We start from the raw sequence: 57,671 nt of genomic DNA on the forward strand, positions 1-57,671 counted from the left end.
TCCCGCCACTGCGGTCATGAGCCAATCCCAGACCTCATGCGAGGCGGTGAGTCCATAGCGTAACGTCACATCGGCATATTCTACCGGGCCTGGAATGCAATGCACCACCTGGTTCGTTCCCCCTTCGCGGTACTTGATGACGTGAATCTTGATTCCCAGCCCGCTGCAAGCCGTAAAATGTCCTTCAGTGACGCCCTGAATCACCAGTTTAAAGTTATAGGCCCGATAGGGGTCGTTGAATACGCCCGGTTGCGCACCAGACGGCGCCGTTCCTGGTGCTATATCTCCAGCTTCAGGCATTAAAACCTCCCACAGTTTCTGTATCAAGCCCACTTGCATGCTGACTGATACGGAAAACAATGAACTCGGCGGGTTTGACAGGGGCAATACCAATAACCGTGACAACCATACCAGCATCAATGGTGTCGGGTGGATTTGTTTCTTCGTCGCACTTGACAAAGAACGCTTCCTGAGGTGTGCGACCCATCAACGCCCCGTCTCGCCACAAACGCGTCAGGAATGCCGAGAGGTCCCTCCGGATCGATTTCCATAGGGTCCTGTCATTTGGTTCAAAGACAATCCAGCGTGTACTCGTGGCTATCGATTCTTCAATCATATTGAACAGGCGCCGCACGTTGAGATAACGCCACTCACTACTTCCATCGGCAATGGTACGCGCACCCCAAACACGAATTCCCTCACGCGCGAACGACCGAAGACAGTTTACGCCACTCTGATTCAATATTCCCTGTTCATCGCGTGTGAGCAGATAGGTAAGATTGAGCGCACCCCGTACCGATTCATTCGCCGGTGCTTTATGTACACCTCGCGTCGCATCCGTGCGCGCCCAAATTCCGGCAAGATGACCAGAGGGCGGCACATCAACGAGGTCGTTGGGCGAGAGTGAGTCGCGCACTGTGATCCAGGGGAAATAAAACGCTCCATAGCCGCTATCTGACTGCCGTGGCCGAGCCCCCCTCGATCCTCCGAGTTCAGCGGTCGTACCGTAATCTCCCTCGGCGGCGTTACCCTTTTTGGTTTCACCAGTCGCCCCTGCATGACTTGTTCCCGATGTCGGCTGGGCCTTCGCTGTGGCAACCTGTGTCAGCAACGTAATGTCTTCAACATTTTCAGGTGCGTCCAGTATCGCGACCCGATCCTTGAGCCTTTCACAGTGCGAAAGGACGAGGTCATATGAAGTAGCATCGGTGTATCCCGGTGCTGCAACGATAGCGACCTCATCGATCTGCTCGAGGACATCGAGTCCTACGCGGGCACGTCCCCCGCCCGCGATCGACCCACCTTTACCAACGTTGACCACGAAGCATCGGCTACCGCCGTTCTGGAAAAAACCGTAGACGGCGTGTGAGAGCGGCGTGCTCTTACTCCCCTCGGAGACGAAAAAGCGCATGAACTGCGACCAGTTGTTAATAGCTACTGCTTCGTTCAAGCGCCTGGTTGGATCGGGGGCTTCGCCGACAAAACCAGCAGTGCTTGTGCCAACTGCCTGGATTGGTCTCGTCCCCCCGAAACTTCCTCAATGTAAATGTCCGGTGCCATAGGATTCATCATGGTAGTTCTCACTTTATCTCGAATGAATCGAACCGTATCGCCAGTGGCTCTCTGCCGGAAGTGGGTTGTTCCACCGTAACATTCTGCACCCGCCCTTTTGCCTTCACCAGCAAGCGGATACTACCCGCTTCCCCAGGCACTGTGGGGAAGTGGAATCGTCCCCCTGTATCGGTGTAATTGCGAAGTTGGAGAGCGGGCAGTTCCACACTTGCCCCGGCAATCGGGACATCACCTGGCCCCAGTACGATCCCGTACAGACTTGTGATAGGCGTGCCACGCATTACTAAAGGCCCTTGTACTAGCCTGGTGACCGGCTCTGGCCGCTCAATGGGGAGTGGAACACATAGCGTAAACGTGGGGCGTGGGGCTATGCCTAAGGCCGCCCACATGGCCGCAGGCACTTCTGCCAGGTCAAGCTCATACTCATGCTTCTTCATAGCCGCCAGGACGAGTTTTCCCAGGAGACGATGTGCCTCCTCCTCATCGTCTCCTGCCCAGGTTGCCACGAAATAGCGCAATGCAATTCGTATAGGAGGCTGTCGATTCATCCACGCTTGCGGGGGATTGGTTAACGCGAGCAAATAGAGGCTCACGCCATGTTTGCCATCTAACTGACGAGGTGGGCCCAGAACAACATCAGCCCCCATGACAACGCTCTTTACCCACTCTTGTAGCTCTCTATCCACTTGATCAATCACGGCGTCCTCGTTTCTGCGCCTGAAATCGATTGATATGCGACCGGTATCATCCCAAACCCTTCTGCCAATTCTCTGCCTGGAGGCCCCCATCTCCAGGCAGAGGAAGGAAAATATATGGTTCTTGTAACCGCATCTATAGATCAGACGTGCCCGGGCGCTTTTTTTAGAGGTTAAAGATACACAAGCATCTGTATGCAATTGAGATATATAAAAGTAGTATACTTTATTTCATGGTAAAATATCAAAAACCACTTCCAAAAGCTACTTATAGAACCTTGAAGATTTCTATTTAATCATTGCTCGCGACGCGATAGGATATATTTAAGCTAGAAATGAAATAAATTCTTAAATAGCATGAACAATACTTTGCGTGCTTGACCGCTCTATTGACTTCCAGCTATAATTGGCTCAGGAACGGTATAGGTAAGCAACGAAGTACGCTTACCTGGCTCTATCACTTATTCCCGTGCTCACTCAAACCTAAACACGTAAGGAAAAAGTGGATCATTCGGGCGTGCGAAGTCTCTATCCAGGGTCGGTAATCGGATCAAAGGAAGGGGATTACGTTTTGCCGTTTGTCCTAAGCGTTCGGTAGTTTTGAGGTATGCAATGAATCGCTTGCGTACTCCTTTCTTATTCTGTGCTATTGTCTTGATTTGTATCGTCGTACTCATTGAAATGGGTACAGCCCTCCCGGGCGTGCTTCGCAGCAACCCGATTCCAATCACAGCCTTCCAACTGCCTCCACAGCTCTCTGCAGCTACTGCCGGACTCAACCGTGACCAGCAAAATATGGTGGCACAGCTTAGCAGTCAGGGGCATCCACCGGGTCTTGGTCTCCCCGATCTGGCCCTCCTTGACAGTATCATGCTTTTCACCGTTATCCTTATGGGTGTTGCCTTATTCATTCCAGAGCGCTTGCATGGCAGAGTACAGGGAATTGCCACCCTCATCTTCTCACTCCTACTCATGGGTTTCGCTCTCCGCCAGATCTTCATTGCCCTTAGCCTGCTTATGCTGATGATCTCGCTGCTCATATCCATACCTTTCGGCACGCTTATCTACCTCATTGTGTACGGATCCTTTAATCGGGCAGGTGCATATGTGGTATTGAGCGTCATCATGTTACTCAAGTTTGGTTTCTCCGGTAGCCTGTTCTTCGCTCAGCAGCGCTTCCTTGAAAGCAAAGGACTTCTTCTGCTTCTTCTTACCTCTCTTCTTGGCACTGTTCTCGTTAGCCTTCTTCTTGGTATCGTTCCGGCATTCCTCGTCAGTATTACTGACGCGATCGCCGCTCTATGCATTGGTATCATTACCATCATCTGGGGCATCACTTTGCTCATCGGCTCCATCACGTCCATTATTAAAACTGTTCGGCTTAATCGTGTACTCACTGCTTGATTCAGGCATGTTTCAAGAGCAGAAATTGGATCGTACAAACTGCCAGGTGGAGTCGATGTTGAAGTCCCACGGCACACAGGCTTGTGCCTTTCTGCTCGCTCTCGTTGCACCTGCGCTTTTTGTGGACGCTCGACCTCGCGTTGCAGCGGGTATGCAGCCACCAGCGCCCACCCTTGCGCCCCCAAATGATCACAGATGGGGATAGCTCAAGCAGCTATCCCCATTTGTGAGTGCCCATTGATCTCGCTAGCTTAGTACAACATCATCGTAGTACGTGTACGTCGCGTCGCCAGCATAGTTATCGTCGTGACTGATCAACTTCAGAGTATAGGAGTGGCCAGCCGTCACCGTAGCTGACACCTGGACCCAGGTCCCGTTGGTGTTACAGGTCTTGGCCAGGACGGTCGAGGTCGTACCACTCGTGTTGTCCTTCAGTGTCGCCGTTGCCCAGTCATAGGTCAGCGTATCTGGACAATACACGCGATACCAGAAGGTCAGATGCGTATTCCCACTGGGTACCGTGAAGGTCTGGCTGATGCTGCTGTCGCCATTGGTCGGCGAGGTTGAGCCCACCCGAGCTGAATAACTGCCCGAATGCACTGTGGTGCTGACCGAGGTAGTCCCAGCGGAGGTCCAGCCGGAGAGGCTCCCCGTCTCGAAGCCTCCGTTGGTAATGCCACCACCGCTCGTTGATGTGACAGTCACCGTCACGGATGTGCTGTGGGTGGCACTGCCTTCGGTGCCAGTCACGCTAACGGTATAGGTTCCCGTCGCGACCGACGAGCCAACCGAGACGGTCAGGGTTGAGGAGCTACCCGCCGTGACCGAAGTGGGCGAGAGCGAGGCTGTTGGGCCGGAAGGCGAGACGCTCGCCGAGAGGCTAACGGTTCCCGCCGAGCCACTGGTTACCGCAGTGCTGATCGTAGAGGTGCCGCTGCCACCGGGAGCAATAGACAGGCTGGTGGGACTGGCGCTGATCGAGAAATCATTCGTTGTGGTTCCTCCACCAACGATGGGGTGGGATATATCGCACCTGTTGGTGTCATTCGACCAGGTCGATTGCATGGTGTAGGTGCCGTTGCCCATCGTGACATTAGCAGAGGCACCCTGGCCGGAGGAAATCCAGGCGCACTCATCCGCGTTCTCTTGCCCACTACTACTGCTCGTCCAACCGCCAGCGGGATTCTGGTCGGTAATGGTTTCGGAGTATTCGTGGCCTTCGACCATGGTGAAGCCATCGAGAGTGCCCGCTGAGCCAGAGTTAACGAAATTCTGGCCGCAACTGCTGCCAGCGTCTAGAACATATGGCATGTTGGTGAAGGCGATATCACCGTAGGGCGAGCTGGCCGCGCCGCCAGAAAGCGTCGTGTCACCATTATAGTCGTGCCACGCGCAGAATCCTCCGGTCCTCCAGCCGTCGGGGTTGGTTCCGGTCGCCGAGAGGATCACGTACTGTGCATATCGGTTGCTTGCCGCCGTCGTGTTGCTGAAGTGTCCGGCGGCCTTGATTGCCTCGTTGGCTAACTGATTTCCGCTCGCCGTACTTGGCTCGGCACCGGAGTTATCGTACCAGACACCAGAGAAAGCACCACCAGTCGGGTAGCCAACATGTGCGGTACTCGATGAACAACTGGTAGCACCTGCCGTGACGCCGGAACCGTCACAATACTGGGTCATCACGCCTGACCACAGTTCGTTGCCAGTGCCCAGGCCCTTGAACATATTCTGTAAGCGTGGCGCGGCACCAGCGGAGTCGTTGGAAAATGTCAGGTTGCCACTGCTGTCAGTGCTCTGAGTTCCCCACTGGGTGCCCCAGAAGACCAGATAGACTTTCTCTTTGCCGCTGGTCACACCAATGCCGTCGATGCCACCACCATAGGACAGTGTGTTAGCGGACGCTGCTGGAGTTGAGCTTGAATGCGCCTGCTGATAGGCTTTGATCTTAACCTGTTGACTGGTCGTAGGGACTGCGCCATGTCGGTAGCTGTGCTGGTACGCAGGCGAGTAGGGATTCGTGTCCGGGGAAGAAGCGGTGTTCTCTTGGGAAGCTGGCGCCGCAAATACGGTCAGGGGGGTTAAGGCTGCCAGAATGAGAACAAACATGGAGACTGCAAACGCTCGGATAGCTCGTTTCTGCACGGAAAACTCCTTTTTTGTGTGAAAAGAAACGATCCTCTAATGGCGAACAGGAGATTGTCATGGGAGGATGGCTGGCACTCATTGTCACCGTTCATGCGAACGTGACGGACTCCTCCCAGCAAAATGGCCCATTTTTGTACGAATCCTTGTACTCTCCCTACATTGTCGCCATTATTACTCTTAAGTATAGCTATCCCTTCTTCACCGGCACTTCTTTAGAAATTGCATACTGTTCGGGACGATTTTGTTAAATGTACAAAAAATGTATCTCATTGAGAGCAAAATCAGTACTTTTTTATCGGTTCTTTCGTGTTTCTCTGGATTTTTTTATGGTAGAATGCGAAAAAAACTCGCGGGATGCTAATTTTCACTTCTATTGAGCTTGAAAATTACATAAGAAATTACATAAGAAGAATCAACATTGCAAAGATTGTGCCAAACGAATGCAGACATCGGAGACAAAAGCATGATTTTCTTTGATGCGCAGAGACCCTCGGACTCGTCTTTTGTCGAACGGATCTGGTGCACCCATAGCGAGGGCTCTCACCCGTTTCTCTCTATTGCCGTGAGCCGCCTTGAGCTTGTCGTGAGTAAACTCCAGGGCAAGATCACCCTGACAGTGCGGGGACCCGAGACCAAAGCCACCCCGGTTGGAGACTGTCCTGCCGAGGGGGAGTGGTTTGGCATCTTGTTGAAGCCGGGCGTGTTTCTGCCTCATCTGCCTGCAAGATCGCTGGTGGATGCCTCGGTGAACCTGGAAGCCTCTTCCAACACCACCTTCTGGCTGGGTGGCTCGGCCTGGCAAATTCCTACCTATGAGAATGCCGATACCTTTGTTGACAGGCTGGTGCATGAGGGGCTGCTGGTTCGTGATCCCATCATCGAGGCTGCCCTACAGGGACACCTCAACGACCTGACCCTGCGCTCGGTCCAAAATCGGTTCTTGCAGTCTATCGGGATCACCCAGAGCGCTGTCCGACAAATCGAACGAGCCCGCTCTGCCACCTTCCTCTTACAGCAAGGCGTCTCAATTCTCGACACCATTGTGCAGGCTGGCTATTACGATCAGCCACATCTCACCAGGTCGCTGAGGCACTTCATTGGACAAACTCCCGCTCAATTGCTTCATCACAGCCGACCTGAGCAGCTTTCGTTTTTGTACAAGACAACTCCTTTTCCTTGAGGCATACTATCCCTGTCCAGGGAATCTCACAAGAATCACGACCAGGAGCATCCTTAGATCGCAGGATGTTCCTCCTCCCATCGCCCCCGAACAGGGAGGCAAGGGGGTCACCAGAGTTAGCCAGCAGGAGGTCTTTCCTCCTGCTGGCCAGGTAGAGGAGGAGGCTCGTGTGCGTCGAGAGTCCTCTGGGAAACATCCCTTTCGATAGAGTATCGGAAAGGAACAATATGGAGGGAATCATGCGAAAGATCGTTGTCTCAGAGTTTGTGTCGTTGGACAATGTCATACAAGCACCTGGTGGCGCAGAAGAAGATACCGAGGGCGGCTTCACTCACGGTGGGTGGACAGGGCCGTTCTGGCACGATGACATTGGCGCGCACTTCTTTGAGGAAATGAGCCAAACTGGCGCGCTGCTTCTGGGGCGCAAAACCTGGCAGATCCACGGAGGGGCATTTGAACCCATGCCAGCCGGGGACCCCTTTGGCGATCTCATGAACAGCATGCCGAAGTACGTTGTTTCCACAACCCTAACAACGGCCTCGGCCTGGCGCAACTCAACCTTGATTAGCAGCAATGTTGTCGAGGAAGTGCGCACCTTGAAAGCACAGCCCGGCAAGAACATCGCCATCGATGGCAGCAGCGTGCTGGTTCATACCTTGGCCGAGCACGATCTGATTGATGAATATAGCCTGCATGTTTACCCGGTTGTGCTCGGTAGTGGCAAGAAACTTTTTCCTGAGGCTCTGCGCGTTTATCTGCGCCTGATCGAAGCCAGATCACTGCCATCAGGCGTTGTATTCATGCGCTACTCGCGCGCCTGATGGGCCGCTGGCGACGCAATGGTACAAGGAGGAATCTCAGCAGTGAAAGCACTCCCATGACGATATGGGCTTTAGCCCGCCGCAAGCCACGCCGTTTCAACGGCAGTGGTGAGGCGTTTGTGGCTTTAGCCTTGCGCTTGACGAACAAAGGTTCTCCTGTTAGAATAAGCACATGCAGCAACGAAGGCACGACCCCGGTACGGCTTTAGGAAGTGTTGCGAGCACGAAGAACATGCAGAAGAAAAGCCTCCCACTGCTGGCAACAGCAGTTCTTGAAAGAAAAAGGTGTTCACTCTCTCCAAGCTGTCAAAAGCTTCGCAGGGCTACACAACGGCAAAGCAAGGCATGAGAGCTTGAACGGGCAGGGCACCGCCCTTCAAGATATCTGATGTGTAGATCAGAGCTTGAGCGTATTCCTCTCCCACTACGGGATTGAACGAGTTGTAGCCACGCTACATCGACTCACAGCACCGACTACGAAGGAGTGCACGAAGAAGCTGTACGGTTTCAACCGTTGGCGGAGTGTCACCAGCAAACTGAAGCGATAACAAATCGTATTGATTGAGTTTTGATCAGAATGGCCGATCTCTTTTGCAGGGGGATTGAAAATGGGCAAATGACGAAAATAACGACAAAGCACCTGGATCAGGTTGATTGCAGGTGCTTCGTCGTGCAAGACAAACGAAAAAAAGTCAAGGCCGCTTCTAGCGCTCTCTCAGCGTAGAAGCGGCAATTTGATTACGATAAGCAACTGCAACTTCTTATGATCGTGTTCTACATGCTCCCTTTGAGGCATTAGAAAATCGCTCATTGTAATTGATTTTCGCCTGTATCCTGAAGAGATGTTCCTGTTCCAGCCAAAGAAACCTTCGGTTGTCACTTTATCTTCCTTATGCACCCTTAATATGTTCCATTGTCTCTCTTGCTTAGCGGAGAAAACATAGGAAAAAATGTCGGGATCCCAACATGTAGCATCTCAAGTGTATGAGGAAAGGGCAGCTTTGACCAGGACAGGAGGAGGACACTTCTGGACATTTTGCCCCAATAACTTTACGTGCCGATTTCCTTTGTTTATACTGTAGTAGTAGCATTTAATGTTGTCAGCCCATGCTGCCTATATAGAAGGATGAACACGTATCCATGCACTTCGGGAAACGGTTACGTCAGGAGCGATTGCGCCTTCACTTATCGCAAGAAGCTCTGGCAGAGGCTCTGGCTATCTCCGCCAGAAGTATCCGCCGTTGGGAGCAAGGACAGGCGCTTCCTCAAGCGTCGGTCCGGCTCCAACTCAGCCGCTTTTTTGGGCTACGTCCTGAAGAGCTGTTTGAAGATCAGGAAACCCAGACGCCTCACACGCCTCTCTGGTGTGTTCCCTATCCACGCAATCCCTTTTTCACCGGTCGAGAAGAGATTCTCACAACTCTCCACACGGCCCTCTCCATCAATCAGGAGGCGGCATTTACCTATGTGTATGCACTCCACGGGCTGGGAGGTGTCGGCAAGACGCAGATTGCCCTGGAGTTTGCCTTTCGGTTCGCCCAGAAGTACCACGCGGTCTTCTGGATTGGGACAGAGACCGCCGAGAGCCTCGCCTTGAGCCTGCTACGTATCGCCGAGACGCTCCAATTGCCGGAACGGGGTGACAGGGATCAGCAACGCGTTATCACGGCGGTCCGCGACTGGCTCATGACGCATCATCAGTGGCTGCTCATCTGTGATAACGTGGAAGACCTGGGCGTATTGGATCGTTTCCTTCCATCGAGACGGCAGGGGGCAGTACTGCTCACGACACGCCTTCAGGCGTTGGGGACACATGCGCGAGGCATCCCCCTCTTGCCCATGAAGCACAGGGAAGGGATGTTATTCCTGTTGCGTCGTGCCAGAGTGTTAGAGGCGGAAGCGACTGGCGAACCCATGCATCAGCTTTCCGTGCAACAGCCGTCCCACTACGCGGCAGCGGCGGAACTGGTCACGGCGACAGGAGGATTGCCCCTGGCGCTCGATCAGGCTGGGGCTTACCTGGAAGAAACGCAGTGTGGCCTGCCTGCCTACCTGGATCTCTTCCGTACCCGGCGTGCTGCCCTGCTCCAGCAGCGAGGAGAGGGTGCACAGAATCACCCACTGCCAGTGTCCACAACGTTTGCTCTTGCTGTCGCCGCGACAGCCGAACGCCACCCGGCGGTGCGGGACTTTTTGCGGGTCTGTGCGCTGCTGCAGCCAGATGCGATCCCTGAAGAACTCTTTCGCCAGGGGGGCGAGCATCTTGGCGCAACGTTGGAGGCGGTGTTTCGCGACATGCTAGACTGGAACCGCGTAGTTGCCCTCGCGTGTTCCTATTCCTTGCTGTCTCGTCAGCCAGAAGCACAAACCTTCTCGATCCATCGACTGATGCAGGCAGTGCTCCTGGATGCCATGACGGAGACAGAACGAAAAGAGTGGGCCTCGCGAGTCGTTGAAGCGCTCGACGCAGTGTTTCCGGAAGTACAGCCCACGACGGAGTTTGCTCCCTGGAAGAAGCAGTGTGATCGACTGGTGCCACACGTGCTGCTCTGTTTACACCGAATTGGAGACGCTGAAGGCTCCCTCGCCCTGGCATCCTTAGCCTACAAAGTAGGTCAGTATCTGCGAGAGGGGGGACAGTATGCAGAAGCCGAGCCGTTCTATCAGCGTGCAGTACACATCCGGGAGCAGCTTCTGGGATCGGACCATCCCGAAGTCGCTCGGGCGCTCAATAATCTGGCCCTTATCTACTGGAAGAAGGGCCAGTATACGGAGGCTGAGCCGCTCTTTCAACGCGCATTGTATATCTGGAGACAAGCGCTGGGACCGAGCCATCCTTTTATCGCCGTCGCTCTCAATAATCTGGCAATCCTTAATGCGGAACAGGGCAAATATGCGGAGGCTGAGCCGCTCTTTCAGCGCGCATTGCACCTCAGCGAGCAGAGCCAGGGACCTGAGCATCCCGATGTAGCCCGGGCGCTCCATAATCTGGCTGAACTTTATACGGGACAGGGCAAATATGCAGAGGCTGAATTGCTCCTACAACGCGGATTAAGCATCAGTAGACAGGCACTGGGACCTGACGATCCCCTGGTGGCTCACGCACTCTATAACCTGGCTGAACTCTCTCAAGAGCAGGGCAGGTATGCAGAGGCTGAATCACTCTATCAGCAAGCATTAAGGATCAATGAGCAGAACCAGGGGGCTGAAAGTCCCGATGTGGCCCTGGCGCTTAATGGCCTGGCGAACCTTTCCCGTGAACAGGGCAGGTACGCAGAAGCGAAAGCTCTCTATCAGCAGGTGCTCTCCATCCGAGAGCAGCAGCTTGGGCAACAGCATCCAGAGACGGCGCAAACGTTGTATGATATGGCTATCTTCTCGCAGAAACAGGGCGATCTGGGCAAGGCGCTCTCCTTTGCTGAGCGTGCCCTGAAGATCCGCTCGTTGTCCCTGGGAGATGCTCACCCAAAAACGGTCGCTACCCGGGAACTCTACGCTCAACTTGTGCAGGAACAGGGAGGAGCAGAGCAAGACCCGCCCTCCCCAGAAACGAGCTAAATGGACATCTGACATATACACGATTATTTCAGACGCATGTCAAGCAGTGGCCGGCCCGTTCGCGCCGCGATCAGTGAGAGGAGATTGGCAAACTCTTGCTCATACTGGTCTCGCGGGAGCTCTGATACGTAGAGCGGGTACATGCGCTTTGCCATGTATGGCTGCTGCCAGCGAATACTCTTCTCGCCATCGCCGATCTCATAGGTCCAGTCGTTTGGGTCTGGCGATGATTTATGTTGCTTGACAAGCGCGAAGTAGCGAACGTCGCCCCATGGGATAATCACTTCCTCGCCAGGATACCAGGCTGCCAGGCCATCCTCCGTCGCCTCAAGCTCTGGACAAAGCCAGCGACGCATCCTCAAGTTGACAAAGACCCCCAGGGCGGTCCAGGCTACCCACAAGATGATTGCGAGCACGACATACCTGAGCCAGGCATCCAATGCTATCGCTGTGGCTGCGTTGCCATAGTTGTTCAGGAAGGTGGCCCAGGTGGAGTAAAGCGACCAGAGTAACAGCAGGATGCCCCCAAAACATAGGAGAATGAGAATGAAGTTCAGGATGATTGGTGCCAGATTGAGACGGATGCCCAGCCATATCGGCGTTGACGGCAGCGCATTCTGGTTCTGAGGCGCGGGCTGAAATTGCGTGCGTTCCTGCCACTCTCCACTGAGGATCTGTCGGCGGCGTGAGACGCTTTGATGATACGAGCGTTGAGCCTGAACAATACTAAGAATCAGGAGTATGGGGACGACAATGACAATGAAGGCGAATTCTATCTGCCCTCGCTCAGGGAGAATTTGCAGATTGAAACTCACCATCAGCAGCAAGAGGAGGATGCTCACGCCGAAAAAAAAGACTTGCACGACAGACCATAGGACACTCAAGCTCTTCCATCGCTGAGATGGATCAAATTGCATAGCCATAGCCGATGATATACTATTCATTTTCTATCATTCTTACCTTTCTAAAGTTGTCTAACTGCGCCAATCCGACCTCGATCCCGGCAACCAGTGGTGCCAGAAAGAGGCCGCCGCCAAGACAGTGCGCGCAGTCTATGGCAGACATAACCAGGGCCCCAAGTGGTCCATACATAAACATCCAGCCGCCCTCCCCTATACGCAATGAGGGAGAGAGAAAAGGTCCCCCTACAATCTCCAAGAGGAACATCATCCACGAGGAGGAGAGAAGAAAGGCCAGACTTAGAATGCCCCAGCTTGCCAGGAAGCTGTGTTGCCGACGATATTGACGATATTCCAATAAAACACCGCTTAAACAGGCACATAATAGCGTGGTACTTGTAAACACCAGGATGGGTCCCAACGCCTGGGGATACAAGATGTAGAGCAGCAAACCCGTGAGAAACATGGCACAGCATCCCCGCCACCAGCCAAGCATGGCACCAGCCAGTAGCATCCAGATGCCAATGAACACCCACAAGAGAAAAATAAACAACACGGTACTTAAACCCTCGGGAGAGAGAGCTCCACCCTGTGTAACCACACCTGAAGATGAGGGCGGTCTCAATATATAGGCCAGCAAGATGAGCAGCACAAGGCTCACGATATATCCTGGGATGACCAGTATGTCACGCCAGCGTGGTGCACCGCGAAAGAGCGGGAAATGCTTTATGTCGCCCTCAACGAGAGGCTGAGAAGGTATATACGCGGGCGATTGTTCACTTTCGTTCGTATCTTCTTCATCGGTCTCTCTCAGCACCATCGCGGTCTGCTCCGCCGAAGATGGCTCATCCCCTTTCCCTTCGCTGATCCTTCTCGCGGCCCGTTCCTGCTGATCGACCGCGTCCTGAAACGCTTTCGCAAATGCCTGGAGCGAGGGGAAACGCTGCTCTGGCTCCTTCTCCAGCGCTCTTAGCACAACATTCTCAATGGCTGATGAGAGCCCTGTCTGCTGACGAAGAGAAGGTACGGGCGCTGAATAATGCTGGGAGAGTATTTCCGCGAAGGTACCTTGAAAGGGGACGTGTCCACACAGCCACTCATAGACGATAATGCCAAGCGCATATTGGTCGCTGGCGGCTACGGCTTGCTGGTACATCTGCTCAGGGGCCGCGTAGGTTGGTGTACCGACAATTCCACCGGCCATACTCCGACTCTGCGAGGCAATACTAAAGTCAGTCAGAAGAATTTCACCATGCGCTCCTATCAGAAGGTTTTTGGGTTTGACATTCCGATGGATAATCTTTTGTTTATGCGCATATTGCAACGCTGACGCTATCTGCTGAACATAGTCATTCACCTGGGGAAGAGGTACGCGGCTGCCAGAGGGGTGACGCATTTGGAGCGAGCCTCCTGAAGCATAGGACATGACCAGGAAGGGCATTCCCTCATCAAGATCAAAATTGAGTATGCGCAAGATATGGGGATGCTCCAGGTGAGCCAGGATATAAGCCTCTTGCTTAAAAAGCTCTCCGTGCTCTTCTTGCAATTCCCGCGTATGCAATACTTTGATTACGGCCTGAGTGCCCAGGTGTATATGTTCAGCCAGGTACACCCGGGCAAGTTTGCTCTCACCCAGTGGTTTGAGCAGGCGATAGTTACCAAGATGTTCTTTATAGTTGACCATTCTTCCTTCTCTCCAGGCAAGCAGACTCTCAGCAACTATTGTGTCCGCTGATCATGGATGTCGTTTCGGTGCTTTACTTGTGGCAATGACAGGCGACGCGATGATGGCATACAAATAGACACTATCCACTCCAGGCTCGCGGCCAGCAGCGATGCTACAATTGGTAGAATTGTTAGTGATGTTGGATGAGATATTGAGATACTGATAAACGGACAATAAAGCGGCTGTTGAAAAATGAATGAATTGAGCGAGATTGAAGCGACCATACTTACAAGGGTAAGCAGCAATGATGACAGAAACTGATACGCTCTCTTGCGCTCCTGCCAGGCCCCTGCTCCGGCGGTTATGACGATCTGCGCCAGCGTCGTACCTAGAGCGGTGAAGAGGGGAATGCGCCCCTGTAACAGCAGTGGCGTCAAAACGAGGCTATAGACGAGCATGACTACCAGTGGCGCGCGCCTGCTTCCCAATACCGGGCCGATAAGCAGAAGCCAGGCGAGAAGACAGAGTGAGGGCAACTCATTCTCGTTCAGGTATGAGTAGAGAGCACCATTTCCAATCAACGTTGGGAGCAGAAGCAACAGTGGGAAGACGCAGGCCACCAGGGTTACGAGAACGCCACCACGCCCGTATGCCTCTCGCTGGAGAGGGAAAATAGTGGTGCGCTCTGGCTTCTCTTCACCAGGTGAGAGATAGCGTGCGCCGGTCAAGGCGGCGACGTTCACGTCGGAGACAGTAGTTTCCAGGTGAACGATTTGCTGATCCTGTTGGTACTGATCAGGCCCAGCAACAAAGGCGGAGTCAGGTAAGGCGCTCGCTTTTCGGAGGGCCTGCGCAAACTCCCTTACTGAAGCAAAACGTTCTATGGGCTCCTTCGCCAACGCTTGGTGTATGACACGCTCCACCTCTTGTGGTATGGCAAGAGAGAGAGGAAACGATGGTGGGGGAACTGAAAGATGTTGCAGCATCATCTGCATTGATGATCCCTGAAATGGTCGTTCCCCGCAGAGCCATTCATAGGCCATGACAGCCAGTGCATATTGGTCGCTTGCAGGCTCTGGTCGCCTCTGCACTTGTTCAGGGGCCATATAAGCTGCTGTGCCTGCTACATGATGTCCTTCGGATGAGAGATCCTGAACCATGATCGCAATGCCAAAATCACTCAAGAGCAATTGCCCGTGACTCCCAAAGAGAATGTTCTCTGGCTTCACATCGCGGTGCACAACGTGATGCCGATGCGCCCACTGGAGCGCATCGGCAACCTGGCTTACATACTCGACAACCCGTGGCAAGGGTAAGCAACTTCCTCTGGGGACGCGTTGTCGCAGCGTTCCCCCTGATGCATAGTTCATTACCAGGTAAGGGGTTTGCTCCACAATCCCAAAGTCAAGCACACGTACGATATGGGGATGCTCAAGCTGAGCAATCAAACGTGCTTCCTGACGAAAGCTCTCAAGCTTGTCCTCGCCATCCAGGCGGTTATGCAGTAACTTGATAGCAACCAGCATATCGAGGTGCTCCTGCCTGGCAAGGTATACATCTGCAAAACCTCCTCTTCCTATTCGTTGCAATAAACGAAAGGCATGTAGGTCTGGCAGGTCTTTCAGATTGTCGTCTATCATGAGTCGTGCCTCTGACGACGCCTGAGCACGATAGCCTGGATAATGGCTTCCAGGCCTACCATCAATGGTGGCACGATGATCAACGAGATCCAGGGAGTCTGGCCAATAACTCCGAGGCTCGGGGTTTGCTGTAAATTTCCTAGCAGTGGCGTAGCGAGGGCATAAGCAATATTAGTCCAGAGAATCATACCCAGGACCGCCAGGGTATAGATTCCCCAGGAAATGAACAGGTTGCGCTTCTTGCGCCGCTCATACACTTTTCCTACCACAAAGGCAAAGGCCATCGATCCCAGGAGCGTGATCGCCACGAGAATGAGTACCTGTGCTGGAGAGGGTATCTTCAGGTAAAATTTGATTGTGCCAGGTGCAAGATTTGTGGGATCCGAGGCGCTCTGGTTTGCGGGATTGATTAGAAGAAACACGGTCAGTAACCCAAGTGTGGAACCAGTGTAATAGATCAGATTGATAATAGCCCCACGCCATGCTCCAAACACCGGGCCGGTCATGTAGCTTGTCAAGAAGGAGAGTATAGCTGTGATGACCTCAAAGCCAATCATCGCTCCCGCATACTCTGCTAACAGGTTTGAGAAGACCGCTGGATCCTGAGCATTCACATTGGTAACAAAGTCATTTAAGCCAGTATAGAGTCTCAGGCAGACCAGGCCTTGCAGGAGCAAGGCAATTGCACAGTACACGCCTACTATCCGCAGATCCTGGCTCTGGAAAGGGCCACGCACGACTGGCAAGACCATGGGTTTTTCCGAGGTTGCCGTACCTGCCTCGAACTGGTGAGACTGTGATGCTGGATCGTATCCCGAGCCTGTATGGGTCGCTCCAAATCCGATTTGTCCCTGGCTGCTCGAAACAAGCGCGACAGGGGCCACCGCCTGGATCTCCTTGCCATCGGCAGCATCTTGCAAGGCAGCGACAAAACTCAGCATAGAGGGGAAGCGTGCCGCTGGATCTTTGCTGAGTGCTCGCGAGAGCACCGTGTTTATCCCAGGTGGCAGGCCGGGTGAGGCATCAAGCGGAGGTGGGGGAGCGCTCTCCTGTTGCTTTATCACCTCCATAAATGATCCCTGGAAAGGCAAATGACCACTCAGCAACTCGTAAGCAACAACTGCCAGGGAATATTGGTCACTTGCTGGTTCAGGGCGCCCCTGGCGTTGTTCAGGTGCCAGATACGCAACCATATCTACCAGGTCGCTTTGCTCTTGAAATTGCGTTGTCATCGTGAGCGATGTCAATTCCGGTGGACGAAGCAGGACAGTATTGTTTGTGTCAATCCATATCTGTTCAGGGCGAATATCGTGGTGGACCAAACCATGCTCATGCATGTACTGGAGGGCACTGGCAACCTGGCTTACAACATCGAGCACAGTGGCAAGCTCAACCTTGCTCTCCAGGGGATATCGTTGACGCAATGTTTCTCCGGCCATAGTAGCCACGACCAGGTATGGAATGTGCTCCTTCTCTCCATAGTCATAAATCGATAGCAGATGAGGATGCTTCAAGCGTATCAGGGGCTCTATCTCTGCCCGAAAACGCTCGCGGGCATCTTCATTCTCGATAGTGCTGTGAAACAAATGTATGGCGACAGGTGTTCCTTGATTACGAAGCTGCGCAAGGTAGATTTCGCTCGTAGCGCGTTGTTCTAGAAGACGCATAAGGTGATACTGGTCGATCTGTTGATCAACATGGCCTGCCATAACGCTCTATCTATCCCTTCTATCGTAGAGCAAGGCATTCGCCGTCATTCTCTTCTGCTTCTGACAGCAGCCACTTCCACTCTGGAAGGGATTGCCTTCACCTGGCATGCCGTCAAATAGTATTTGCCAAAACCGCCTGAACATCGGCTAGCGTGCGCTCAGGCAAATGAACGGCATGGAGATGGTTGACGAAAGCCCTCTGCTTCTTCGCTGGCGAGGAAACGCCGGTTTCTGTATTAGAAGTGTACGAGGAAAAGGAAGTTCCTACCAGGACAGGAGCGGGACACTTTCAGGCCACTTTGCATCAAGAGTTCTACATACTCATTATCTTTATTTTTATCATCTAATACATTTATGTTAACTAAAGACATTGGTAGCGAGAGGAACTAGCCCCTGCTGAAGCCGAAGGGGCCAGAGGCATCACCAGAGTTAGCCAGCAGGAGATCTTTCCTCCTGCTGGCCAGGTAGAGGAGGAGGCTCGTGTGCGTCGAGAGCCCTCTGGGAAACATCCCTTTCGATTGAAATTGAACGCATCCTCTTTAATGAGCGCTCTGTCAGGAAAGAGGTTCACGAGGTTCTGGCTGTTCTGACTCACCTTTTTCCAGTCGATCATACCTGGATACGGGGTTCTGATTGACCCTGATGGTATTTTCCTATGGCCTTTACAGAGCTGCAAGCTCAACATTCTTCCCAGACGCGTGGCGAGACCAATCAACTGCGCGCACTATAGTGCACCAATATCGCTCATCGTTTCATACACACAGAATCCTGGCGCAGCGTTCACTCCTCCTGCTCTCCCGCCAGCATATTCCCCCGGTTCGGGACCATCTGTGCGCTCTGCTTGAGAAGAGGCAAATGGGCTTAAGCCGTGGGGTCTTTCAGCAGCGTCAAATATCGCTTTCCAGGCTATTGAGCGATCGTACCGCAGCTAACACGGCGGTAGAATCTGTCCTCTGCTTGCCACAGTTCCTTCCCTGACGAACGGCATATTTGGGCGTCACTATGTGTTATTGGACAGTAGTAAATGAATCCCATCATTGCCTTACTGGGGCGAGAAAGAGAGAAAACTGATGGACGTATTTGAGGCTGTTCGCACTGTGCTTGCCGTGCGACAATACCAGGAGAAGCCCGTTCCTGAGGATGCGGTTCGGCAAATTGTTGAAGCGGGACACCTGACTGCCAGTAGTATGAATGGGCAGCCCTGGCACTTTATTGTGATTGAGGACCGGGAGACAATGGGTCAACTTGCCACCCTCGCACGTTCTGGCCCCTATATCGCTCAGGCACCTCTCGCGATTGTGGTAGGGATGGAACAGAGCCCATTTGCCGTCTCCGATGCCAGCCGAGCTATTCAATCCATGATCCTGACTGCGTGGGCGCGGGGCATTGGATCGAACTGGGTTGGCTTCAACAACCTGCAAGATGTGCGGCCTCTCCTGGGCATCCCCGAGAACATCGAGATCCTGGCGATTGTCCCCTTCGGCTATCCTGCGACCTCACTTGGGAAAGGACTGAAGAAGCGCAAAACGTTGAGCGAGGTTGTTCATCGCGGCCGCTGGAACCAGCCTTTCGAATAGAGACGGCGTCATATTGGCGAGCGGTCTATGGTTGCACCAGGCGGTGGAAAAACTGACCCCACTGGGTTGCTATGGTGGTACCGTTCGCCTGGTTTTCCCTCACCGAAGAGCCTCCAGAAGGCTTTCGAGAGGTGGCGATCAGTCGCGATGGCAGAGGTAACTACTACGCCTCTTTCAGCTACCGATAGCCCGAGGAAGCCAAACGCGACGGTGATGTAGTGGCTTTCGATCTGGGCATCAAGACGCTGGCAACTGGGGTCACGGAAGGGGGCCGAACCTATCACATCGGTGGGTTCAAAGGCTCGCGTTGGTACAACAACCAGTTGGATCGGCTTCGCTCGAAACGCAGCAAGTGCAAGTGCGGAAAAGAACGTATCGGCGCGCGGAATGTGGACTCGTCATGGATCGAGATGAGAACAGTGCTCACAACATCTTGATGAGGTTCCTTGCCCGGCGAGGGCTATATACTCAGGCTCGTCCTGAGTGCGATGTGCTGCATGTGACCCAAAGCGGCGTAGAAGTCATGGGGCTTCCTTTGAGGGCCAGGTGCAGCAATTGCATCTATTCGAGGGCGTATAAGCACATTTGAGTAGATTTAGAAAGGCAGCGCAGCCCAATTCATGATCCTTTCAACGTCATAGAAAGAGTTCCCGCTAGGGCGGGTTGCCTGGCGTATACTGTCACCATGGGTGTCCTTGAGGTTTTACTCTCGACCTCACCTCCCTCTGAAAGAAATTTGACGTACGCCGAAACGGCGCACCATGGTAGCGTTGTAGTGACGGATAGTGACGCGAGACGTTGTACACCCTCACAAATGTTATCTTTGTGGGACTTTTCAGGAAATGTCCGGTGCCTGTTCCAACCAGCATCAGCACTGTTTCCTCACGTTTCGAGGATGCTCTGCTGCTTGAGCGTTCCGCGAGGCTGCTTGAGCGTCTCTCGCTATTACTCATGCCTCGTATTCCTTCGAGGCCTGGTACTGGAGTCCAGTCCAGCTTGCTTGTTTCTCACAGATATCACATCATTTCACTAGACGTGCTTTCGGTTTGAGCAGGAATGCGTCTTCGTTCTCAGGGATGGGGGGTACGTGAAAAGGAGAGGTACCACCGTATGTCCAATACCAAGCAAACCAAGCGTCTCACTCCTGGGTCGCGTGAGACGCTCCTCACCATTCTTGAGACCCTTCCTGATGCCTTCTTTGTCGTCGATGACGCTGAGACCATAATGTATGCCAATGCGAGCGCGCAGGCCATCACCGGAGCACCACCCGAGGAATGCCTTGGGAACAGGTTCTGGCACTACGCTCCCCAACTGGTGAGCCCCTCACTCTATCAGGCTATGCGCAGGACCAGGCAAACCAAAGAACCGAACGAAGTGGAGTATTGGTCTCCTATGACCCGGAACTGGCTGCACGCGCAACTCACTCCGACCGTTGGGGGACTCACGTTGCAATTCCACCAGATGAGAGCACCAGCACCACGCCAGGAGACGTTTCCCCAGTGCGAGCGCCTCTGTATCAATGACCTGGATGGCTTGCATACCAGGATCGGGATTCTGACGCCCGAGGGAATCGTGTTGGATATCAATGCGGTCCCGTTAGATGACGCGCAGGTTCGACGCGAGGAGGTGATTGGCAAACCGCTGGCCGAGACCCCCTGGTGGTCCTTTGCTCCTGCCAGTCAAGAGCGGCTCCGCGCAGCCATCGCGCGAGCCAGCAGGGGAGAAACGGTGCGTTTCGAGGCCCTGGTTCGCCCCAGGGAAGGGATGCTCCTTTCCTTTGAGAGCGTGATCACCCCCCACCTGGATGCGAATCACCACGTCGAGTACCTCGTCATCGCCGGCATCGACATCACCGCGCGCAAGCGAGCCGAAAGAGACATCCATGCCCTCATCGATGCCATTCCCCAGTTGGTCTGGACGGGGCGACCGGACGGGTACGTCGACTCGTATAATCAACGCTGGCGCGATTATACGGGCCTGAGCACCGAAGAGGCCCAGGGGGAGGGATGGATGCAGTGTACGCATCCGCAGGACCGGCAACGCGTCCTGGAGACATGGCAGCGCGCCGTCCAGAACGGCGAGCCCTATGAAACGGAACAGCGCCTGCGCCATGGCGCGACCGGGGAGTATCGCTGGTTCCTGATGCAAGCCACACCCTACACCGATGCGCAGGGTACGATCCTCAAATATGTTGGTACCTGCACCGATATACATGACAAAAAGCGGGCCGAAGCAGAACTGCGTTCCCTGGTCGATGCCATCCCCCAATTTGTCTGGATCATGCGCCCCGATGGTTCTGCTGAATACGCGAACCCACGCTGGTGCGATTATACCGACATGACCTCTCAACAATACCAGGGGGACGGCTGGCTCCAGGCCATCCACCCCGATGACCGGCAACGCGTCCTGGCGGGGTGGCAGAGCGCCGTCCAGGCAGGCAGGCCCTATGAAGCGGAACAGCGCCTGCGCAATGGTACCACCGGAGACTATCGTTGGTTTCTTGCCAGAGGAGCACCGTTCAAAGATGCGCAGGGCACGATCCTGAAATATTTTGGCACTACCACTGACATCGATGAGCAGAAACAGGCTGAACAGAGAATCAAAGCCAGTGAGGAGAACTGGCGGGTGCTGGCCGAAACAGTGCCGCAGATGGTGTGGACGACGCGCCCAAATGGCCAGCACGAGTATATAAACCAGCGCTGGTGTGACTACATGGGGGTTACGGTTGAGCACATGCAAAGCGACCGATGGGCTCCTCTCTCGTTCATCCATCCCGATGATCGGGAAGGCACCCGAGCGCTCTGGCAGCATGCCCTGGAGACGGGAGACATGTATGAGCACGAAGAGCGTTTCAGAAATAGCCAGACCGGAGCCTATCGCTGGTTCTTAGCCCGCGCCATGCCGGTACGCAATGACACCGGTCAGATCGTCAAGTGGTTTGGGACTATCACTGACATCGACGATCAGAAACGGACGGAGGAAGCCTTACGCCAGAGCCAGGAACGCGCGAGCGTCCTGATGAACTCCAGCATTATCGGGATCAATATCATCGAAGGGGAGCAGATTGTGGACGCCAACGACACCTTTCTGCGCATGACCGGCTATACCCACGAAGACCTGCGTGAAGGGCGCATGAACTGGTTGCACATGACGCCCCCAGACTACCTGGCTCGTACCCAGCAGGCCCATCAGGAACTTGCTACTCAGCAGTCTACGACGTATGAGAAAGAGTACGTGTGTAAAGATGGCAGTCGCCTTCCGGTGCTCGTGTGCGGGGTCGTCTTCCAGCATCACCCACGCCAGGCGATCGCCTTTGTACTGGATAATTCTGCCCGCAAGGAATTGGAGCAGCGCAAAGATGACTTTATCAGCGTGGCCAGTCATGAGCTCAGGAACCCACTTGCAGCCTTAAAGATGCAGATCCAGCTGGTGCAAAAACGACTGGAAAGGCAATCCCATCACGAGGCTGCCACAGCGCTTACCAGGGTAGAGGGGCCTGTCAAGCAACTGGAACGCCTGATTGAAGAGTTACTGGATGTCTCCAAGATCCAGGCAGGCAGGCTGGAGTACGTCCGGGAGACGGTCGATCTTGATGCGATGCTCCATGAGGTGGCAGAAACGATGCAGCAGCTCAGTACGACACATGCCATTGTGGTGCATGGTGCGGCACCGCGCTCACTCGTCGGAGACAAAGACCGGCTCGGACAGGTCTTCACCAATCTGATCAGCAATGCCATCAAGTATTCTCCCGGTGCAGAGACAGTCGAGATGGACCTGAGTACCTCCGAAGAGACGGTCACGGTCCGTGTCTGCGATCATGGCCTGGGCATCCCACGAGAGCAGCGCGACAAAATCTTTGAACGGTTCTATCGGGCCTCTGGTCCCAGGCAGAAAGCGATCCCTGGTTTGGGCATGGGACTCTACATTGTGGCAGAGATCGTCAAGCGTCATGAGGGAACCATCACCGTGGACAGCACCGTCGGGAAAGGATCGACCTTTACGGTGACCCTTCCCAAGAAGAGGGATGCCTGAGCAGGGAAAGAACACGATGCGCGTCATCTCAAAAAGTATGCGGAAAGCATCGGTCGTTAAAGGGTCTTCTCCTCTAATTCTGCTAATTCCGCTCGTACATCGGTTACGAAGTATTCTAGAGTAGATCGCATTGTGAGGAGATGCATGAGCGCCTGTTGCAGGCAACGCATATAGGATTCTTCGTCTGGTTGGGTACCTGCCTGTTTGAGTGCAGCTTCTATGGTGTTTAGCTCACGTTGCAAAAAGTCGTGTTTTTTCTGGCATCGCTCAAACATAATAATCCCCCTTTTCATATACGCTTTGTGCTAGTGGATGACAAAAAAGGAGAACGGAAGTACGCTTCTGTTTGTAAAGCCAATCAACAAACAAGGAGCGTACAGCAATGCTTGACAAAGCGACCGTTCTCACCACACTTTTTATCATAGTTGACGACCTAATGAAAGGGTCTGCCGTGATCCAAGACGCCTTAGAGCGACCAGGACCCGCCCCCCAGCTTTCAGATAGCGAGGTGGTCACCATCGCCTTGTATCAGGAGCTCATTGGAGAGCCGAGAGAAGATCACTTCTTTCGCTTGCACCACGAGCATTTGCGGCCCTTCTTTCCTGGACTCAATGAACGCAGCCGCTACAACCGCCGCAAGCGATCGCTGTGGGCCGTGATCTTGACCATACGAGCAGGCTTGTGCCTGGTGCAAGAGGCCCAGCAGATGGAGGAGACCGCCGCCATTGACTCGGCTCCTGTCCCCTGTATCAGCTACAAACGCAGTAAGAAGGCAAGCGATTTTGCCGGTCATGCCGACTATGGAGTCTGTAGCAGCAAGGCGATGAAGTACTTTGGATGCAAGCTCCATAGCCTTGTTGGTCTCTCAGGCGTTATTCTTGGCTTCTTGCTGACTCCAGCCAGTCACTATGACAATCAGCCCGTAGTGGAGTTGCTCGATTCGGTGGCTCATCACCTCAAGCGGCTGATTGGTGATGGGGCTTACAATGATCAAGCACTCCAAAGTACCCTTGAGCACACTCGCTCGTTGCTCTTGTTCGCTCCCGTCAAAGCAAATCAGCCTGCCAAGCGCTCTGCGACGGCTCAAAAGGCACTCAATCGCTTGCGCTTGATCTGCGAAACGGTCAATGCCCAATTGCAAGAGCAGTTTCACCTCTCCAAGCATTATGCCAAGAGCGTCTGGGGACTGTTCACGCGCATTGCGGTCAAAGTCACTGCTCATAGCGCTGGCATGATGCTCAACACGCTCTTGGGTCGATCTCCTCTCAAGTTAGCTGATCTGGCCGTCTAAACTACTAGCACAAAGCGTATATATACAGTATATGCCAATTATACATCTGCATACGTAGCTCAGAGGTAGGTGGTAAATGACATCCGAAGTGAGCAGGTTTTGCCCTCCGACATTAGCACTTGCCCTCCCATATGAGCACTGGCACAAAACTACTTGGGCAAACCGCTCCCCATCAGGTATACTGTTTCTCAAACGTGTAAATGGCGTACCTCATCGAGAGATCGGCAGGGATGCTCATGGCCGCACACAGGTATTCAGACCTGAATCACCTCTACCATTTGCGTGCGCGAAAGGATTGATATGCTTCATCATTGTCAAAAGTGTCTGGCACTTTTCCGCCAGCGCTTTATTCTCATTAATCGCAGCTACACAGTATTGTGGTTAGGAAACACTATCTCGTTCATCAGTGACATTCTTTTTATGACTGTCCTCACTTTATGGATTGGAATGCTCCTTCATAACCAGAGCTGTGCACCACTCGTCACTAGCGGTAACGGAGGGCAACGATGAAGACATCAGAAGTTCCGCGTGCGGTGGCGGCGGGTATGTCCACGGCATCAGCGCTTGGCCTGAGGGTCGATGACGCAGTTGTTGTTCACGACTCCAATCGCATCGCTGTGCGCCTACTGCCTTGTGACGTTCTTGCTCGGGTAGCCTATGTAGCGCATCAGGCGGGCGCCAAGTTCGAGGTTGAGGTCGCTCGGCGGCTCGCCCAAACCGATAGTCCGGTAGCTGAGCCTGAGCCTCGCGTGGAGCCGCGCGTCTACGTGCGTGGCGGCTTCGCGGTCACGCTGTGGAAATACTACGAGCCTGTGCCGTCTCATGACATCGCACCATCCGAGTATGCGCAGGTTTTGGAGCGGCTGCATGCCGGCATGCGGCAGATTGATGTGACTGCGCCGCACTTCACGGATCGAATCGAAGAGGCGCAGTCGCTGGTTGGCAACCGCGCCCACACTCCGGAGCTTCCTGACACAGAGCGGGAGCTTCTCAGCAAGACTTTGCGAAACCTGAGGCGCGCCGTCGAAAGGCGTGGCGCCGGCGAGCAGTTGCTGCACGGCGAGCCGCATCCGGGCAACTTGCTCAGGACGAAGAGAGGGCTGCTCTTTGTAGACCTCGAGACATGCTGCCGCGGGCCTGTCGAGTTCGACATCGCGCATGCGCCCCAAGAAGTCAGTGAGTACTACCCGGCAGCCAATCAAGACCTGCTTCGCGATTGTCGGATCCTCGTACTCGCGATGGTCGCAACGTGGCGCTGGGATCGAGACGACCAACTCCCGAACGGGCGCCAACTGGGCGCAGAGTGGCTCAGCCAGATCCGAGCAGCGCTCGATCTCCACGACGCTGGTGGCTCGGACGGCGCCCAATAACCCCACCGCTGGAGAAATGCGAATGGACAATCCCCCAGTGGCGCCTGAAACCACAGCGCTGGAGCACCCCCAGTTCGGTGCAGGCCCAGGACTCTCGGACGTGCGACGAGCCCATCCCTTCCACACAGTCCGCGCCTGCGCCGCCAACCCCCTCCGCCGAGAAAGGCTCCTTCCGCTCAGGCCCCGGGCTCCCCAAGCCCGGCCCGCACCAGTTCCCACCTCGATCTTGGACGTTCGTCATCATCTCGAGCAGCGGCTTCTCGCTCCATCGCGCACTCCCTACCCCCGCAAAGAAGCTGGCAAGTAACGGCCCTCGAGTATGAATGGACCGGATGACAACGCTAAGCGCTTAGCGTTGTCATCCGGTCCATTCATACTCGAGGGCCTATTTACACTCTTTTTGCTGATACCCTAGATGTGAAGCGGTTTGCCCAAGTAGTTTTGTGCCAGTGCTCATATGGGGGGCAAGTGCTAACGTCGGAGGGCAAAACCTGCTCACTTCGGATGTCATTTACCAGTAGGGCGCCGGGCCTTGCGCCTGGAAGACGAAGGTTCAACACCTTTTCTCGCCATCCTCTTCTCCTCTTTGCCTCACCTTTTTCAGTCTCGCTGTTCTTTTGCTCCTTGAATATGTATCTGAAGGCCATTGACAATGCCTCACTCAGATGATATTCTCTCAACATGACGTTAACGTAACATTTGAGAGGGTGAGCTATGAATGACCGCATGCGCATAGGTGATTTGACGGAACGAGCAGAGGTAACTGCGCGCACTGTTCGCTATTACGAGAGCATTGGACTGATCCCTCCAGGTGAGCGTGAAGGCCACGGTCAGCACTATTACACCGAGCAGACGCTTGCCCGCCTGCGCAAAATTGACCAGCTAAAGAAGCTTGGACTCAGCCTGGATGAAATACGTGACGTTATCGACCTCTATTTCACTGACCCTGGTGGAATACAACCAAAACAGAAGGTCCTCGCCATCCTGCGCCAGCATCTGGCCGATGCAGACCGGAAGATCGGTGCGTTCCAGCAATTTCGTGCTGACTTACAGGCCAATATCGAACGCTTCGAGCGCTGGCTTGAGGAAAGAGAACATTAACCAGGCTTTTTTTACCCTAAACATGACGTTAACGTCATGTTTAGGAAGTTAACTCATTCAGGAGGATTGAGAAATATGAGTGAAACGATTGGATTTATTGGACTCGGCAATCTGGGTCTGCCACTGGCGAGCAATCTACTCAATGCCGGGTATGCTCTCCGGGTGTACAATCGCACGGCGAGCAAAGCGGAACCTCTGGTTCGAGAGGGCGCGCAACAGGTGAGCCGACCAGTTGACGCTGTGACGAGTGGAGGAATTGTTGTGACCATTTTGTGGGGTGATGCGTCTGTGGAAAGCATCGTCACGAGTGATGGTTTTTTAGAGCAATTGGGACCAGGTGGTATCCATCTTGCGATGAGCACGATCTCGCCTGAAATGGCAAAGAAGCTTGCGGCAATGCATGCACAACATGGCAGTGTCTATGTTGAGGCTCCCATCTTTGGAGGATCTGAAGCCGCTGTCGCCCAACAGCTCTGGATTCCTTTTGCAGGTCCACAAATAGCCAAAGAACGCGTCCGACCACTTCTCAAGGCGATGGGGGGACAGGGCATCGTTGATTTTGGCGAAGAGGTCGGCGCAGCAACGCTTGTCAAACTCGTGGGCAACTTCCTGATTGTTTCAGCAGGACACTCTCTGAGAGAAGCCCTCTCGATGGCCGAGAACAATGGAGTCGATCCAAAAGCAGTACTCGATATGCTGACGACGGCACCCACGTTATTCCCCGCTCCCATCTATCAGAGGCATGGCAAGAGGATTGTCGAGAACACCAAAGCCGCGCCTTTCGGGCAGAATAAGATCCCGCTGAAGGATATTGATCTCTTCAAAACGACCGCACAACAGGTAGAATCGCCAACACCTGTTGCGAGCCTTTTGTCCGACCTTATGAGGGGCAATGAAGGAAGAGCATAGACTCTTCCCACAATCTCTCAACCCATGATGGATGATGTATGGTTTGAGATCATCATTTCTCCAGGAAAGGCGAGCCTTCGTGCCATGCTCTCGTTGATCATCCCTGCGAGCCCTGGAAAAGGCAGGGCATCCAGGGCTCATTGCCGCTTTCGGTGGTCTAGGAGGAAACCATCATGGTCAGGGGACGCACGCGCAAGGCCACCGGAACAACCACTGCCGCTTGCTGGATGGTCAATCCCATCTGTGAGAAAAACGTTTGGTATTTTGCTACCCAGGCAGGAACCTGATCGGATGGGGGGTCCTCCAAACTGACCTTTGCCTCACCAGTCAGGATAAAGGAGTCTGCGCCACCCAGGTCGAGATTAAAATGCAGGCCCACCTTGGGATTCCGCTGGATGTGCATCAGCCGATCATCACGATCCTCCTCTAATGCACCGTAGATCAGAAAGCTGGATTGCGCCTCATCCCATAGAAATCCGAGCGGGAGGGTGTGCGGCGTCCCAGTCGCATCAACGGTGATGAGCCAGAGAAACAGTTCCTCGCGCAGGCGGCGAAGGATGTTCTCTCCAGAAGGAGTCGAGGGATCGGGAGACTGAAACGGCACCTCGCGATGATGAGGGAGGCGTCCGCGGTCGGGTGTAGAGGGATCAGAAGAGTGAGAAGACATCGGCTGTTCCTTTCGTTTGTGACTCAGCAGTCAACAGATGCGCTTCCCTAAACGCAGGAAAGACTGCATTAAGTATAGCCGGAACACCTTCGTAATGCAAGGATTCTTGCGTTATCAGGCGACACAAGGTATACTGATGGTATGAATACACCTCGCCATCACGAGACACTTGCCATACCGACAGGCAATGGGAGGGATGCGGTGCGCCGCCGACCGGGTGGTCGGAGCGCTCGCGTGCAGGCTGCTGTGTTTGAAGCGACCTTCCAGCTTTTAGAGGAAAGGGGATATGAAGGGCTCAGCATGGCCTCCATTGCCGAGCGTGCTGGTGTCCACGAAACCTCCCTCTACCGTCGTTGGAAAATGAAAGAACAACTGGTCCTTGACGCAGTTAATCATCGGGTAGCACAGGATATTCCTGTTCCTGACACTGGAGCGCTGCGCTCGGATCTTGTTGCAGTGTTGCGGTCTCTCCGGCTCTTTCTGCAATCGAGGGGAGGGCAGGCCATTTTTCAAACAGCAGTTGCGACGCTTCACTTGCCTGAACTCTGTGCTCTCCGGCAGGAGCACTGGCGTCAGCGACGTGCTCACCTTCAGATCCTCTTTGACCGTGCCATCGCACGTGGGGAGTTATCGCCACAGGTAGATTGCCAATTCCTCTTAGAAACCCTCAGTGGCATCATGTATATGCGCTTGTTTGTCGTCAATGAACCGGTTGATGAAATGTTATCCGAACAGGTCGTGGATCTCATCCTTTTAGGGGCAAACCAACTTCATTGCTAGCTGACCCACTAGTGAGCACGATGCGAATGCCTTCGCTCAACGCTACGCGCCGATGCACCAACTGATCACACGCCGGGAGATCTACCGCGTAGAACTTCCTCCAGAGGTGGTGTGTCTTTGTGAAACCGAGTTGCGATCCTGGCTCAAGCCTCTTGGTGCCTGGCTCGTTCGGGAAAAAGAACGAGTTGAGGCCGTCAATCTGAGTATGGAAGAGACCGAGCGCTTGCTGCTTTTCTTGCGTTCCGTTCTGGGCTATACGCTGTTCGGCGAACTGGTCCGGGCCGTATCTGGAGTAACATACGAAGAGTATGTCCATCAGCACATTATCCAACCGCTGGGCCTCAAGTATACAGCGCCCACACTGACACCGGAGATTGTGGATAACCTGGCGGCCGGCTACAGCCGCGATATTCCTGGTCAGGAACGCCAGCCCTACGCATTTTGAAGAGTTTGCCAGCGCCGAGAATCAGGTTGAGCAGGCCGAGCGTTACGAGAGCTGGCGTCGTCATCTCAGCAAAGCTGTAGTGCAAGAAGAATGAATAGTGCTCTGCCGCAAACGCGCTGGGATCAGCATCGCCCCTACCAGGCGCGGCAAGCAGCACACCCGCTTTGATCCGGGAATCGGCCATATCCACTTCCGTTCCGTCTTTGGGATCGGTAAGCCGCGCGCCCAACAGCATAGCTGTCGTATATCCGCCCAATGAATGCCCGGCCGCGGCGATCCGGCTTCGGTCCAGGCGCCCGCTGACCTCCGGAACGGAAGCCTCGATAAGGTCAAGCTGGTCGAGGATGCGCTTCATGCGCGCAGCGCAATGAGCAGGCGTTGCTTGCCGCCGCCTTCGTCCCTTACCCATAACCGCGTCTGAAAGCCCCTGGCTTCAGCCCTGATTCTTACCCACATCTACAAATGGAGGTGAAGAGCGAGATGCGCGCCCTCAAGAAGCGTTTGCAAGGAGAGCCAGCCTTTCCAGATGGTTCGCCATCCAGGAGGGCTATCATGACGGCGCGAAAGACGAGCCACCCAGACGTGCGACTTCCGCCCAGAAGGTGCCCAGTGTCATGGTGGCAGGCGAGTGAGCAGAGCGCTGAGCCAACACCGCAAGCATCAGAGGCTCGATCACCTCAGAAGCTGGGCGTTGTGGCGCTTCACGAGCGTAGGCACGCACCTGCAACAAGCGCACGGCAAGTGGAGACAACACCCCCAACAAGCGCATCAGAGCGTCAACCGTTTGCAATTGCCGTTCCTCGATGCGACACCCGCTTTTGAGGCATTGGTGATACTCCTCGACCAGCCAGCGATGCCGATACCAGTCCACACGCTCCCATGCTTGTTCGAGCGTCGTGGTGGGAACCGAGGTCAACAAGACCCACTCCAACGGTTTTTCACCTTCGGGAGCGCGTTCTTCCCAGACGCGAATGACCCAGACGGTCAAGGGTTCGTTGCTCGCTTGCGGCTCATTGCGTGGGGGCAAGAGGGTCATTTGTCCGAAGGCAAGCTGAACCTGGGTCGAACGTGCTTTGTGTCCATGCTGAGCTAGCACCTCAAGCGGACGGCTCTGCTGACTTGGAAAGGCGCGGGCGCGATCCAGAGAATGCTTGATCTCTTCCTCGTCCGCTTCGGTGCGCCGATTCTGAGCCGCTCGCACCAGAAAGTGCGTCTGGTTCGCTTGGCATGCGAGGAAAAACGGGAACATATCCGCACCTCGATCCCCAACATGGACCCAAGTGCTTCCTGGCTCAGGCGCCCCAATGGCACCTACCTGGCGCATCCAGACATCGGTTTCACGCTCTTGCCGTTTGAGCCGTTGGTGGCGTTGTTCCCCTTTGGGGGCTCGAATGCGTACAAAGGGTTCTTGAGATATGCATCCAAGCACTTCCTTGGTAGGGGGACGTACGGCAAGCACCGTTTGCACGAAAAAACCACGCCCACGTTCATTGCCAATTTGCCCCGTCCCACTGATCTTGTAGCGATGCGACAGATCGATATCTGTGGTATCTTGTACCAGCAACATCACTGCAGAGGATGCAGCTTGTTCTCTCGTCTGTTGAACATGCGGCTGCATCAAGGCAGCAAAGGTCACATCTGGCTCGTTGAGCAAACGATACAAGGCTTTTGTCCCTTTCCAGTCGTGCATTTGAGCAGGCAGCGAACCCAGAGGATTCTCCGCCAGGTTGCTGGCAGCCTGGATGGTGCGTCTCGTTCGACGTCTATCGTGCAGTTGGACGTTCCCAAAGGTGTGCTCGGCCCAACTCTTGGCGTCTAATACTTCTTGCGTCTTCATCCTTGATTCTATCACTTCCTAAATGTGGGTAAGAATCAGGGCTTGTAGCCGTGGGGAGTCGTCACAAGTGCCAACGGCCAGAGGGGGTGGTCTGGCGGTTCGTAGATTGCCTCCCGCGCATCTCGGCGTTGTGGCACGCTCACTCCCCAGAAACACCACTCATCCGGGACCTAGGCCGACTTGTTGATGAGCTCGTTGGTGACCCATCGTGCGACGTTTTCGGGATATGGGGCGGGCAAGATTAGGACGATGTGCTGGAAGCCGGCGTCAATGGCTTCAGTGATCGAGTTCCGGGTGTTGCTGGGGTGGTCGTAGGAGACCGGCAGGACGATGGATCGGGTGATCGATGCGGGGTCGCGACCGATCTCGGCGCAGAAGCGGTCCAGTAGAGCGCCTCTGCGGACGGCGTCATCAATGTCGTCGCCGGGGAAGTTCCACAGGTCGGCATGCTCGGCGACCACGCGCAGCGTCGCGGTAGAGCGTCCGCCGATCAGTATCGGCGGATGAGGTCGCTGGGTGGGTTTGGGGTTGCAGAACGCTCCGGTGAGGCGGAGGTAGGTGCCGTCGAAGTCGAACGGTTCGGCCTCGGTCCACAACCGCCGGATGGCCGTGCACGCTTCGGCGAGGCTCCCGACCGCGTGGGCGGAGTCGTGGAAGGGCAGGCCGTGTGCCTCGTACTCACGCCGGGCCACAGGGTGGCTTGGTCGTGAGCCTGCGCCGATGCCAAAGTCGAGTCGCCCACCGGAGACGACGTCGACGGTCGCAGCGATCTTGGCCAGCATCGCGGGCGGTCGGAAGCGGTTGCTGGTCACGAGCAACCCGAGGCGTAGTCGTTCGGTTTGTGCGGCGAGGGCTGAGAGCAGTGTCCAGCCTTCGAAGGTCGGTCCGTTCGGGTCGCCGAAGATCGGCATGAGGTGATCGAACAGCCACGCATGCTCGATCTCCGGGATCGTGTCCGCCTCTCGCCAGACCCGCAAAACGTCGCGATAGCTGACCTGCGATGGGGCCGTCATGATCCCGAAACGCGGTCCGGTCATGTGCGCACTCATGGCCACGTCCGTCATCGCCATGTCTGATTCGTTCATAGATCGTATTCCTCCATGGTATAATAGTATCGGAGCAGCGCTCCGATACTATTATACGGAACACTGTTCCGTTTGTCAAGCGATTGTTTGAGGGAGGGAATGAAGCGATGACTACCATCGATGAGGGAGCGGAGCAACCAGCCCGGCATAAACCAGCCCGGCAGAAGCGGGCCGACGCGCAGCGCAACGAGCAGGCGTTGCTCGCCGCCGCCGCCGCCGTGTTCGTTACATCCGGTGTCGAGGCGCCGGTGCGTGACATCGCGGCTGCGGCTGGCGTCGGGATGGGGACGATTTACCGCCACTTCCCGACGCGAGCGGATCTCGTTGTTGCCGTGTACCGCCATCAGGTCGAGGCCTGCGCCGAGGCTGGTCCGGTCCTGCTGGCGAATGGTGGCTCGCCGCACGCGGCACTCGGTCAGTGGGTCAATCTCTTCGTTGATTTCCTGGTCACGAAGCATGGGCTTGCCGCGGTCCTGCAACCCGGCAGCGCCGGCTTCGACGCGCTGCATGCCTACTTCCTTGACCGCCTCGTGCCCGTTTGCGCTCAGTTGCTCGACGCCGCCGCTGAAGCCGGCGAGATCAGTGCCGATATTGATGCCTACGAACTAATGCGTGGCATCGGCAACCTCTGCGTTGGCGCCGACAACGACCCGCGCTACGATGCCCGCCGCATGGTCGAGCTGCTCATCGCGGGACTCCTCCAATCGCGCTCCACCTGATACAGCTGATCCATAGAAGAAGCACCTAGAGAAAAATGGTAATTCCCGGGATTCTGCGGGAGGGTTTGGTCTACTTTTGCGAGTCGTTCCCCTACAAAAAGCCCCTCTTCGCGGACCATTTGCCCACCCAGATACCTGTACCTGCGCACCAGAATTCGCAGGCACACGCGCTTTCCGCCAGATCGGAGGTCCGTCATGCGGTGGGTGGTACGAGCTATGGAACCATGGGGAAGCGAAATTATTCGTCGATTGTTTGCTCTCTCCCAAACGAAAGAAGTACAATAAGGCCACATCGCCCCAACGAACCCTTAGAGGTGGGAATGGGTAGAGAAATGCCAGGATCCCATCTCTCATCATGGGAGGAAAAAGGAGGAATTCGATTATGAAAACCAAGCGCATGGGCCGCACGGGACTGCGTGTCTCTGAAATTTGCCTGGGTACCATGACCTTTGGCAACCAGTGCGACGAGCTAACCTCGCGTGCCATTATGCAAAAAGCCTTTGATACAGGAGTGACGTTCTTCGATACTGCCGATGCGTACCCGCTGGGAGCGTCCCTGGAAACAGTTGGGCGCACCGAGGAATATATCGGACGCTGGCTCAAAGGTCGCAGAGAACAGATTGTCCTGGCGACCAAGTTTTTTGGCAAGATGGGCCAGGGGCCAAATGAGCAAGGCGGATCGCGCAAGCACATTGTTCAGGCCGTAGAGGCGAGTTTGCGTCGCTTGCAAACGGACTACATCGACCTGTACCAGATGCATTTTCCTGATCCGGAAACACCCCTTGATGAAACATTGCGCGCTCTAGATGATCTGGTTCACAGCGGCAAAGTGCTCTATATTGGCTGCTCCAATTATCCAGCTTGGCTGTTGACCAAGGCGCTTTGGACCAGCGACAAATGGGGCCTGGCTCGCTTTGACTGCGTGCAACCACGTTATAACCTCTTATTCCGCCATATCGAAGCAGAGCTATTCCCCCTTGCGCTTGACCAGGGAATAGGAGTAATCAGTTACAATCCTCTGGCTGGAGGAGTCCTGACGGGGCGCTATCAACCAGGGCAACAACCGAGCGAGGGGACACGTTTCACGATCAACAATGCTGGGAAGCTCTATCAAGCCCGCTACTGGCAAGATGCGCAGATGCAAGCAGTGGAACGACTCAAGAAGTTTTGTCAGGAACGAAATCTCTCGGTGGCGCAACTCGCGCTGGCCTGGGTCCTGGCTCAACCTGCAATTACCTCAGCCATCGTGGGCGCGAGCAAACCAGAGCAACTCGACCAGACCCTCCCGGCGGTTGATCTGGTACTCGATGAACAGATGCGAGAAGTATGTGACGATGTCTGGTATCAACTTCCGCGCGAACGCAATCGCGATGTCGCCTTCCGTTAGCTCGTGGATAGAGAGCAGAAGCCTTTGCTAGCCAACAACAAAGGCTTCTCTCATCTTTAGCAGCATGCATATAAGTACGCTTGGTTCCCTGTTTGCCGCGATCGGTGGGAGCGGGTCCGACGACGGCTCGTGCAAAAGGGGCTTTGCACGTCGAGCTATCCAGGCTCTGCCGGTTCCAGCCAATGCCTTACAGTTCCAATGATAGCGTTATTCATCGAGGCAGTAAAGCTCAGGGTCAAGGTGCCATTTGTCACAATAACTGTAGGTTTAAACTGCAACACGACATTCTTACCAACCTGGCTATAAACTACGTGCCGGTGTCCCGGGTCAGCCGACCTGCCCCCAGCGGAATTGTTCCCAGGCCTGGGCCTGGGTTGCCGTGGCATCCAGAGGCGTATTGGTCTGGTCGGTGCGAGCACTGACATAGTTGTTATTGGCCACCGACTGCAAGGCAACGGTCCCATTGTTTTGCAGGACCCAGTTGAACTGCTCCCAACCCTGGACCTGGGTCGCGGTGGCCTGCAGGGGGGCATTCGTCTGACTGATGCGGGCGCTGACATAATTGTTATTGGCATGTGAGAGCAAGGCAATTAGCCCATTACCTGCATCGACCACATCAAACTGCTCCCAGCCCTGGACCTGGGTCGCGGTGGCCTGTAGAGGAGTATTGGTCTGATCGTTGTGGGCACTGACATAATTGTTATTGTTTGTTGCCTGCAGCCAGATGGTTTTGCCAATGGGAGGAGTAGCCAGTCCCCAGTTGAACTGTTCCCAGGCCTGGACCTGAGTCGCTGTGGCATCCAGGGGGGTATTGGTCTGGTCGGTACGAGCACTGACATAGTTGTTATTAGCCGCCGATTGTAAGGCAACAGTCCCGTTGCTCTGCGGCAACCAACGGAACTGTTCCCAACCCTGGACCTGGGTCGCGGTGGCTTGCAGGGGCACATTCGTCTGACTGATGCGGGCGCTGACATAATTGTTGTTGGCGTGGGATCGCAAGGCGATCAGCCCATTGCCAGCATCAACCACGTCAAACTCTTCCCAGGCCTGGACCTGGGTTGAGGTGGCCTGCAGGGGGGTATTGGTCTGATCATTGTGGGCACTGACAAAGTTGTTGTTGTTGGTCGCCTGCAGCCAGATCGTCTGGCCAATGATGCTGGGTGGGGTGCCAGTTGGAGTAGGAGTTGGCGAAGAACTGCCGCTGGTGAAGGGTTTCCAGAGATTGGTAAATGCGTAGTTGCTCTGTGAGAGGCCATCGCAGGTATCCAAAGTAGGAGTAGTACGACCAGGGCAAGAACCATTATCTCGTGAGACTGCCCAGAATGCGAGTTCTCCAATATTGTTTGCCTGCGCGAAAGACAACACCTGGGACGCATTGCTCTGTGTAAAGATCTCGCCCGGAGTGTCGTTCTGACCAATCATCGCGGTGATCCCAACCATCGACCACAGCTGGCTGGAGGTCTTTGAGGGGAACATTTGCTGTAACTGGGCATGCAGGCCGTTGGCCGCGTTGATCGCCTCCTGGCCCATCTGACTGTCAGGGCTCCCATAATCCATCGTCATCAGGTTGACCACGCTAAAATTGACTCCCTTGGATATCGCGTCCTTGAGCAGATCCAGACTTCCTGTATGGCCAGCAGGGGCCGGTTCCAGACCGGTGGTGCCCGAAGGCAGGGTAAAGGAGATGGTCAAGCTCGGATTGGCCTGCTGCAACGCCGCCAGGGCTGTGTTGCGGCGCGTATAGGTGGTCGCGTCTCCTTCTTCCCCACCTTCAATATCGAAATCCAGGTGTGACGCGCTGTACTGGTTAATCACCGCCTGGTACTGAGCCTGCAAACTACTAGCACTGGTACAGGCCTGTGCCAGTTCCTGGCCTGCCGCTCCTCCAAACGAAATAATCACATCGCCGCCCTGACTGCGAATGTAGGAGATATCGCTGGTCAACGTTGGCAAATCTGACGAAGTATTATTGATTGGGACATATCCATCCCAGACAGGACTACACCCACTAGCGGTAATAAAAGCCAGCGTGTAGTATTTCTGCCCGGTACTCTGGGTCACTGATTGCAAGGACGCGCCTACACCGGTCTCGGCATAGGGGGCAAAGTAACTGCTGGGCAAGGCCGAAGCCGCGTAGGCCCGGGGCATGCCTTTAGAGAAAATAGTTGTCGCCGCCACGATACCACTTAGCACCATAACACAGGAAAAGAAGAGAGCGAGGGTACGGGGAAATTTGCGCATAGCGATTCCTCCATGAATACTATGACAAAACACGACATTCAGGTTGAGAGAGCGATTGCTCACTCCATGCATACTCTCAAGGAATTTCGGCGCGAGGGAAGCAGCCGACAGCGACTGGCTCCCTATTACCAGGTAAACGGCATGCCCGTTTCCTCAGGACTGCTAATGTCACTCCAGAAATCAAACAGCCCCGAGGAGTGACGTTCAGCAAGTGTGAATCAGGCTAGTGCATTGCGCCACTCAACCGTTCAGGAAAAGAGAGAAATGAGATGTTCCTTCAACCCCGCCCAGGGGGACGCCCCCTGGGCACTCTTTCCCAAACAGGTCGCGTGGTTAGGCACTAGGGATAACTGACCAGGTCAGCGACGCTATTGCTGGAGTTTGATGGACCACCAGTAGTGTTGATGATGTGGGCGATTGTGCCCTTTCCTCCCAGAGAGACGGTCACCATATCGTGGAACTTGACTCCTGGCGTGTTGGGGACCTCAAAGGAATGATCCTCGACCACGCTGGGATTGACGTTAAAGTAGCAGTAGCTGCCCAATCCCCAGGCTTCGTGACTGGTGACTGAGTTCGCCACCTTGTAGGCCGCGTAGCCGTTGGTGCTGCCGTTCATCCAGGCTGACTGCGTGGGGGGATCATAGGGCAGTTCGTTCTGGAAGAAGTAGGTCCGGCCGCCGTTGCCGTTCCAGATGACCTGGTACTGCTGGTAATGCTCGACGAACAGGCCATACGCGGTCACGTTGTTGCCATTAACAATCAGGCCATTGGCGGCGGGATTGATGGTCCAGCCAACCGTGGCGTTGTTGTTGATGCCGTGGTCCGCGCGCCAGATCCAGAGGTCGTCGAGAATGACATCGTTGCTGTTGATCACCAGGCTCTGAGTGGCCAGCCCGGCTGTCGCGGTGCCACCGATCCTGAAGAAGACATCACTGAGCAGTGTCGGATTGGCCGCGTGACTCTGCGAAGGTCCACTTGGGCCAACCTGGAGCAGGACCGGCGAGTTGACTGGGCCTGCATCGAAGAGCAATCCAGCGATGGTGACGCCATCGACATCGGCGACCGTCATGGGGATGACCCCATTTTGCGGAACCAGCGTGGCCAGGCCCAGGCCAAGCACTACCGTGTTCGCGCGCGTCACATTAATCGTGCCGTTGAGGGAGTAGATGCCGGGCGTGAAGAGCAGGTTTAACCCCTGTGAGAGCGCGTTATTGAGGGCCGTCGCGGTATCGCTTGGCTGGGCAATATAGAACTGGCTGAGGGGGATGGAGGTGCCAGCAGGCGACCCACTACCCCAACTCGTGCCCTGTGAGTTCGTCCTGAGGGCAGGTACAAAGACCTGGTAGTTGCCAGACTGGTCAATATACAGGAACGGCTTTTCTCGGATCACGGGCACCTGGCTGACCACGGTGTAGGGCGGGACCCCAGTGTTGGGCTGATTGGGGAAGCTTTGTCCCGGTGCACCGTTGACCCCCACGAAGACCATGTTCCAGTTGTAACCGGTCCAGCTTCCCAGCTGATCGTTTCTGGAGAGCCACTGCTGCTGCGTACCCGAGTTAACCTGACCGCTGACGTTGGTGTCGGCCAGGAAGCCGCCGCTGGACCATCCACCATCATCCAGTTTCATATTCCCCTGCACATTCATGCGTCGGAAAGGTGCGGCTTGAGACACCGCCCAGATGTTGGTGCCAGTGGGAGGAATCACGGTCATGTTCTCGGCTGCGCGCCAGAAGTTACAGGTGGCATTGTGATCCGGCATCCAGTCAGCGGCGACGTGAACCGCGCCATTGATCGTCACATTGCCGGGCAGATAGCCCAGACCCAGTACCTGGGTGTAGAAGCCAAGGTCGACATCCACGTTGTAGGTGCCTGGCTTGAAGAGGAAGGCATAGCGATTCGAACCAAATTGATTGCTTTGCTGCTGATTGAAGACCGAAGTCAAGGTGTTTTGAATCGTTGAACTAGACATCGTGGGATCAAAGATGTACACGTTGGGACCAAAGTTCGGCGACCCACCAGATCCACCGACCTGCCCCCAGCGGAATTGTTCCCAGGCCTGGGCCTGGGTTGAGGTGGCATCCAGAGGCGTATTGGTCTGGTCGGTGCGCGCGCTCACATAGTTGTTATTGGCTGCCGATTGCAAGGCGACGGTCCCATTGTTTTGCAGGACCCAGTTGAACTGCTCCCAGCCCTGGACCTGGGTCGCGGTGGCCTGCAGGGGAGCATTCGTCTGACTGATGCGGGCGCTGACATAATTGTTGTTGGCGTGGGAGAGCAAGGCGATTAGCCCATTACCTGCATCGACCACATCAAACTGCTCCCAGCCCTGGACCTGGGTCGCGGTGGCCTGTAGAGGAGTATTGGTCTGATCGTTGTGGGCACTGACATAATTGTTATTGTTTGTTGCCTGCAGCCAGATGGTTTTGCCAATGGGAGGAGTAGCCAGTCCCCAGTTGAACTGTTCCCAGGCCTGGACCTGAGTCGCTGTGGCATCCAGAGGGGTATTGGTCTGGTCGGTACGAGCACTGACATAGTTGTTATTGGCCGCCGACTGCAAGGCGACGGTCCCATTGCTTTGCGGCAGCCAGTTGAACTGCTCCCACCCTTGGACCTGAGTCGCGGTGGCTTGCAGGGGCACATTCGTCTGACTGATGCGGGCGCTGACATAATTGTTGTTGGCATGGGATCGCAAGGCGATCAGCCCATTGCCAGCATCGATCACATCAAACTCTTCCCAGGCCTGGACCTGGGTTGAGGTGGCTTGCAGGGGGATATTGGTCTGATCGTTGCGAGCGCTGACAAAGTTGTTGTTGTTGGTCGCCTGGAGCCAGATCGTCTGGCCAATGGGGGCAGAGGCCGCGTATATGGTATGTTGGCCTATGGCCTCGGGCAACATGCTCAGCGCGCCTGCCATGGCGACAGAACCGGCCAGAAAACGCCGCCGGGAAACTCTCATTATGCATTCCTCCATGAATGACATTAAATAAACTAGAATCCCCATGATTTAAAGACTGAAAAGTAGCAGCCATCACCTGTAGCGTTGAGGCTTCATCCTGATTCGTTTGACTACTCACCTCCGATCATTGTTGATTAACAGTGCCATTACTTGTGAACCAGTTGGTATCATCAAGGGTAGTGTTGTAACACTACCAGGAAAGGTCATTAGCCTTTAATGCTTCCCGTTCCCAGTCCCCCACGCCAGAAGCGCTGCAGGATAATACAACCAATCAGCAGCGGAATTGAGGAAAGCAATGATCCTGTTATGATCAGGTTATAAATTGTCTGGCCAGCGCTAGCGTTCGTGGCGGTCACATTCCAAGTCTGTAAGCCCACTGTAATTGGGAAGAGATTGGAATCATTGAGCATCACCAACGGCAGGAAGTAGTTATTCCAGATAGCCACAAATTGGAAAAGTAAGATCGTTACCAGCGCCGGGGTCATCAAATTAAGCGCGATCAGAAAGGTTGTGAACTCGTTTGCTCCATCCATGCGGGCAGCCTCCAGAAGTTCATCGGGCACAGCCGACGCCGCATAGATACGAGAGAGATACACCCCGAAAGGGCTAACAAGACTGGGCAAGAGTACCGACCAGTACGTATTGGTCAGCCCCACACTACTCATTAACAGGTAGAGCGGCAGAGCCAGGGTCGTTGCTGGCACCAGGATCGCCCCCAGGATAATAGAGAAGGTCAGGTTACGCCCACGGAAGGTATATTTGGCCAGGGCGTAGCCAGCCATACTCGCGATAAATGTCCCAACTACAGCTCCCACGCCTGCATAGAGGAGGGTATTAAGCAGCCAGCGTGCATAGATTCCACCGTTAAAGGTAAAGAGTTGCTGTAAATTGGCAAACAGATGGAAGTCAGGCGAGAACCAGAAGCCAAATGTACCGAACAAATCGGCCTGGCTTTTCGTCGAGGAGATCACCAACCAGAAAAAGGGTATCAGAAAGTAGACGGCAAAGGCGATCAAAAAGGTCATAACTCCAATGTTATTCAAGTTGAACTGACTGGGGCGCCGCTGCTTGGTGGCCACTGTTTTTTGAGCGAGAGGCATCGGCTCTAAAGAGATGCTTTGGCTCATATTATCGGAAATGCTTTGGCTCATATCCTTATACTCCTGATTGGCGCTGGGTAATACGTAAGAAGCCGAAGGAAAGGACGCAGATAACGAGTGCCAACACAACTGACAGCGCAGCGGCATAGTTGTAGTTGTTGTAGTTAAAGGCGGTATTGTATGCATACAAGACAGGAGTGTATGAGCTCGAAATGTTGTTGGAGATCGCCGAGAGTACTTGGGGTTCACCGAAGAGTTGGAGTGTCCCGATGATAGAGAAGATACAAGTCAAAATCAGGGTGGGGACGATCAATGGAATTTTGATATGCCAGGCAACGTGCCATCCCGAGCTACCATCCATGCGAGCCGACTCGTAGATCTCAGAAGGAATAGCCTGGAGAGCGGCAAAAATGATGAGCATATTGTAGCCCGTATACGTCCAGGTAGCAATATTGGCAATTGACCAGAGGACGGTTCCTGCACCCAAAAAATCCAGCCTCGGCAAGCCGAGTGCCTGGACCCCTTTGACGATTGGACTGAGAGCCGGGTCATAGAGATAGCCCCACAACAGAGCCGCAATGATGCCCGGGATGGCATAGGGCACAAAGAAGGCCAACCGAAAGAAAGCCTTGAAACGTGCCACCGCTGAATCCAGGAACAGCGCCAGGATGAGAGCCAAACCCAGCATAACTGGCACTTGCACGATGCCATAGAGCAACACCCGACCCACTGAGGCAGCGAAATTAGGGTCGTGCAAGACATCGGCAAAATTGGCCGAGCCACTGAAACTCACTGTAGCAGCACCTAATCCCAGACCACTGCGGTGGGACTGAAACATACTCTGGTAGATTGCATAGATGAGTGGCGCAATAAAAAACAGGATGAAGAGTAACCCGAAGGGCAAGAGAAACAGATAGGGCGCCAGGGTTCGACGGCGCAAGGTCTGGCGTGGCTGGCGACGTGGACGGGGTGAGGCTACTTCCAGAGCCATACAATATTCTCCTCATTCAGATCACATCCATGAAAAGTGCGCAGGTTTTCGCTTGTGAACGCACCCGTGTTCATGACGCGCAGTATCAACAGTACTTACCATATGATGCAAAAACGCTTATGAAGAAGGTAGCTATGCTTGTTGGTTGTGAGATACCGACACACAACCAACAAGCGTCCCAGGGGCCGTCGACGCGTTTTCAGACATTGGCACACCTGGAAACGCGTATTTGGCCTGGTAAGACGTAGAGATACGCCTTACTACGAACTGACGCTAAAGCCCTGCTTTTTCATGTCGTTTATTGTGCTCTGCTGGACTGCATTCAGCCCCTGCCCCAATGTCCCCTGACCGTTGACCGCGTTGGCAAAATTATCGCCCATATCGCTATAGACCTTCTCCATCGTTGGCCCCCACTGGAAACTGACATCCACCTGTGTACTCGCAGTCTTGAAGAGGTCGAAGATCTTCTGGTCCCCAAAGAACGGGCGAGGACCGCTCAGCAAAGATGAATCTAAGAGCGGCTGATAGGCTGGATAAAGCGCATTGCCCTTAATCTGTAACTCCATGCTTCCCTGATTGGTATTGAACCATTGAGCAAATTCGGCGGCCTCTTTGGGATGCTGCGTACTTTTGAATACGACATTGGAGGAACCACCCCAGTTACCATCAACTTGCTGCCCGGCCTCCCACTGTGGGATGGGGGCAACTCTCCAATCCCCAGCGGTTTTGGGAGCATTTTGCTCAATGATACCAGCTCCCCAGGGCGCGGTAATCCAGGTAGCAACTGCCCCGCTCTGCAAGTCGTGGAACCAGCCATCGGCAAAGTCCGGCTCGGTTTTGATGAGCTTTTTGTTGATCAGATCTTGCCAGTAAGAGGCGACCTGCTGGGCCTGAGGATTGTTAATGGATACTTTCCAGGACTGGCCATTGATGGTGAACACGCGCGCACCAGCCTGCCACTCCAGCCCGGTAAACCATCCTGGTTGCTTGGGAGGGAAGTCAGTGATGAAAGTACTGGGGGCGGCGGCATGCAATTTGGCCGCATCTTCAGCGTATTGCGCCCAGGTAGTGGGTACCGGGATATGATACTTTGTGAAGAGGTCGGCCCGATAGTACAGAGCCAGAGGACCAGTATCGCCAGGAATACCATAAATAGCGTTGTCAAGGGTATCCTGCTTCCAGGTCCAGGGTACAAACTTATCCTTCAGCGCTCCAGCTCCATAAGGGGCAAGGTCAACCAGCGCACCCGTCGTCTCAAACGTGGGCATGACCTGGAACTCGACCTGAGCAACATCGGGTTCGTTATTCGCTTTGATGCCTGTAAATAGCTTGTCGTATTCAACCGGGCCTGAACCCACATTGCTGAATTTGACATGAATATTGGGATGAGTCTGATTCCAGAGAGCAACCGCCTTATCGGCTCCAGTGATCCATGACCAGAACGTTAAGTTCACCGGGCCGGTGGAGGTATCGCTTGAATTGCTGCCGCCACAGGCAGCGAGAGGTCCTATGAGCGCGAGTATGATGCCCAATATGGCGAACTGTGACGCCAGATGGCGCGTCCGAGGGGAAGAGGAGAAAAACTGCATTGTCCAATGCCTCCTACATTCAAATAAGAAAACAACAGCGTAATCTATGAAAAATACCCCACGATATCTGCTCCTTCGTTTCTGTCTCTAAGCTTGAAGTCACCTCCAGGGTAGTACACCAATAAAACTAGACATACGGACATAAGGGCCTACATTCATCAGGATATCTACGCTGGAGAGGCGATAAGTGCTCTCAAGCGTACAGCGTTGATTCCAGATGAAGCCATATCCTCATTTGAGGGAAGATGAAGTGTGCCTTCCAGCAACCTCTAGAAACTGCTCCAGGGTAAACGCTGCGGCTCCCATCGCCACAGCATCTTGCCCCAGGCGGCTGAGTTCAATCCTGGTGGCTGAGAACAACCGTTTGAGAGCATAACGCTCGGCAAATCGGTGCAATTCTGGGAGAATGTACTCGCCAATTTCCAATCCAACCCATCCACCCAGGACAATGACTTGTGGGTTGAAAAGGTTAATGAGATTTGCGATACCAGCACCAAGATAGTGCGCGGTGTCTTCGAGCACGCCAATTGCTGCGCGATCTCCATTACGAGCTGCCGCAACGATGGCAGCAATAATGCGCTCCTGATCGTTACTCTGAAGCAATGAGCTCTGCGGTGCCACCTCTCTCAATCGCTCAATAATGCCTGGGGCGCCGGCATAGGCTTCAAGGCAGCCATAACCACCACAGCGACACAAGCGCCCATTAAGCTCGATAGTCGTGTGCCCCCATTCTCCAGCATTATTGCTGCCACCGCGATACAGGGAATCATCAGCGATAATGCCAGCCCCTATTCCCGTCCCTACCAGTAAAACAGCTAAATGCTCAGACCATTGACCGGCCCCAAATAAACTCTCGGCCTGTGCCATGGCTTTTGCCCCATTATCAAGGTAGATGGGCATAGAAAAATATTTTTCGAGAAGTGAGACGAGCGGCACACTCTGCCATCCCCAACTAGGCACGTAGGCCGCTATCTGTTCACCCCGTTCGACCAGGCCACCAACACCAATCCCGATACCAAGCACTTTCTCCAGTGTGATCCCAACTTCGGCCAATACTGCTTCTGCTCCTTGGCAAATAAATTGCACCGCCTGTTCTGGTCGATTCTCATCGAGAACCTGTGGATATGCTATGGAGCTTAGCTTGTGCAATGTTAAATCAAAGAGCTCAACCCTGATGAGCGTCTCACCAATGTCGACGCCGATAAAATATCCGTATTGCGGATTAATGGTCAGAATGGAACGAGGTCGTCCTCCTTGTGATGCCTCTATACCAGACTCGATAACGATCCCTTCCTGAAGCAATTCGACAACCACATTGGTGATCGTCGCTGAGCTCAGACCAGAATATTGACTCAACTTCTGGCGGCTCATCGACTTACCTAGATAGATTTGCCGAAGGATCGTAGAGCGGCTGATCTGTCGCACATCTGGTACAACTGGATTGTGTGTCCGCTTCATTGATCTCTCCGCAAATAACAAGATATCTTCATTGTTTCATGCCGCTAACCAGCGCAATCCGGGGATGAAAATTACCTCCTTTGAAACCAGCCCTTATTTCATCCTTTTGCTTATTCATGAGGTATTTTTACTTATTTTAATCAATAAAATAAGGGTTGTCAAGGGAGCAGATTCTAGGTGTCAAGGTTTTGGGGTCAGTACAAATCAAATGGCGAGGATTTGCGTCAAAATCCTCGCCCGATGGCTCCTCTATTTCTCACGAGGGGATAGGTGCAGCTGCTCAACTATTCCTGTGCCTGCTTTCCGCCAAGAAAAGGAGAAAGAACCGGGAGCAGCAGATCAGGTCGGAAGATAATATTGTGAAGTACCCCACGCCTAAAGGCCTGATTCTTACCCACATTTAGGAAGTGATAGAATCAAGGATGAAGACGCAAGAAGTATTAGACGCCAAGAGTTGGGCCGAGCACACCTTTGGGAACGTCCAACTGCACGATAGACGTCGAACGAGACGCACCATCCAGGCTGCCAGCAACCTGGCGGAGAATCCTCTGGGTTCGCTGCCTGCTCAAATGCACGACTGGAAAGGGACAAAAGCCTTGTATCGTTTGCTCAACGAGCCAGATGTGACCTTTGCTGCCTTGATGCAGCCGCATGTTCAACAGACGAGAGAACAAGCTGCATCCTCTGCAGTGATGTTGCTGGTACAAGATACCACAGATATCGATCTGTCGCATCGCTACAAGATCAGTGGGACGGGGCAAATTGGCAATGAACGTGGGCGTGGTTTTTTCGTGCAAACGGTGCTTGCCGTACGTCCCCCTACCAAGGAAGTGCTTGGATGCATATCTCAAGAACCCTTTGTACGCATTCGAGCCCCCAAAGGGGAACAACGCCACCAACGGCTCAAACGGCAAGAGCGTGAAACCGATGTCTGGATGCGCCAGGTAGGTGCCATTGGGGCGCCTGAGCCAGGAAGCACTTGGGTCCATGTTGGGGATCGAGGTGCGGATATGTTCCCGTTTTTCCTCGCATGCCAAGCGAACCAGACGCACTTTCTGGTGCGAGCGGCTCAGAATCGGCGCACCGAAGCGGACGAGGAAGAGATCAAGCATTCTCTGGATCGCGCCCGCGCCTTTCCAAGTCAGCAGAGCCGTCCGCTTGAGGTGCTAGCTCAGCATGGACACAAAGCACGTTCGACCCAGGTTCAGCTTGCCTTCGGACAAATGACCCTCTTGCCCCCACGCAATGAGCCGCAAGCGAGCAACGAACCCTTGACCGTCTGGGTCATTCGCGTCTGGGAAGAACGCGCTCCCGAAGGTGAAAAACCGTTGGAGTGGGTCTTGTTGACCTCGGTTCCCACCACGACGCTCGAACAAGCATGGGAGCGTGTGGACTGGTATCGGCATCGCTGGCTGGTCGAGGAGTATCACCAATGCCTCAAAAGCGGGTGTCGCATCGAGGAACGGCAATTGCAAACGGTTGACGCTCTGATGCGCTTGTTGGGGGTGTTGTCTCCACTTGCCGTGCGCTTGTTGCAGGTGCGTGCCTACGCTCGTGAAGCGCCACAACGCCCAGCTTCTGAGGTGATCGAGCCTCTGATGCTTGCGGTGTTGGCTCAGCGCTCTGCTCACTCGCCTGCCACCATGACACTGGGCACCTTCTGGGCGGAAGTCGCACGTCTGGGTGGCTCGTCTTTCGCGCCGTCATGATGGCCCTCCTGGATGGCGAACCATCTGGAAAGGCTGGCTCTCCTTGCAAACGCTTCTTGAGGGCGCGCATCTCGCTCTTCACCTCCATTTGTAGATGTGGGTAAGAATCAGGCCTAAAGGCGGGGGCTTCGACAGTGGCCAGCGTCCTCCTCAGAGGATACCAGTCGCTGTGGGACGCTTCCCGCCCCGACCCACCTTCCTGCTGGGTTTGCCTTTCTTGCGATCAGGAATGGCTCCTTGCGTCTCATAGCGGCGCAGAATGTTTCGTGCGGCATTTTCATCGCGATCCAGCTCGGTCCCACACGTGGGGCAGGAATGCCATCGCACCGAGAGATCTTTGGGGACCAGAACTCCGCAGCCACTACATTTCTGGCTCGTCTGCTGGGGCGCCACCTTCACTACCATGCCGCCAGCCTCTTCCGCTTTGCAGGCACACAGCGTGATGAAACGGCCCCAGGCCGCGTCAAGGATACTTTTGTTCAGGCCGCTCTTGGCAGCCGCTCCATTAGGTAGATAGTGCGTCACCGTCGCTGCTGTCGCGCCACCTTCGCTTTCCTCTGTCGTTGCAGGGGCCTCCTCCTTCTTGGGCTTGGGTCTTGCCGTCATATTGGGGATCTGCAATGCCTCAAACACCAGGGTCCCATACTGATTGACCAGGCGGCGAGACGCTTGGTGCAGGAAGTCCTGCCGACGGTGGCGCACCTTGCGATAGAGTCGTGTCAATTCCCGCTTGGCCCGGCTGCGTCGATGACTGCCTCGCTTGCGCCGAGAGAGCCTACGATGGGCCTCTTTGATCTGCTGCTCGGTGCAACGGTAGATGCGAGGGTTGGCGATCTGCTCCCCCGTGGAGAGCGTGGCATAGGAGGTGATGCCCACATCAACCCCCACCGCCTTGTTGGAGGGATGCATCAGCGTTGCGCTGCTGATGACCTGCTCCACGCTGAAGACGGCATACCAGTGATCTCCATCGCGTTTGATCGTGCAGGCTTTGATGCTCCCTTTGATGGGTCGATGCATCAGCATCTTGAGAGACCCAATCTTCGAAAGCTTCAATCGAGAGGTTTTCTTGCCCTTTTTGTCATGAGGGGTGAGGGCACCAATGAGTGTATAGCCACTCTGCGGATAGGTGAAGGAACGATAGCGGGCATTGGATTTGTACCGAGGATAGCCTGGGGTCTGATCCTCAGCGACACGACGAAAGAAAGCCTTCATGGCTTTGTCGAGGCGTCGGAGCACATCCTGCTGCACCTGGGAATGAATCTCCTGGTATTCGGGGCGTTCTTGCTTGACCTGAGGCAATTGGTCGGCCTGCATGCCATAGGAGACCGAGATGCCAGCCATTCTGTAGGCAGCAGTGCGTTCTTCGAGGCTGGCGTTGTAGAGTTCTTTGCAGCGACGAAGCGTCCACAGGAGAGTGCTTTCTTGTTTGCGAGTGGGATACAAGCGATAGACAAAGGCTTTGATCCGCACTGGCGCCTCGTCGGTGTGCGGTCTTGGTGGGTCATTCACGCCTTCCATGTGTCCCCTCCTCTTACGGCATTCCTGCTCATTTCAGTGCTGAGACATGTTTACAGACATAGAACAAGATTTCAAGAAGCAGTATACAGAAGCCTCGCTTTGTTGTCAAGCCTTCATTTTCCTCTGCTTCTCCTCCACCCAGGCTACTCCCAAAAGGAACGGCCCTTGTATCCCCATGGCTCAAGCCAGGGGCTTTACGGGCCGGTTCGGTAAAAACCGCGATTAGCTTATTCCAGAATATTATTGATGAGGCACAAGAACGTATCCAGGTCAAAAGGTTTCTTCAAACGAAGCAGCTTTTCATGCTGAATGGTCCTTGTCATCACTTGCGGCATGGCACTCATCAGGATAATAGGGATATTTATGAACTCTTCTCTCGCACGAAGCAGATCATGCAATGTAAAGCCGTCCATATCGGGAAGGCAATAATCACAGACAATCAAGCTTGGTCGCAGATAGTGAAGCAGGTCTAACGCTTGTGCCCCCGTCACCGCAAGCATCGCTTGATGTGATGTCTCCTCTCGAACGGCTTCGACGAGAAACGCTCCAATGTATGTATCATCTTCCACTACGAGCACGGCTTTTGCAGCAGAGGGGGTTGCTTTTTCTCTTGGCTGAAGCATCGTATCATCCTTTTTCGGCAGTGAACGAAGAACACTACTATTGATACGTGAGATGTTTGTATCTCGCCTCAGGAACGACGTCCAACGCCTCAATCCTTGTCGAAACTGCGACGGCGTTGAAGTATACCGAAAGGTTGATCCTTTGTGCGTGGCTCTCTGTAGCTACTGCACACTGCTGTAGGAGATAGATTGGTATGAGAGTTCATAAAGTTTTTCTCTCCCTGCAGAAAAGACATTTAAGTCAACAGGCTCCGATATTCCGGGGACATGCCCCCGATCACAATACTGCCAGAATGTCCAATTGGTGACATTGCTCCATTGGATTGGGAAAAGTGCTTCACCGATCCAGATGACATAATCCTCAAAATGCCCTTTGATATATTCTGCGTATCGGTTGAGATCCGTGTAAATAATGGGTTTCATACCATAGTGGTGTTCCAGCCGCTTAAGAAACACATTGATTTCGCGTAGCATCGCCTGGCGATCCTTACCGGATACTTCCAGATCCAACACGGGTGGCAGCATCCCTGCCTCTTTGGGAACCATATTGATGTAATTATCTGCCTGCTCAGCACCGCTCAAGGACGCTGTATAGAAATGATACGCACCTCGAAGCAGTCCCTGATCTTTTGCCCCGCGCCAGTTCGCCTGAAAATAGGCGTCCTGATACGTTTTGCCCTCGGTCGCCTTAATGAATACAAACGCGTACCTGCCTGTTTGGGCAACGCGTTTCCAATCAATCTGCTTCTGATAGCTCGACACATCAAGGCCTTGCACATTGTTATTCGACACAAACCAGGAGTTCGGCCAGATGATCCCCGTATATAATAAAATTGCCACTGCCAGCAGGCAAAGCAGGACAAGCACAACTCGCCCTACTCTTCTTCTCAGAAATTCCCATACTTTGTTCAAAGATGTCACCTCCAATAGGATGTATCTATAAAGATGATAACACACCAATCGTCTTGATCTGCCGCCTGAGTCCACCAGGGCATAAAAAAGCATACAAATGCACATTATCACAATGGGTCGATCTTTCTTCGCGGGATAATGTACTTTATGGTCCTGGTGTGCTATTCTAAAAAAACTATGCAAAAGGATTTTTATGCAGCCAGGGGAAACAATAAGTATGCACCGGAACGCGAAGCACCCTAAAATCGACCGCCGCGCCGAACTACTCAAAGTCTCACGAGAGATCATGGCCGAGAAAGGTTATGAAGCCACCACCGTTTCTGAAATTGTCGCCAAAGCGGGGGTAGCCCAGGGAACGTTTTACTGGTATTTCCCTTCTAAGGCATCTATTGTCAAGACCCTCACTATAGAGATGCAAAATGAGGTACAGACCGCTCTTCTGCGTGTGTTTACGGAGCCTCGTCCTATTGAGCAGAAGATTGAGAGGAGCATCGAAGAAATATTTGGCATTTTGAGTATGTATCGTGATGTACTTGCCCTGGCCCACCTCGTCGAATCGGCCTCAGAAAATGAACTCGTCTTCGAGCCGTATCACCGCTTGATCTCCGAACTGCTTCGCTATGAACAGATGCAAGGGACAGTCAATAGTTCAATCAATCCCGATATCACCGCGACACTCATTGTAGGGGCGGTCTACTATGCCACGCTTCAGTGCTACCTCTACAATTCACCGATATCGACTGATCACTATATTGAAGAAACTGCGCAATTTGTCTGCCGAGCACTTGGAATAGATTGAGGCGTCGCGTACAGGTGTGATCACGGCAAAGTTAAAATTCGCGCATTGGCGCGACCCACCCCTTATTGATCAAAACCTTGACCCCTTACCAGTTTTGCTATTTTTTTCTCATGTGCTTGACAAATGTAGTGCTATCTTTTATTTTTGTATATAAGACCATTGATTGATAGTCAGTCAGTTTTTTCTCAGTGTAGAGAAAAGGAGGCACTCGCGATGGCCAATCAAGACGACCCAACCATCGCTGTGGTTCAGGCGAATGACACCAATGCCGGGGGAGAAACGTCCGGCACAAAGATCTCCACAGAACCAAAACACTGGTCTTGGAAACGCCTGTCAGCAGCACAACTGCGGTCGGCCTTACCCTTACGTCTTCCGCCACTTTCGCGCCCAGGGAAGAAGAAGACGAAGCAGGAGGACAACTGGCGAGAATGGTCACGCTTCCGCCTCTGGCGCAGAACGCGTCCATTCTCGGGATCAATTCTCATCATACTCGCGGGGCTCCTGGTGCTCTGGGGTCCGATTGAACTGCTTCCGTTCGCGCTCTTACCGGGTAGTAATATTTGGGCCGGGTTGCTGGTGGGGGGCCTGCTCTTAGTCATGGGATTAATCCAGTTACTGGTCCCTTCCAACGCACTTGTTACCGGATCAAGCGCCGTCGTACTTTCTCTCGTCTCACTCCCTGTCGCCGCTGGAGGCTTGGGCATAGGCATGTTACTGGGTATCATAGGTGGCGCTATGGGTGTTGCCTGGCAGCCTGTTTCCCGGTCCCGGAACCGTTCGCCTCAAAGCATTCCGAATTATAAGCTTCCACGCAAGCTCCCAGCATGGATGAAGAAACCCTTTCCTCGCTCACATTAACCATATTGATCTCTAAACTCAACTTGTAGGATGTTCGTTGTAGTGCGGCAAGCCAGTTCTAGAAGGCATGGATGCCTTCCCCTGGCCAAGTGATCTGTGAGCCAGACAAAAGAGCCAGTTCTAGAAGGCATGGATGCCTTCCTCCTGCCGAATTGCCTGGTTCATAGACAAAACAAGACGACCGTTTGCTATTTTGTGGAAAGCGGGTGTGCAACCTTATGGAACAGGAACCTTTCGCCGACGAAACCCCGACCAACCCGGATCTTCACGATGAAGAGCAGGAGCAACCTGAGCAGGAGCCAGCCATTGGCAGGGTCAACCGTACAGCATTTTGGATTGTAATGCTGGTCGCATTAACCTTCCTTAGCGGCATGACCGTTCTTATCTCCAGGGGCGCAGTAGCCATGGCGGCGGCGGTGCCGATCCCTGTGACGGTCAAGGCCTCAAGCATCAAGACCACGAGATTCCGCCTCTACCCGGGGATCTCCCAGGCCGATGGGAAATCTGCTGTTGCGGTCAACCAGCTCGATGGGACGCTCTCGGACCTGGTGATCTCCAAGACGGTTTCCTTGCCGGTTGTCGGCAATATGACGATTACCTTGAAAGCGGGTCAGAATAATACGCCAGTCACCACGACTGGTCTGACGACCGACCTGGCGGCTCTCTCCTCTGAGTCGGCGACGTTTGGGGGCCAGGCGGTAAGCAGCAATGCCAATGGCAATGCCTTCGAAATTGATGCCCAAACCGTTACATTGAATAATATCAACATTAGCGCGCCGTACATGATCGCCAATAGTATGACCCTGCCAGGGTTGACACTCACGGTGAGTTAAAGCGGCTGCCAGCGTGATGCCTGTACATGGCGTATTCGTGCGTGTGCTGATAACCCAATCCTTTTACACACATAAGGGATACCCTGTACTCCACCAGGGGGCCTGTATGGCCCCCTGGCCCCTCATATTTACAATCCGTCAAATACTACTTTTTACTTATTTACTCTATTTTTTTCAGCGGTGCTGTTTCCACTTTGCGGAGGAGCAACACTGCTCCCACCATAAAGGAGCGTGGACGACGTGTACTCTTTGCGACGTAACGTCATAAGGTTATGTATTCCCATTCTCTCCCTCGGTCTGATCGCGGGAACCATACTCCTACTTATGCATCCTGTTGAGGCCTATGCGCATCCTTCACAATCGCAAGACCCCCTGAGTGCCTTCTCGTCATCTGGCATCAAAGTAAACTATTCTTCAAATGGGGCATTCGCGGCTTTGGGCGACTATACCTTAGAGGCGACCGAAATCATTGGCACGAACGCGCACATGAATTCACTGCCTGACCCGCTTCACCCCACGCTCACCTTTAGCGCGTCCACGATGACCGGGTTTAGCTTGAGCCATCCATTTTATGGTGTGAATCTGGTGCTCTCGTCGAATGGTTCGGTATCGGCGACTGGCGTGGCCATTAAAACGGGCCTTTTCCAGGATGTCAATACCGGGCTCAAAAGTTTCGCGAATAAAGCCGATTTGCTTATCCTGGCGGCTGGCGGTACCGTCCCAAGATTGGTGATGAAGAACGTGACATTAAAGGTGGATCGCTCCATTTATGCCAATACCTTTACCGTTACCAGTTTCCACATGGTGGTATCCGCGACAACTCCCGCGCCACTGAAGGCGTCGCCACCCACGGATACGCCCTCACCCACGAAAACACCACCAACGAAGGGAACGCCATTCCCTACGGGGACGCCATCGCTGCCTTTGCCTCTGCCGACGCTGACGCCTCCCTCCGTACCGACACCCACACCCACGCCTAAAAAGTGTCCGTGCCTGCTTCTTTGCTTGATATGTTGAGTCAACCTGAACACGCCTCTTGATTTTGCATTCGGGGAGGGGAGTATGTGGGACTGCCAGAGGCAGTCCCACATACTCCCCTCCCCGAAGCACCGAAGGCGTCAAGGGTGAACCTGAAGGGTCGGGTGATATACCAGGGCAAAAAAGGGGAGGGAGCCATAAACATGGAACAGAAACCTTTCGCTGACGAAAGCCTAAATAATGAAGGGCAGGAGGCAGTCATTGGCACGGTCAAGCCATCCATATTCTGGACTGTAATGCTGGTCGCATTGGCCCTCCTTGGAGGTATGATCGTTCTTATCTCCAAGGGCGCGCTTGCTATAACAGTGGCAGTGCCCATCCCTGTGACGCTCAAGGCGGCAAGCATCAAGACCACGAGCTTGCGCCTCTATCCGGGAATTACCCCAGTCGATACTAGTTCCCCTGCGGTCAACCAGCTCGATGGAACGCTTTCGGATTTGGTGATCTCCAAGGCGATTGCCTTGCCGATGATTGGCAATGTCACGGTGACCTTGAACGCGGGACAGAATACGCCAGTCACCACAACTGGTCTAACGACCGACCTGTCAGTTCTCTCCTCTGACGTGGCGACGTTCGAGGGCCAGGCAATATTCAACAATGCCAACGACAATGCCTTCGGATCCGATACCCAAACCATGACGTTAAACAATGTCACTATTAGCGCGCCATATGTGATTGCCAATAGGATGACTCTGCCCGGGTTGACGCTCTCTATTACTTTCCAGCGAGGTGGGCGACAACTGGCGCAAACACCTCCGCACTCTCTTCAAACACGGAGATATACGGGATCCCATACATTTCTCGCCTTTCTTGGAGCGTTTCACTTATTTGATCAAGCGTACCTATGAGACAATGGGATATCGCAGGCACGTGCTCCTCTGTGGTTTGAAATCTTCCCGCAAGCTGCTGAAATGCTTGGGAACGGTCCTCTGCCACAACAATGGCGAAGAGAATGATATTGAGTTCTACTCATTTGAGGTCCCCCTCTTGCTAAAGAAGAGAACTTCAAATAAAGCTAGACTTGAGTTCGCCCACTATTGGGTGGTTTTCCTCTTCCTATTCACGGTCCTCGTCTTGGGCAACCCTCTGTCATACTAAAACCAATCGCCTGGCCTTACCAATCCTGTAAAGGAGCCCGGTTATCGAGCCAGTTCCATTCAGTATCTTGCATAAAACGGACCAGTCCGTGCTCATAGGAAATATTCCATTCACGAAAGTTAGTGATGCATTCCCACAAAGCCTGGGCATTGGCAACAGACCCCTGTGTCAAAAGCTTCTCACACAGCTCAAGGAAGTTTTCAGGCTTCTCAGGCGCGTTCTCTACGGCTCGCATCAGCCACTTGTGGTAGGGATAAAGGATGCGGTTATATGCCAGCACTAAACGCGAGGCATAAAAGACCATCTCGCTGGTTGCGTGGGCCATCAGGTAGGTTGACTGTTTTTGCTCGGCTTCACCAACAAACCAGTTGAGCATCTGGACCTGACTGTAGAAGGCCAGCATCTTTTCCTCACGCTCAGCCTCCTGGTAGACTGGTATTTGTTTCAGCAGATCATCTAACTCAGGGATATGCGAGAAAACTGCGAAAACATTGGTGAAAGCCGCCCGCGCTGGCTCGCTGCCCTTCTGTGCAACATCTCTCAAAAACTGCAGGTGAAAGAATTTCCCGTCGACGTATCCGCCAGGATAATCGCACATCTCTGTGTTGTAATACCAGCGCTGACCACTAGCTACACAACGGGCATATTCCTCATCGGTAGCAATAAACATAACATCTACATCCGAGTTCTCTCCGCCCCAACCCTTGACCAGTGAGCCGCCGACCAGCAAGGCCAGGTAGCGTGGATCATCTTGAAATGTCTCTTTGAGGCGCTCGATAACGCGCAAATGGTGTGGTTGCAGGTACAATTCAGCGTTCCTTTCTCATCTATCCTCTTTGATGCAGTTGCCGGGTAGGACTCCTCTCACTTGTGGAGGGTTGGCCGGAAACCTTGAAATGTGAGTCGGCCATCTGGCAAACGGCAAGAATGAAATCACAAGCAGAGAGCCAGATGGATGTCTCCAGTGTATTTTGCCCCAATCTGGAGTGTCCAGTAGAGCTACATTAACTGGCGAAACTGGGAAGGGCTTGAAAAAATCAGGCTCTATTGGCAAGATATGTGCATGCAAACCCACCCTATCCGACCCAATGGAGCCGTCGAAGCAATTTTGCCCCAATTGGCGTGTTCCGCAAGGGGAAAAATAGGGACGGGCAACATCGTCATTCATGATCGCAAGCGACAACGCTACCGTTGTAGGAGCTGTCACAAGACCTTTAGCCAGCGACGAGGAACCATGGTGGAAGGGCTGCGCAAGCCAACAGAATTGATCGTCATTGTGGTGACACTTTGGTGAAGCAATCCAATCATCGACCGCTGGTTCGCCTTCGTCAGGGGCAATTGTGCTCAATCACCGGTTAGTGTGGCTCTATCCAAGGAATGAGATAGTGGTTTTACATAAGAAATGAGCAAAAGCGGCCTCAGGCCAGGGGCGAATCGTGTTTTTCCTGCCAGGTATACTACCTATCTATGATGAAAACAAGGGAACTTGAATAGTGACAGGGAGATGAAAATATGATCGAGTTTGGTATCACCCTCAGACCCGATCCACCACCAGAGCGTATTGTTGAGTTGATATGTATGGCTGAGGCCCAGCACTTCTCCTATGGCTGGTTGTTTGATTCACATGTACTCTGGATGGACCCCTATCCTCTACTTGTATTGATGGCCGTGAATACTGCTTCCTTGCGGTTAGGGACCTGCGTGACCAATCCCGGCACTCGTGATCCCAGCATCACGGCTAGCTCCTTCGCGACCTTACAGGCGATTTCAGGCGGTCGGATGATTATGGGCATTGGTCGCGGAGATAGCGCCTTGCGTGTTATGGGAAAGCAACCTGTATCGCTAACTGTCATGGAGAACGCTATTCAAGAGATACGAACCCTTGTTTCGGGAGAGGCTACACATCTGAATGAGCAGGCTATCCAGCTAAAATGGGCGCGTAGCCGCCTGCCTATTTTTGTCGCTGCCTATGGACCCAAAGCTTTACGCCTGGCGGGACGCGTGGGTGATGGGGTTGTCCTGCAATGTGCCGATCCCCATCTGATTAAATGGAGTCTGAATTTTGTGCGCGAGGGTTGTGAGGAGGCGGGACGTGATTGGTCACAATTCCATATTATGTGTGCCACGGCAGGCTATGTTTCGGATGACCTTGAGTATGCGCGTTCGCAGGTACGCTGGTTCCCCGCGCTTGTCTCCAACCACGTTATCGAGTTGCTCTCTCGCTATCCCGCCACTGACTTGCCAGCGGAATTGACCAGCTATGTACGTCAGCGTTCGAGCTACGATTACCAGAAGCATTGCCAGGTAGGGGCATCCCATGCCGAGTTTGTCACTGACGAGGTTGTTGATCGCTTTTGTGTGATTGGTACAGCGGATCAGTGTCGCCAGCGTATCCGCGAACTGGCCGTTATTGGCGTCAACGAATTCAACCTCTACCTGATGGCCGAAGAGCAAGAGCGCCTGCTGGAAATCTATGGTCGAGAAATTATTCCAGAGTTTTGCAATGTTCAGGTGAGGCCTCGCACCTAAAAAGTCTCTGTTGGGAAAGCAATAGATGGATGAGTTATAGCCTCACACCAGCCTTTCGCCCTCCCGTTTATGGCGCTCTTTGTACGAGCACGGCTCCGCTCGACTCTCAGTCGCTTTCTCGCTGCGCTGAATCAAATGGTGGTTGAGGCATTGCGCAGGGTGTTTCTCGAAGACCCGAAAAGATCTTGACCTTCCTGGTCTCGACGAAACGCAGATCGCAGCCCTCTTTGGCCTGAATGTGGAAACCTACCAGGCAATCAAGCGTCGTTTTAAGAGATATTGTCAGTACCCTACGGCTAAAGCCGAGGGCTTGGAGTTGTGTCTGAACTCCACCGCAACTCAGCATACCTTTTCAGGCGTGCTGCTTTGGCTTCATCGTCCGACACATCAGGGCGTACTGACAAGAGGCCCGTTCCTATCCAGTCTTGCCGGATAAGAAGCGTTCGCATCGCAATATTCCTCGCGCCAACCAGATCGGCATGGAGCGTGTACTGACAATTCTGACAGACAAAGAGCAAGCCCTTGTGAGGGCGATTCTCTTTGCAGGTGTGCCCACATTGGGGGCAAGACTGCGAGGTATAGTTGGCATCCACCTTGATTGCCGTACTTTGATGCAAGAGCGCTTTATAGGCGATCATCGCGTGCAACTCACCAAAAGCCCATTTGGAGAAGGTACGATTGGCTTTTCGCTGTTTGGCACTGGCTTGTTTGCCTTTCCGTCGTGTGGTCCGCTCTCGAATGTCTGTCAGATGCTCCAGTCCAATCAAGCTTTGAGAATAGTGGGTAACAATCCGTTTACTCACGACATGATTGGCGTTTGCTTTCAACCGTCTCTCTCGTCCACTGATGGCGACGAGCCTTCTCGTCGCGGAACGAGTGCCTTTTTTTTGCAGACGCTTTCTCAATCGTGCGTAGTGGTGAGACCTGGTAATA

At 53.9% G+C, this 57,671-nt stretch carries 47 protein-coding genes and 3 pseudogenes (2 of these 50 only partly in view); 24 read left to right on the forward strand and 26 right to left on the reverse strand.

Annotated features, from left to right (window positions below):
- From KTE_RS36845 to KTE_RS36855, 3 genes are all read right to left on the reverse strand, one after another.
- A protein-coding gene (locus KTE_RS36845) for a phage tail protein (protein ID WP_201390619.1) crosses the window boundary here: on the reverse strand, positions 1 to 300 show its 5' portion. The gene continues 183 nt to the left of window position 1, outside the view; the window shows 300 of its 483 coding nt (coding positions 1-300); its start codon is at positions 298 to 300; its stop codon lies beyond the left edge, outside the window.
- Positions 293 to 1,450, reverse strand: coding sequence for a phage tail sheath C-terminal domain-containing protein (locus tag KTE_RS36850; protein ID WP_201390621.1), 1,158 nt, complete (start codon positions 1,448 to 1,450; stop codon positions 293 to 295). The genes KTE_RS36845 and KTE_RS36850 overlap by 8 nt, the downstream gene beginning before the upstream one ends.
- Before the next feature lie 130 nt (positions 1,451 to 1,580).
- Positions 1,581 to 2,270, reverse strand: coding sequence for a hypothetical protein (locus KTE_RS36855; RefSeq protein ID WP_236600852.1), 690 nt, complete (start codon positions 2,268 to 2,270; stop codon positions 1,581 to 1,583).
- Between the two features lie 609 nt (positions 2,271 to 2,879).
- Between KTE_RS36855 and KTE_RS36860 the strand changes: the two genes are divergently transcribed.
- Entirely contained in the window at positions 2,880 to 3,671 is a 792-nt protein-coding gene (locus KTE_RS36860; RefSeq protein ID WP_201390625.1) for a hypothetical protein, read from the forward strand.
- A 246-nt stretch (positions 3,672 to 3,917) separates the two neighbouring features.
- Here the strand turns inward: KTE_RS36860 and KTE_RS36865 are convergent, their stop codons facing one another.
- Positions 3,918 to 5,810: a hypothetical protein gene (locus KTE_RS36865; protein WP_201390627.1), complete on the reverse strand. Its 1,893-nt coding sequence runs from the start codon at positions 5,808 to 5,810 to the stop codon at positions 3,918 to 3,920.
- 466 nt (positions 5,811 to 6,276) lie between these two features.
- Here KTE_RS36865 and KTE_RS36870 point away from each other — a divergent pair, with 466 nt between their 5' ends.
- From KTE_RS36870 to fxsT, 3 genes are all read left to right on the forward strand, one after another.
- Entirely contained in the window at positions 6,277 to 6,993 is a 717-nt protein-coding gene (locus KTE_RS36870) for a helix-turn-helix domain-containing protein (protein ID WP_201390629.1), read from the forward strand.
- A 239-nt stretch (positions 6,994 to 7,232) separates the two neighbouring features.
- Positions 7,233 to 7,814 (forward strand): dihydrofolate reductase family protein, encoded by a 582-nt coding sequence (locus tag KTE_RS36875; RefSeq protein WP_201390631.1) that lies wholly within the window; start codon positions 7,233 to 7,235, stop codon positions 7,812 to 7,814.
- Positions 7,815 to 8,954: 1,140 nt separating this feature from the next.
- Positions 8,955 to 11,372 carry an FxSxx-COOH system tetratricopeptide repeat protein gene (gene fxsT / locus KTE_RS36880; RefSeq protein ID WP_201390633.1) on the forward strand — a complete coding sequence of 806 codons (2,418 nt, stop codon included), beginning with the start codon at positions 8,955 to 8,957 and terminating at the stop codon, positions 11,370 to 11,372.
- A gap of 23 nt (positions 11,373 to 11,395) precedes the next feature.
- On the opposite strand, the gene KTE_RS36885 is transcribed toward fxsT, so the two are convergent.
- From KTE_RS36885 to KTE_RS36900, 4 genes are read right to left on the reverse strand one after another with little or no spacing between them, the layout of a single operon-like run.
- Positions 11,396 to 12,316, reverse strand: a complete 921-nt coding sequence (locus KTE_RS36885; protein WP_201390635.1) for a hypothetical protein — start codon at positions 12,314 to 12,316, stop codon at positions 11,396 to 11,398.
- Positions 12,309 to 13,955 (reverse strand): serine/threonine-protein kinase, encoded by a 1,647-nt coding sequence (locus KTE_RS36890; RefSeq protein WP_201390637.1) that lies wholly within the window; start codon positions 13,953 to 13,955, stop codon positions 12,309 to 12,311. The genes KTE_RS36885 and KTE_RS36890 overlap by 8 nt, the downstream gene beginning before the upstream one ends.
- 35 nt (positions 13,956 to 13,990) lie before the next feature.
- The gene (locus KTE_RS36895; protein ID WP_201390640.1) at positions 13,991 to 15,577 is read right to left on the reverse strand and encodes a serine/threonine-protein kinase; all 1,587 of its coding nucleotides are present in this window, start codon (positions 15,575 to 15,577) and stop codon (positions 13,991 to 13,993) included.
- Positions 15,574 to 17,286, reverse strand: a complete 1,713-nt coding sequence (locus KTE_RS36900; RefSeq protein ID WP_201390642.1) for a serine/threonine-protein kinase — start codon at positions 17,284 to 17,286, stop codon at positions 15,574 to 15,576. Before KTE_RS36900 ends, KTE_RS36895 begins: the two co-directional genes overlap by 4 nt.
- Before the next feature lie 1,070 nt (positions 17,287 to 18,356).
- Here KTE_RS36900 and KTE_RS36905 point away from each other — a divergent pair.
- From KTE_RS36905 to KTE_RS36910, 3 genes and pseudogenes are all read left to right on the forward strand, one after another.
- Positions 18,357 to 18,863: a nitroreductase family protein gene (locus tag KTE_RS36905; protein WP_201390644.1), complete on the forward strand. Its 507-nt coding sequence runs from the start codon at positions 18,357 to 18,359 to the stop codon at positions 18,861 to 18,863.
- Between the two features lie 98 nt (positions 18,864 to 18,961).
- Positions 18,962 to 19,442 (forward strand): annotated as a pseudogene (locus KTE_RS48240) (hypothetical protein); the annotation flags it as partial.
- A 531-nt stretch (positions 19,443 to 19,973) separates the two neighbouring features.
- Positions 19,974 to 22,895 carry a PAS domain S-box protein gene (locus KTE_RS36910; RefSeq protein ID WP_201390646.1) on the forward strand — a complete coding sequence of 974 codons (2,922 nt, stop codon included), beginning with the start codon at positions 19,974 to 19,976 and terminating at the stop codon, positions 22,893 to 22,895.
- 56 nt (positions 22,896 to 22,951) lie between these two features.
- Here the strand turns inward: KTE_RS36910 and KTE_RS36915 are convergent, their stop codons facing one another.
- A complete protein-coding gene (locus KTE_RS36915; RefSeq protein ID WP_201390648.1) occupies positions 22,952 to 23,170 on the reverse strand; it encodes a hypothetical protein in 219 nt (72 codons plus the stop codon).
- Between the two features lie 107 nt (positions 23,171 to 23,277).
- On the opposite strand from KTE_RS36915, the gene KTE_RS36920 reads away from it, so the two are divergent.
- Together KTE_RS36920 and KTE_RS36925 are read left to right on the forward strand one after the other, a co-directional pair.
- Positions 23,278 to 24,186 carry an IS982 family transposase gene (locus tag KTE_RS36920; RefSeq protein WP_201390650.1) on the forward strand — a complete coding sequence of 303 codons (909 nt, stop codon included), beginning with the start codon at positions 23,278 to 23,280 and terminating at the stop codon, positions 24,184 to 24,186.
- Between the two features lie 506 nt (positions 24,187 to 24,692).
- Positions 24,693 to 25,556: a phosphotransferase family protein gene (locus KTE_RS36925; protein WP_201390652.1), complete on the forward strand. Its 864-nt coding sequence runs from the start codon at positions 24,693 to 24,695 to the stop codon at positions 25,554 to 25,556.
- Here KTE_RS36925 and KTE_RS36930 read toward each other — a convergent pair.
- Positions 25,495 to 25,800, reverse strand: coding sequence for a hypothetical protein (locus KTE_RS36930; RefSeq protein WP_201390654.1), 306 nt, complete (start codon positions 25,798 to 25,800; stop codon positions 25,495 to 25,497). The two genes, KTE_RS36925 and KTE_RS36930, sit on opposite strands and share 62 nt — an antisense overlap.
- A gap of 470 nt (positions 25,801 to 26,270) precedes the next feature.
- On the opposite strand from KTE_RS36930, the gene KTE_RS36935 reads away from it, so the two are divergent.
- Positions 26,271 to 26,657: a MerR family transcriptional regulator gene (locus KTE_RS36935; RefSeq protein WP_201380007.1), complete on the forward strand. Its 387-nt coding sequence runs from the start codon at positions 26,271 to 26,273 to the stop codon at positions 26,655 to 26,657.
- 75 nt (positions 26,658 to 26,732) lie between these two features.
- Positions 26,733 to 27,566 carry an NAD(P)-dependent oxidoreductase gene (locus tag KTE_RS36940; protein ID WP_201390656.1) on the forward strand — a complete coding sequence of 278 codons (834 nt, stop codon included), beginning with the start codon at positions 26,733 to 26,735 and terminating at the stop codon, positions 27,564 to 27,566.
- 157 nt (positions 27,567 to 27,723) lie between these two features.
- Here the strand turns inward: KTE_RS36940 and KTE_RS36945 are convergent, their stop codons facing one another.
- Positions 27,724 to 28,233 (reverse strand): pyridoxamine 5'-phosphate oxidase family protein, encoded by a 510-nt coding sequence (locus KTE_RS36945; protein WP_201390658.1) that lies wholly within the window; start codon positions 28,231 to 28,233, stop codon positions 27,724 to 27,726.
- Between the two features lie 141 nt (positions 28,234 to 28,374).
- On the opposite strand from KTE_RS36945, the gene KTE_RS36950 reads away from it, so the two are divergent.
- Together KTE_RS36950 and KTE_RS36955 are read left to right on the forward strand one after the other, a co-directional pair.
- Complete coding sequence (locus tag KTE_RS36950) at positions 28,375 to 29,013, forward strand: TetR/AcrR family transcriptional regulator (protein ID WP_201390660.1); 639 nt, start codon at positions 28,375 to 28,377, stop codon at positions 29,011 to 29,013.
- A gap of 52 nt (positions 29,014 to 29,065) precedes the next feature.
- Positions 29,066 to 29,458: a serine hydrolase gene (locus tag KTE_RS36955; RefSeq protein ID WP_201390662.1), complete on the forward strand. Its 393-nt coding sequence runs from the start codon at positions 29,066 to 29,068 to the stop codon at positions 29,456 to 29,458.
- A gap of 34 nt (positions 29,459 to 29,492) precedes the next feature.
- Here KTE_RS36955 and KTE_RS50095 read toward each other — a convergent pair.
- The 3 genes and pseudogenes from KTE_RS50095 to KTE_RS36970 all read right to left on the reverse strand — a co-directional run.
- Positions 29,493 to 29,813: pseudogene (locus KTE_RS50095) on the reverse strand (alpha/beta hydrolase family protein); the annotation flags it as partial.
- Between the two features lie 195 nt (positions 29,814 to 30,008).
- Complete coding sequence (locus KTE_RS36965) at positions 30,009 to 31,295, reverse strand: IS4 family transposase (protein ID WP_236600853.1); 1,287 nt, start codon at positions 31,293 to 31,295, stop codon at positions 30,009 to 30,011.
- A gap of 170 nt (positions 31,296 to 31,465) precedes the next feature.
- Entirely contained in the window at positions 31,466 to 32,344 is an 879-nt protein-coding gene (locus KTE_RS36970; protein WP_374226861.1) for an LLM class flavin-dependent oxidoreductase, read from the reverse strand.
- A 143-nt stretch (positions 32,345 to 32,487) separates the two neighbouring features.
- Between KTE_RS36970 and KTE_RS36975 the strand changes: the two genes are divergently transcribed.
- The gene (locus KTE_RS36975) at positions 32,488 to 33,099 is read left to right on the forward strand and encodes a TetR/AcrR family transcriptional regulator (protein ID WP_201390666.1); all 612 of its coding nucleotides are present in this window, start codon (positions 32,488 to 32,490) and stop codon (positions 33,097 to 33,099) included.
- A gap of 382 nt (positions 33,100 to 33,481) precedes the next feature.
- Positions 33,482 to 34,486: an aldo/keto reductase gene (locus KTE_RS36980; protein WP_201390668.1), complete on the forward strand. Its 1,005-nt coding sequence runs from the start codon at positions 33,482 to 33,484 to the stop codon at positions 34,484 to 34,486.
- A 76-nt stretch (positions 34,487 to 34,562) separates the two neighbouring features.
- Here the strand turns inward: KTE_RS36980 and KTE_RS50100 are convergent.
- Together KTE_RS50100 and KTE_RS48245 are read right to left on the reverse strand one after the other, a co-directional pair.
- Positions 34,563 to 34,670 (reverse strand): annotated as a pseudogene (locus tag KTE_RS50100) (IS5/IS1182 family transposase); the annotation flags it as partial.
- Positions 34,671 to 34,813: 143 nt separating this feature from the next.
- On the reverse strand, positions 34,814 to 36,727 hold the full coding sequence (locus KTE_RS48245; RefSeq protein ID WP_236600855.1) for a hypothetical protein: 1,914 nt from the start codon (positions 36,725 to 36,727) through the stop codon (positions 34,814 to 34,816).
- 12 nt (positions 36,728 to 36,739) lie between these two features.
- Here KTE_RS48245 and KTE_RS36990 point away from each other — a divergent pair, with 12 nt between their 5' ends.
- The gene (locus tag KTE_RS36990) at positions 36,740 to 36,928 is read left to right on the forward strand and encodes a hypothetical protein (protein WP_201390670.1); all 189 of its coding nucleotides are present in this window, start codon (positions 36,740 to 36,742) and stop codon (positions 36,926 to 36,928) included.
- A gap of 139 nt (positions 36,929 to 37,067) precedes the next feature.
- On the opposite strand, the gene KTE_RS36995 is transcribed toward KTE_RS36990, so the two are convergent.
- The 5 genes from KTE_RS36995 to KTE_RS37015 form a co-directional block, all read right to left on the reverse strand.
- Entirely contained in the window at positions 37,068 to 39,683 is a 2,616-nt protein-coding gene (locus KTE_RS36995; protein ID WP_201390671.1) for a hypothetical protein, read from the reverse strand.
- A gap of 206 nt (positions 39,684 to 39,889) precedes the next feature.
- Positions 39,890 to 40,834, reverse strand: coding sequence for a carbohydrate ABC transporter permease (locus tag KTE_RS37000; protein ID WP_201390673.1), 945 nt, complete (start codon positions 40,832 to 40,834; stop codon positions 39,890 to 39,892).
- 4 nt (positions 40,835 to 40,838) lie between these two features.
- Positions 40,839 to 41,774 (reverse strand): carbohydrate ABC transporter permease, encoded by a 936-nt coding sequence (locus KTE_RS37005; RefSeq protein ID WP_201390675.1) that lies wholly within the window; start codon positions 41,772 to 41,774, stop codon positions 40,839 to 40,841.
- A gap of 260 nt (positions 41,775 to 42,034) precedes the next feature.
- Positions 42,035 to 43,363, reverse strand: a complete 1,329-nt coding sequence (locus KTE_RS37010) for an ABC transporter substrate-binding protein (RefSeq protein ID WP_201390677.1) — start codon at positions 43,361 to 43,363, stop codon at positions 42,035 to 42,037.
- 231 nt (positions 43,364 to 43,594) lie between these two features.
- A complete protein-coding gene (locus KTE_RS37015; RefSeq protein ID WP_201390679.1) occupies positions 43,595 to 44,821 on the reverse strand; it encodes an ROK family protein in 1,227 nt (408 codons plus the stop codon).
- Between the two features lie 422 nt (positions 44,822 to 45,243).
- On the opposite strand from KTE_RS37015, the gene KTE_RS37020 reads away from it, so the two are divergent.
- Positions 45,244 to 46,530, forward strand: a complete 1,287-nt coding sequence (locus tag KTE_RS37020) for an IS4 family transposase (protein ID WP_236600853.1) — start codon at positions 45,244 to 45,246, stop codon at positions 46,528 to 46,530.
- A 150-nt stretch (positions 46,531 to 46,680) separates the two neighbouring features.
- Here the strand turns inward: KTE_RS37020 and KTE_RS37025 are convergent, their stop codons facing one another.
- The 3 genes from KTE_RS37025 to KTE_RS37035 all read right to left on the reverse strand — a co-directional run bounded on the left by KTE_RS37025 (position 46,681) and on the right by KTE_RS37035 (position 49,583).
- A complete protein-coding gene (locus KTE_RS37025) occupies positions 46,681 to 48,048 on the reverse strand; it encodes a transposase (protein ID WP_236600856.1) in 1,368 nt (455 codons plus the stop codon).
- 227 nt (positions 48,049 to 48,275) lie between these two features.
- Positions 48,276 to 48,671, reverse strand: a complete 396-nt coding sequence (locus KTE_RS37030; RefSeq protein WP_201390681.1) for a response regulator — start codon at positions 48,669 to 48,671, stop codon at positions 48,276 to 48,278.
- Positions 48,672 to 48,833: 162 nt separating this feature from the next.
- Positions 48,834 to 49,583 (reverse strand): GH25 family lysozyme, encoded by a 750-nt coding sequence (locus KTE_RS37035; protein WP_201390684.1) that lies wholly within the window; start codon positions 49,581 to 49,583, stop codon positions 48,834 to 48,836.
- Between the two features lie 217 nt (positions 49,584 to 49,800).
- On the opposite strand from KTE_RS37035, the gene KTE_RS37040 reads away from it, so the two are divergent.
- The 5 genes from KTE_RS37040 (at position 49,801) to KTE_RS37060 (ending at position 53,959) form a co-directional block, all read left to right on the forward strand.
- Positions 49,801 to 50,382: a TetR/AcrR family transcriptional regulator gene (locus tag KTE_RS37040; protein ID WP_201390686.1), complete on the forward strand. Its 582-nt coding sequence runs from the start codon at positions 49,801 to 49,803 to the stop codon at positions 50,380 to 50,382.
- Between the two features lie 213 nt (positions 50,383 to 50,595).
- Positions 50,596 to 51,240: a DUF6114 domain-containing protein gene (locus KTE_RS37045; RefSeq protein WP_201390688.1), complete on the forward strand. Its 645-nt coding sequence runs from the start codon at positions 50,596 to 50,598 to the stop codon at positions 51,238 to 51,240.
- A 218-nt stretch (positions 51,241 to 51,458) separates the two neighbouring features.
- Entirely contained in the window at positions 51,459 to 52,073 is a 615-nt protein-coding gene (locus KTE_RS37050; protein ID WP_201390690.1) for a DUF6230 family protein, read from the forward strand.
- 240 nt (positions 52,074 to 52,313) lie between these two features.
- A complete protein-coding gene (locus tag KTE_RS37055) occupies positions 52,314 to 53,090 on the forward strand; it encodes a hypothetical protein (RefSeq protein WP_201390691.1) in 777 nt (258 codons plus the stop codon).
- Positions 53,091 to 53,254: 164 nt separating this feature from the next.
- On the forward strand, positions 53,255 to 53,959 hold the full coding sequence (locus KTE_RS37060) for a DUF6230 family protein (RefSeq protein WP_236600857.1): 705 nt from the start codon (positions 53,255 to 53,257) through the stop codon (positions 53,957 to 53,959).
- Between the two features lie 266 nt (positions 53,960 to 54,225).
- On the opposite strand, the gene KTE_RS37065 is transcribed toward KTE_RS37060, so the two are convergent.
- Positions 54,226 to 55,017, reverse strand: a complete 792-nt coding sequence (locus KTE_RS37065) for a hypothetical protein (protein ID WP_201390693.1) — start codon at positions 55,015 to 55,017, stop codon at positions 54,226 to 54,228.
- 255 nt (positions 55,018 to 55,272) lie between these two features.
- Here KTE_RS37065 and KTE_RS37070 point away from each other — a divergent pair, with 255 nt between their 5' ends.
- Together KTE_RS37070 and KTE_RS37075 are read left to right on the forward strand one after the other, a co-directional pair.
- Positions 55,273 to 55,503, forward strand: coding sequence for a hypothetical protein (locus KTE_RS37070; RefSeq protein WP_236600858.1), 231 nt, complete (start codon positions 55,273 to 55,275; stop codon positions 55,501 to 55,503).
- Positions 55,504 to 55,721: 218 nt separating this feature from the next.
- Positions 55,722 to 56,738, forward strand: a complete 1,017-nt coding sequence (locus tag KTE_RS37075) for a TIGR03842 family LLM class F420-dependent oxidoreductase (protein ID WP_201390695.1) — start codon at positions 55,722 to 55,724, stop codon at positions 56,736 to 56,738.
- 296 nt (positions 56,739 to 57,034) lie between these two features.
- Here the strand turns inward: KTE_RS37075 and KTE_RS37080 are convergent, their stop codons facing one another.
- A protein-coding gene (locus KTE_RS37080; protein ID WP_201390697.1) for an RNA-guided endonuclease TnpB family protein crosses the window boundary here: on the reverse strand, positions 57,035 to 57,671 show its final stretch. It continues 677 nt past the right edge of the window; the window shows 637 of its 1,314 coding nt (coding positions 678-1,314); its start codon lies off the right edge, out of view; it ends in the stop codon at positions 57,035 to 57,037.

Source organism: Ktedonobacter sp. SOSP1-85 (assembly GCF_016587415.1).
GTDB lineage: Bacteria > Chloroflexota > Ktedonobacteria > Ktedonobacterales > Ktedonobacteraceae > Ktedonobacter.

What these genes read in the sequence shown, in the direction of transcription:
- KTE_RS36860 (WP_201390625.1), top strand. Translation starts at nt 2,880, where the DNA reads ATGAATCGCTTGCGTACTCCTTTCTTATTCTGTGCTATTGTCTTGATT.
- KTE_RS36870 (WP_201390629.1), top strand. Translation starts at nt 6,277, where the DNA reads ATGATTTTCTTTGATGCGCAGAGACCCTCGGACTCGTCTTTTGTCGAA.
- KTE_RS36875 (WP_201390631.1), top strand. Translation starts at nt 7,233, where the DNA reads ATGCGAAAGATCGTTGTCTCAGAGTTTGTGTCGTTGGACAATGTCATA.
- fxsT (WP_201390633.1), top strand. Translation starts at nt 8,955, where the DNA reads ATGCACTTCGGGAAACGGTTACGTCAGGAGCGATTGCGCCTTCACTTA.
- KTE_RS36885 (WP_201390635.1), bottom strand. Translation starts at nt 12,316, where the DNA reads ATGAATAGTATATCATCGGCTATGGCTATGCAATTTGATCCATCTCAG.
- KTE_RS36890 (WP_201390637.1), bottom strand. Translation starts at nt 13,955, where the DNA reads ATGGTCAACTATAAAGAACATCTTGGTAACTATCGCCTGCTCAAACCA.
- KTE_RS36895 (WP_201390640.1), bottom strand. Translation starts at nt 15,577, where the DNA reads ATGATAGACGACAATCTGAAAGACCTGCCAGACCTACATGCCTTTCGT.
- KTE_RS36900 (WP_201390642.1), bottom strand. Translation starts at nt 17,286, where the DNA reads ATGGCAGGCCATGTTGATCAACAGATCGACCAGTATCACCTTATGCGT.
- KTE_RS36905 (WP_201390644.1), top strand. Translation starts at nt 18,357, where the DNA reads ATGGACGTATTTGAGGCTGTTCGCACTGTGCTTGCCGTGCGACAATAC.
- KTE_RS36910 (WP_201390646.1), top strand. Translation starts at nt 19,974, where the DNA reads ATGTCCAATACCAAGCAAACCAAGCGTCTCACTCCTGGGTCGCGTGAG.
- KTE_RS36915 (WP_201390648.1), bottom strand. Translation starts at nt 23,170, where the DNA reads ATGTTTGAGCGATGCCAGAAAAAACACGACTTTTTGCAACGTGAGCTA.
- KTE_RS36920 (WP_201390650.1), top strand. Translation starts at nt 23,278, where the DNA reads ATGCTTGACAAAGCGACCGTTCTCACCACACTTTTTATCATAGTTGAC.
- KTE_RS36925 (WP_201390652.1), top strand. Translation starts at nt 24,693, where the DNA reads ATGAAGACATCAGAAGTTCCGCGTGCGGTGGCGGCGGGTATGTCCACG.
- KTE_RS36930 (WP_201390654.1), bottom strand. Translation starts at nt 25,800, where the DNA reads ATGATGACGAACGTCCAAGATCGAGGTGGGAACTGGTGCGGGCCGGGC.
- KTE_RS36935 (WP_201380007.1), top strand. Translation starts at nt 26,271, where the DNA reads ATGAATGACCGCATGCGCATAGGTGATTTGACGGAACGAGCAGAGGTA.
- KTE_RS36940 (WP_201390656.1), top strand. Translation starts at nt 26,733, where the DNA reads ATGAGTGAAACGATTGGATTTATTGGACTCGGCAATCTGGGTCTGCCA.
- KTE_RS36945 (WP_201390658.1), bottom strand. Translation starts at nt 28,233, where the DNA reads ATGTCTTCTCACTCTTCTGATCCCTCTACACCCGACCGCGGACGCCTC.
- KTE_RS36950 (WP_201390660.1), top strand. Translation starts at nt 28,375, where the DNA reads ATGAATACACCTCGCCATCACGAGACACTTGCCATACCGACAGGCAAT.
- KTE_RS36955 (WP_201390662.1), top strand. Translation starts at nt 29,066, where the DNA reads ATGCACCAACTGATCACACGCCGGGAGATCTACCGCGTAGAACTTCCT.
- KTE_RS36965 (WP_236600853.1), bottom strand. Translation starts at nt 31,295, where the DNA reads ATGAAGACGCAAGAAGTATTAGACGCCAAGAGTTGGGCCGAGCACACC.
- KTE_RS36970 (WP_374226861.1), bottom strand. Translation starts at nt 32,344, where the DNA reads ATGAGTGCGCACATGACCGGACCGCGTTTCGGGATCATGACGGCCCCA.
- KTE_RS36975 (WP_201390666.1), top strand. Translation starts at nt 32,488, where the DNA reads ATGACTACCATCGATGAGGGAGCGGAGCAACCAGCCCGGCATAAACCA.
- KTE_RS36980 (WP_201390668.1), top strand. Translation starts at nt 33,482, where the DNA reads ATGAAAACCAAGCGCATGGGCCGCACGGGACTGCGTGTCTCTGAAATT.
- KTE_RS48245 (WP_236600855.1), bottom strand. Translation starts at nt 36,727, where the DNA reads ATGCGCAAATTTCCCCGTACCCTCGCTCTCTTCTTTTCCTGTGTTATG.
- KTE_RS36990 (WP_201390670.1), top strand. Translation starts at nt 36,740, where the DNA reads ATGAATACTATGACAAAACACGACATTCAGGTTGAGAGAGCGATTGCT.
- KTE_RS36995 (WP_201390671.1), bottom strand. Translation starts at nt 39,683, where the DNA reads ATGAGAGTTTCCCGGCGGCGTTTTCTGGCCGGTTCTGTCGCCATGGCA.
- KTE_RS37000 (WP_201390673.1), bottom strand. Translation starts at nt 40,834, where the DNA reads ATGAGCCAAAGCATTTCCGATAATATGAGCCAAAGCATCTCTTTAGAG.
- KTE_RS37005 (WP_201390675.1), bottom strand. Translation starts at nt 41,774, where the DNA reads ATGGCTCTGGAAGTAGCCTCACCCCGTCCACGTCGCCAGCCACGCCAG.
- KTE_RS37010 (WP_201390677.1), bottom strand. Translation starts at nt 43,363, where the DNA reads ATGCAGTTTTTCTCCTCTTCCCCTCGGACGCGCCATCTGGCGTCACAG.
- KTE_RS37015 (WP_201390679.1), bottom strand. Translation starts at nt 44,821, where the DNA reads ATGAAGCGGACACACAATCCAGTTGTACCAGATGTGCGACAGATCAGC.
- KTE_RS37020 (WP_236600853.1), top strand. Translation starts at nt 45,244, where the DNA reads ATGAAGACGCAAGAAGTATTAGACGCCAAGAGTTGGGCCGAGCACACC.
- KTE_RS37025 (WP_236600856.1), bottom strand. Translation starts at nt 48,048, where the DNA reads ATGGAAGGCGTGAATGACCCACCAAGACCGCACACCGACGAGGCGCCA.
- KTE_RS37030 (WP_201390681.1), bottom strand. Translation starts at nt 48,671, where the DNA reads ATGCTTCAGCCAAGAGAAAAAGCAACCCCCTCTGCTGCAAAAGCCGTG.
- KTE_RS37040 (WP_201390686.1), top strand. Translation starts at nt 49,801, where the DNA reads ATGCACCGGAACGCGAAGCACCCTAAAATCGACCGCCGCGCCGAACTA.
- KTE_RS37045 (WP_201390688.1), top strand. Translation starts at nt 50,596, where the DNA reads ATGGCCAATCAAGACGACCCAACCATCGCTGTGGTTCAGGCGAATGAC.
- KTE_RS37050 (WP_201390690.1), top strand. Translation starts at nt 51,459, where the DNA reads ATGGAACAGGAACCTTTCGCCGACGAAACCCCGACCAACCCGGATCTT.
- KTE_RS37060 (WP_236600857.1), top strand. Translation starts at nt 53,255, where the DNA reads ATGGAACAGAAACCTTTCGCTGACGAAAGCCTAAATAATGAAGGGCAG.
- KTE_RS37070 (WP_236600858.1), top strand. Translation starts at nt 55,273, where the DNA reads ATGCAAACCCACCCTATCCGACCCAATGGAGCCGTCGAAGCAATTTTG.
- KTE_RS37075 (WP_201390695.1), top strand. Translation starts at nt 55,722, where the DNA reads ATGATCGAGTTTGGTATCACCCTCAGACCCGATCCACCACCAGAGCGT.